This is a genomic window from Enterobacter cloacae complex sp. SYL001 (assembly GCF_049237025.1).
In the GTDB taxonomy this organism is placed as follows: Bacteria; Pseudomonadota; Gammaproteobacteria; order Enterobacterales; family Enterobacteriaceae; genus Enterobacter; species Enterobacter intestinihominis.
In genome coordinates this window covers 1-57325 of sequence record NZ_JBMKJI010000029.1, presented here as the reverse complement: position 1 = coordinate 57325, position 57325 = coordinate 1, and the positions used below count along the sequence as shown (strand labels likewise).

Here is a 57325-nt window from a genome sequence, read left to right as displayed (position 1 = left end):
TGGCTTTGCACCTGCTTTTAGGCAGTTTGGTTACTGGTTATCAGAAGCTGGTTTCATGCGCTTCCGGCTGGGACACGAACTGGTATTTGACGCCGCCAGGCACACCTACTGCTTCGGCAATAGAGTCGCAAAGCCGCGATAAATCATTTAGTGTCATCGGATATTCAATATCTACTGAATATAAAGCACCTGCATTTTCAGCATCTTCGATGTTTTTATACTGGGCACTAAATATAGCAATGGTCTGAATTTCGTGGTTATGCATGAACCGGTCCTTATTAAATTATAAAAGCCACCCGAGAGTGGCCTGAGTGGAAACTTAAATCTGTGAAGTATATTTGAGAGATTTTTTGCGATCCAGATGCCGGGCAACAATGGTTCCGATAACAAGTAGCGTGATGACCGCACTGAAGAAGGTGCTGTCAGGGACGCCCTGGAAAAAATCACTGAAACTGTAAACAATAAAAATCAATGCGCAAAAATAGAAAACGATACGAACATAAGGGGTAAAAAACATTTTCATCGGTTGCCTTCCATTCAGGGAGAATTCTCAGTAATTACATCACACCTGAAGAGAAACTATTTTCGTATAAATGAGCATTTTCGACATATCAGAGGGGGGTTTTACTCATAAATGAGGTAGTAAGGGTCACACTTGAGATGAAAGTTACTTTCCTGGCTGCGAACGAACTATCTCAAATGTTAGAGGTGTGCGTTCGCCTTAAGAGCTTCATGCCCTGAGGAGCTCAACTTGAGCCGATAGTATAAACCTGGCTCCAGATGCCTTACTGGCTGGCATAACTCCACGAGGCCCAGCCGGAACAGGACCGGAGAGCTCCTGCACGTCACATCATCAGGATTCCCCATAAACGTACGCCGTTCTCTGGCCCGTCTGAAATTGCCAGAGATATCATAGATCGTGCCGGATGCCATCCGTCTTAACACGTAAATCTGCGCCCTTGTAAGCTTCTGGGCGGAACTGCTTAAACCTGACATACCTTCCCGGCCTTATATAAAACAATCCGCCAGCAGCTCGACTGGCGGACAATGTTTGACTGGAAACAGCAAGGACATACTATTTGCTGACAAGTTTGATATTGGTTTCACTCATTCGAAGTCGAAACTCCTGAAAACCCTGCTCTACCGCTAACTCCAGCCACTCAACGGGAATGGTATAGCTACAATCAGACCCACCCAAAGCGGCATCACAAGCGTAATCCCAGTCCTCATCCAGTTTTGGATTCATCCCCTGGGCGTAAGCCACAGTATCGCGGGATGCGGGAGAGCCCTCAAGCTCAGCATTAGTGATCAGGTATACACCATGACTGTGCGCGAGAAGCACTTTTGGCACCAGATGTGTGCTGGCAATTTTTGAGGATGAGGGAAAGAAAACCCTACCAGCTTTACGCGCCTCTTCTTCAGTCTGTCCCTCAGCGTTAAGGAGGGCTCCCCCCGGATAGCATGCCGGGTCATAGATCTGATCTGGGGTGACCGAAAACGTTTTTGCGGTGCGAATTTCTTCGATCAGTTTATTGATATCTGCCATTTCAAATACGAGAGTGGTCACAGGCTTACTCTCCCTCTTCAGTGGACAACATCAGATACTTTGTTGCCAGCAGAAGCTCTCCCACATCCTTGAGGGACAATTCAGCTTTGCCTTCTACGGCAAGCTGCAAGCGCTGTCGAATTGCATGAACAGAATCTGAAGATAAAGATGCCATTTTGCGCAAAACGGCATTAGCCTTTTCTACAGCAGGATACAGAATTTCTGAGTTGGTATTATCTTCGTCATTATCAAAGATAATTTCAGAATCCATATTGATGTTATCTTCAAGCCAGCTTGAAAGCACTTCAAGTAATGACATCACCTTTTCAATTTGCATATCGCCTCCTCTGTTAACATGAAACAAATATAACAAAGTGGCTTACCCGGCTAATAACCTGAGCAGAAAGTTTTCGAACTTAGTTTGAAAACAAGTTTTCTGCTCAGGTTAATGTTAAAGTCGCTGGGTAAAAGATAAAAGGCACTGAAGATGATTTAAGCATCAAACAGACTAAATAGGATTCCGTCTTTTATAACGCTTTTAAAATAGAATGAATGAAATATAAATTTTGCGTTTAAGAATGAACGCTGTAGAGGATGATTTATCCTGTGATATGCAGTTTGTGGCCTTTAAAAAGGCTTTATTATGGACTTGAATTGCAAAGAGAGCACCGACATTTTTCTGGGGGCTCCCGCAGAGAAAAAGCTGTGAGGTTATGAAGACGTATAGGAGGTATTCGGCGAAATACTGTATGGCCACAGGAGAGCTTCAGCACCCATATCCTGCCGCCTCGCTCGCCTGTGGTGATTTCAATATGTTCTACGTCATACCACGTAGTTGTATTTCTCACTTTGTTTATGCTTCCTGACACCGCGTGAACGCAATCTTCGTCTGGATGCGTTCATAGATGGAAAACTGCCTTTCAATGGAATCGGCATTAGACAGTAATTCATGAAGCTCAGCAGAATCTGTATCAGGAACGATAGCGACAGAAACTCCATATTTACGCCCAGTTCTGATCAGGTGCGCAAGTTTTTCCTTCTCTGATTCTGTGAGCATTGCCAGATCCCTTCCGGATACCTGCTCGATAAATGGACCAAGGTTTTTCGGAAAAAAGGGTTCGGCATCAGAATTATGTACCGGGAGCGTTTGCGGCTTATCGAAGCTATTGGACATGAAAAGAACCTTTATAGTTAGAGAGGTGGAGACTGAATGCGTAGCCCATTAAAATTAGTAGTGCCACACTCGAATGCTAATCATACTTTATGATGGCTATGGTAGGAATGGCCGTCAACTTAAACCGCCAGAAGCGAGCCATTCACCGTTAAAGTAACTTTCCCGTATGATGTTCTTTTTATGGAATGAGTTGTTCACACTCCTCTTTAAGAGCCGCCCTGGAACGAGATCGACAGACTTTGCTTAATGAAGAGCGTAATTGATGTTCATCAACCCCATCAGCGACAAACTGACCAATTTTCTTTTCAAGACGCTGCATTGCCTCATAAAGCTTGGCATCAGTATTATTTTTAAGAAACCTCAGTATATAATCAGCAATAATTTGAACAGGAGTAAAGTTACACATCATGTATCCTTAATAAGTTGTGTAAAAATAAAACCATAAAAAACATAATCAGAAGTAGATTATTATACTTGAGTAAGCTTTTCAGCTAACAAGCTGGAGAAGCAGATTCCGGTAAATTACTACATATTTGATAAAAGTTACTGAATAAAAAAGCCCAGCGTACCGGGCTTTCATTCAATTTGATTCTAAGAATCTGACTCGCCGCCTGATTTTTATACCAAGAAGAGCGAACAAAACGCCAACGAATGCGACGGGACTACCTACTTTAAGACAATTAACCGACGCTTTTGAAAAGGTATGTGATTTAGACATACGTTTTTGCTCATAACGAATCGCAAGTGGTGAGACGGATTTATCTAAAGCTGTCTTTTCCAATGCATAACGAACTTTCACGGGAATATTTGACTGTAATACACCAGACATATACGCCCTAACAACATTCTGTGTTAACTTCACATCTGGCTTGCCGAGTTTTATATGTAGTTGCGCCTTTAAATAGTTTACAGATACCTCTTCGCCTGAGGGCCAATTACTATCATTTAAATATGCGACAAGTTTATCGTATTTTTCATGTTTTACATATTTCTTGATAACCTTTACAGTCGAAGCTGAAGTGGCATCAGTCTCTTCCGAACCTAAAGCAGATGTAAAAACTGACAAGCCGATAAGAAAAGCGCCAGCAATTAGAAGCATCGGGAATATCTCACCTATTTCCTCCCCCTTTAAAATTTTAAAGGCAGTTGAAGAAACTACTAATAGCCCCATAATCCCTAATAGCAACTTAGAATATGTAGTTAGGAAGCCTCCAAATGCATCGCCAAAATCCGAAACCACTAACTTATCTTCACCTTCAGATGAATTGAAGAATGACAAGGGCACATCAATATCAAAGTCCAGAACTGAAGGTGAGAGGTGTAATGACAGCAACCACAAGCAAAGACCAAAAATCATTATCAGCAGGCCCGCACCAAATATCGCGAAACCTGAATTTCTAATCTTTATAGACCGGTGAAAAAGAAATGACAGTTCACGGGAAAAATCGTCACTACTCTTAAGGTTACGCACCATGATCTACCCCTTTTTGTGTCAGTCGGGTGCGCAAATTCTCACGCATGGCAAGAACCTGTTTTTCTGTTTCCCTGAGCTTAATAGCCCCTTCTCTCTGGATTTTAACAACATCGCCAACCGTCTGGATAAGCGTATCCTGCACCTCTTTAAGGGTGCTTATATCAATAACCAGCCGTTGGTTTGCTTTCATAGTTTCTACTGCATTGCGATGCAGTAATTTTGCATTACTACGGAGTAACTCATTGTTGGCATTATCGATATCATGGCTTTGTTGAATAAATCAGATTTCGGGTAAGTCTCCCCCGTAGCGGGTTGTGTTTTCAGGCAATACGCACGCTTTCAGGCATACCTGCTTTCGTCATTTTGTTCAGCGCTCGTACCAGGGCCATAGCCTCCGCAACCTGACCATCGTAGTCACGCAGCGTCAGTGAACCCCCGAACAGCTGTTTTACCCGGTACATCGCCGTTTCCGCTATCGAGCGACGATTGTAATCTGTTGTCCATTTCCACCGCGCATTACTCCCGGTCAGCCGCTGATTCGCAACAGCACGGTTACGGTCTGCATATTCACCGGGCCAGTAACCCGCACCTTTTCGGGGCGGGATAAGCGCGCTGATTTTCTTACGCCGCAGTTCATCGTGACAGAGCCGGGTGTCGTAAGCGCCGTCTGCCGATGCTGCCCTGATTTTTCTGTGAGTCTGCCGGATAAGACCCGGGAAGGCTTCTGAGTCCGTCACATTGTTCAGCGACAGGTCTGCACAGATGATTTCATGTGTGTTGCTGTCAACTGCCAGATGCAACTTTCGCCATATACGACGGCGTTCTTTGCCGTGTTTTTTGACTTTCCATTCGCCTTCACCAAAGACCTTCAGCCCGGTGGAATCAATCACCAGATGCGCGATTTCACCTCGGGTGAACGTTTTGAAACTGACATTAACCGACTTTGCGCGCTTGCTGACACTGGTGTAATCCGGGCAGCGCAACGGAACATTCATCAGTGTAAAAATGGAATCAATAAAACCCTGTGCAGCCCGCAGGGTCAACCTGAACACGCGTTTAATGACCAGAACGGTGGTGATGGCGAGATCAGAATAGCGCTGAGGTCTTCCCCGTGATGAAGGCGTTGCCGACTCATACCAGGCCTGAATAGCTTCATCATCCAGCCAGAAAGTTATGGAGCCACGGTTGATGAGGGCTTTATTGTAGGTGGGCCAGTTGGTGATTTTGAACTTTTGCTTTGCCACGGAACGGTCTGCGTTGTCGGGAAGATGCGTGATCTGATCCTTCAACTCAGCAAAAGTTCGATTTATTCAACAAAGCCTCATAGAAGTAAAACTCAGTTAAATGAAGATCGTTTTCTTTCACGTATGCCGCCAATTTGCGGATACGCTGTTCAAGCATTGTATCTATCCGTAAGGAAACACTCTGCGGAACGTCACTTGCAAATTCATTGATACAATCAACGGTAGAAACTATGAATTTATTGGTCATGGCAGGCTCCAGGCCACCGGGGAAACCGGTGGCTACGGTAATTGGCAGGCTTAAGCGCCGCAAAGGGTGTCAAGGGAAGGGAGAAGCTTGCTCAGCTTGTCGTAATCGAGCGGAGACAGTTCTGTAACGAGTTCGACCGAAAGACTAGTGTTGTCTTCTTCACACAGAATATAGATTCCGTCTTCTGGCTCTTTTCCGGCACATGCCTTCAGTCGTTTGTTAACGACCTCCTGGGCTGAATCCGCTACGTCGCAGCTCAGGACATAGCTTGCCACATAGCTGCTCTCACCGTGGTAATGCGTCACTTTACACAGAGCATACTGGATACCGGCTTTGTGAGCCTCATTCATGAGACGAGAAAACTGACAGCCATCCTGGTAATAGTGGGTATCCTTTGTGACCAGAATAGTCATACCCCCAAATTCATCTGTCCGGCTTTTACTGCATGTAAATGCAGCAGTAATTGTTACCATTTCCGAGAGGTCGAATACCGACAGCACGGCAGTTGTGAGGCAAATTGCATGGTCAAGATCAATGGTCTCTCCATGAAAAACTGCCAGCCCACTGCTGGTAACTTCTGTTGCGAACAACAGTTCATAATTGCAGTCTGGGCAGGATGGTTGCCCAAAGCTCGGCTCAGAAGGGTCATACTCAGGGTGGTTCTCGATAATACTGAGGATCAGCTTCTCAGTCAGAGAACAATCTGTCAGTGGCTTATCAAGCAAACGCTCACCTTCTGCAATTTCTGCTTCGGTAACGAATGTGATTGCTTCTTGTGCCATTTTTGCCTGCTCCTGAGTGCAGGGAATAATAAACGACGCCTGAGTATAATTATCTGCCACAGTTGACTCCTTGATTATTTAATTAATGTATTTGATGAGAAGATCATAACAAATACACTAATACCAACTAATAACCTGAAGGCGTTTTTTTAGAAAAAATATTAAGAAGAAGAATATGAACACTACCTCATCTTAAATTAATATCATTCAGGATTAATATTCATTTTTTGCAAATAAAAACCGCCAGACGGCGGCTTTTATAAAGAGGGAAATATCATTGGAAGTTGAAATTACTTCACGGCAGGCCGACAAATTACGCGACTGCTGTGAGCTGAAGCGAAACTTGTAGAGGAAACTATAATCACCTTTTCTAAGTCGTCGGCACTGTCAGCAATATGATGCCGGAAAGCCTCCTCTGCATCACCAGGGGAGTCGGCTTCGACCAGGTAGGCCTGATCATCATCATCAAACATAATGCGCCCGGAAATGAGATAAAGTCGGCTCAAATCTGGCGTTGCTGCGCTCGTGCTTCGTTCGTTCAGATTCATTTTTTCTCCGTCTGTTGCTCGTAAAAAGAATGACGCCGGTTTAAAAGGCGTCGCCAGGGTTCGGGCTAAAACGCAGGGTTGCCATCGAGGAAGCTCATTGGCTGGCCAATAGCGGATGCCACCCTGAGAATTTCACCTGGTGTGGCATAACGCAGCATTTCAGAGCGTCCAAATTTCTGATACTCATCTACTGACATCTTTCTCCACTCTGGGTGAGGATCTTTTCCGCACAGTGACCAGTTGCTTTCAGAGGAATCACGACGGAGAACGTACACATCAAGCGAGGCTGTAAGCCCACTTCCATATCCCCGCTGCGCTACAATACGAACCTGAGAACCATCGTCGCGTTGCAACGTCTGGGTTAATTTCGTGATAGGATCCTGAGAATGCATGCCATTTACCTCGTTTTCAAAAGATTTACCGTAAGTAAATGATACCGAATCGAGAATTCTGGCTAATAGGTCAGAAGAAAAAATAATGAATATTTTTGAAGTGTAGGATAATGATTAGAATAAAATGGCCTGAATAAATCGCTAGCGGTTAAATCCGCTTATTTCAGAGAAGCTCTGATTTAGTAGTTAGGGAAAACGATGCGGTGAAAAGTAACTTTTACACCGCAATTCAGAAAAAAGTTTCAATTAGTCACATTACGAATAACCCGGCTTACTTTCGCATGTGCGTTCCCCTGGATGTTAAAGTAAAGCCCCTCAGGCAGACTCGTCGCCCACTTAACTCCTCGCTCAGCCATACGCTTCGGTGTTTCCAGCCAACCACGAGGAATATTGCCCGTAACGTCACCGATAACCCGTGAAATGCATGCTGCTACCCGGATGCCGCCGGGAATATCGCATTCGGATTCAACAATATGCATAACCTCAAATAAAGCACCATGCCGCTGGACATGATCGCCAATGTGCAACTCGATAGGAGAAACCATTTCTGTATCTGACTTCATATCTGTCCACCTTTAATTTAGAAACCGTCTAAATTACCAATATAGTTAATGTACCGGATGTTAATTCAACAAGTTCTGTATCACAACCATCAGTTTTTTTTGTTGGGTCTATATCGGAGAAACAAGTGAATATTGAATACACTCGTTAATACAGACAACCGGAAATGAATGGCACCCTAATTATCTCTGCGGCGTATGCTAAGCCGTTAATATTGTCATTTTATGGTAGAAACAATGCAAAATGAATAAACCGCTTGTCGCTTCAAACCACTTTATCAAAACCGTTAACTTGCATTAAGCCCGATACAGTTCGGCGAGCTCGTCCAGCATGGGGTTACTCTTATATCCCGGTGCGGCCGTAAAAAGGTTTCGGGAAATCGCCAGCCATTCCATGATTTTGTCCGTCGCCAGCCAACGTCTGCCAAGTCGCTCGGCTGCGATGGGAACTTTATGCAGGCCAGCGAAGGGATCTACAACAAGATCTCCCGGCTCTGTCAAAAACTCAATCAGAAACGCTGCAAGCCTGGTAGGAGACGTTGCACCATGCAGCGGAAAACCTAGCTCGCGGGCAATGGAATGGCAAAATCTCGTATCAGCGCAGCTATTGCCGTAAAACAAAGTATTTTTGGGGATCGTTCCTTCTGTTTTATTTCCAAAGGATCCGCTTTTAAGCTGGTACGCCCCATCACCATAAAAGGTCGTGCGATTTTCACCGCCTGCTGCCTGCAATTTAAGATGCTGCTCTGAATGCGGTTGCAGTACACGTAAGTTGTTTGAACGAACCTTACTCGCATCATTGGTAAACCACAGCACAGGCTCATACGATGAGCAGAGCTGCACTCGTTGCTTACATGCCCAGTGCGTTGGCGATGGGGGCTTACTGCGATTCACCCACTGAAGCCTGTCCATGAGCTCAAGCCCCAGCTTGTCACATAATGCCAGTGTCAGACGCTCCAGATACAGAGAACGTGAAGGCCTGCCCCTATTAAAGCTATCTTGAGTGATATTCAATGCCACACTTGCGCCGGGTACAAGCTGTTTCACGATCGGTTCGAGGATACGCAGAAGCCAGTCAATATAAACCTGCTCGCCACGCCCCCCGCCATGCCCGTAGTCTCTTGAATTTCGAAGGAGGTAAGGCGGCGAGGTCAGGCAAAGATGAATTTGCTCTGTGATATTGCTGAAGAAGGCATAGGCGTTTCCAAAAACCGATGCCCCAAGAGAAGTTGAGAAACCGACAACACAGAGCTTTTCCCATGACTCGTGTAGGTTTGTTTTCGTCTTAGAGGAGTATCTCCAGACGCCCCGTTTTTCTGGAACGCGTTCGATGACTCCGGCCTGCCGAAGAGTCTGCTGAAACCAGCGTACTTTGTGTTTGACGCCGCTGGTTCTGGTTTTATCTGACCCAAATTCTTTCAGTTCGTGCAATTCGGCATCCGACATGCCAGTTTCACGCTGCACTTCGCGATAAAGCTCGTCGTTGCTCAACGGCAATTCGGAGGCTGCGTAGATCCGTGCAATTAAATCCGTAGAAATCGTGCTCATCAGCCATCCTTAATGGAGATGCAGTTTAAATATCGGCCTGATGGTTGGAAGGGGGATTACTAAATCAAACCGATCTGTTTATTTATAGGCTTTGTCAGGTCATGCAGCACAGCTGGGCATGCGCAAAGAGACCCAGTCTTCTTTAGCGGAGACACCTTCAAAAGTTGTACTCAATCAGCCCCAAGATTTTGAAACTCAATGTGCTTTTGCTCACACTCCTCCCTGCCCCACGAGCCCTGCCATTCACAGATGTCCCGGTACTTAATTTCCAGCTTATCCATCTGTGAGAGGTTAGCTGTTGCGAAGTCTGGCCATATGTCGTGCCAGCATGCGTTGTACGTGACGCCTGCTGGTGGGCAATACATCATTGCATCAGCATGGATAATTTCAACGCGAGGATCGTTTGCAAACGAGGCCGCAACGAGGTTAATAACGTCCTGTTCTTTTTCAATTACTGTTACATGGGTTACATCTTCTTTTTGAAGAATGGCGTGAAGCACCATCCCCAGACCAAGACCATTAATGAGCACGCGCCCGGTGGCTCGCTCTAAAAAATCCTGGCAGGTTCTGATCTCCATCGGGGTATTGGACATCACCACATCCCAGCCGTTGGACAAACGCCGATATCTACCGGGCGGGATAAACTCGTCTGTATTACCTGTATACTCGGCACGAAGGGCGAGGCTCATCGCCTTATCTGCGGTAATTTCGAATGTGTCCAGTTTCCAGGTTCCGGACGTGCCGTCTTTAACGGGTAAATCAGAAAAGCAGCTCTTCATCAAGGCAACCAAAATTCCAGTAATGTTGTTACGCTGAACCTATCACAAACCTGCTCTTAATACAGTTATCAGGAGTGACAGCGATCTTTGAGGAATCGTTTAAATCACGGGCATCCTGTAGCGGACGCCCGATATTTAATCAAATGTCGCAGGTGTTAAAGGAAGCGTTGCAAAGTTGCAACGTCTTCTGGAGCAACCTCCACGCAGCTCCTGACACTGTAGTGATTTTCGCCGTTGTAGTCGTAAACCCCACCGTCTTCAAAACTCAGCTGTTCAAGCTCGCCATGGCACTCTGAAATGAGTGCCGTCTGGCAAGCATTTTTCTCACAATCGCTGACGAGTAACCGAACATAGCTATTCTCATGGTCGCCGTTTCGGTTCTGGATTTTAACGATAAAGTGTTTTTCAGACATTTGTGCCTCCAGCACAGTTTGAGGTTAATTTAGCGTTGCCCCGGCTCACCGGGGCAAGAATAAATCAACCCTTAATGAAACTGTGCCCCCAGGTGTTAGGCTTAAATGCCTGCTCTTTGATATATGTTTTCATTACCTTGCAGGTTTTTTTCAGGGCTTTGGTATTGGCATCGGTTACTGAGATAAAATGGCGAGAATAACGGTTTTCCCGGTATTGCTTATCAGCGTTTGGGTCAATTGCTTCGCTTTGCAGGAGTCCTTCGTGCCTGCCAATTACTATTACGTAGTTCATTTCACCTGAAACACGATCCGTGAGTAATTGAATGGAAATATCAGTCGCTCGCGTGGCCTGGCTAGCAGAAATTTTTGCATGTAAGAAAGCTCCCTTTCGAAAGTTGGCCGGAGTCAAACCTGTAATATCCTCGGTGCTAAAATTAAGTGAAGATAGAGTTGAAAATAAATCACAGCTAATGACTTCAGTATTATTAGACATAACCCGGCTCCGCTCATATTCATGTTAAGGTAATTATATCAGGTTGATAGCATTACCTAATAACTTGGTGGCAAAAAGTTGTGGTTTTTGATTAACTAAAATTGATGTTCTCAATACTGCTCAAGAATTCTTTCTTTACACCCGGAGTAAAAGGTATACGTTCAATGTATTTATAAAGCGTCGCAAAGGTTTTGGTTTCAATGTTTCGTGAAATAACATCATCAATCGGGTCTTCGAACATATTAATAAAAACATCAATATGCTGCTCTCCGCTTTCTGAAGCTAAAGAGAGAATACAGACCACTTCAATGTAGCGGTTATCCTGCTCTGCAATGAACAACCAGTGCCCTTCGTTAAAGGCTGGTGCAGCACTGAAGCGTTTTACAATAATTTCTGAAAGAGCATATCCTGCCTGATCCAACAGATTAATAAAGTTGAGTTGAGTTGAAACCACGTCTAACGCTTTCATAAAACCTCCTTTTCATCTGTACTTATTATACTGTTACCCATCCCCCCAGCTAATAACCTCCCAGCAAACTTTCAAAAAAAATACCACCTTTAATTAGAATTGAACACATCCTTTTTAAATAACAAAAAGGATTATGAAACCCACAATGTTTGTGATGTGCCACCAAGGAAAAGTAACTTTTATGTGCTCATAAATCTTATTTCGTATTCACTTTCCTTTGTCTTTCGGTCGTAGATTATCAGGGGAAGCATAAGAAGAATATGTGAGGTTTAAGCAAATGCGGTGATCGGGCATTATAATTTGGTGAGGCTATTATAAGTGGATAAAGATAGTCGTAGGTATAGGATCAGGTTAAATTGCATTTTCCCGGTTGCCTTCCCTGGCCTACCGGTTTCAGCTCAGATACTAAGACCAGCGGTAATACTTAAAATATTCCTCATTTGCAGCTATAAACTCCCTCAAACCGTTCATTAATCCCTTCTCAAACGCTGTCACGATAAACCGGTAACCGTCCAGTGTTTCAATGTAGTAAATACCGCCTGGTGTAATTCCAACATGCAACACCTCGGCTGTCATCATAAACTGGCCTTCCGGAAAATCATGCGAAAGGTAAATGAAACCAGTAGTGGCCGATGCGGGTGTGGCATTCACTAAGACCCCGTTAAACTGCTGCCCGTGCCTCGCCGGTACAAGCTCACTTCCCCTGGTTGACTTATCAAGCAGCCTCTTAACATCTTTTTCTTCTTTTAACGAGGTATAGACCCGCACATCACTGTCATCACCTGGGCGAGAGCCGGTGCCAACATGAGCAAGACGACGGTAAGCACTGCGCATATTAACGTGGCAGGATGCCCCTGCTCTACCCTGAAGCCTTACGCCAAAGTCTTCGCAAAGTAACAAAATCTGACGTAGCTGGTTTTCATGCACGGACGCTGAGAGTGAAAGATTGAAACAGGAAAAGGTCAGTTCTAAAACCTTTTCGCGTTTGTCATTGAAATGAGCTTCCAGCCTGATGACTGGCTTTTCCGACATTGCAAAAGCTTTGTCCGTTACTCTGTACCGGCATTCATCTCCGAAACATTCTTTAACAACGCTGGCTATGACCGTGTCGTGTTCTCCATCTTCCGGAGCTGGCACAAAGATTTCAAATTGTGCCGGTGTATCCGGCTCAAGCAGAACGGGATAGAGACGCGGAGAATTAAGCAAAGCGCATTCAGAATTAATGAGCTTAACCCAGGCGCTTTTGTCGTCCGGATCCTTAAGCTGCTGTCCAAGGTTATCGCAAAAGTCAACTATCTGACGGGTATGCTCATCCGTGACTGCACAGATCAGGTTAAGACCATGCGTGGCCATACGCAGTTCCCGGGTTCGGGACTGGGAATTGATCGACCAGGGGTTAAGTGAAAGCGAAATAGGGCTTATGGAAGGGACGACCGTCTCATTCTGCAAATCTGTAAGCTGGCAGTTCGCAGTAGGCTTCGGGGAAAGGGTACTAAATATGTAACTTGCCTGTTGTTTAGTACTGGCCTGGATATAAAACATCGCGTCCATGCTTGTATCCCGGGATGAAATTGAAAATAGCTTCATTTTTAACCTTAATGGATGAGCGATTTATAGTCATGTGCAGACAAATGAACATTATGTGCGCCATCATTCCATTCAAAGAATAATCGATACTTAGAGTTTACTCGAATGGAGGAATAACGGTTTGACGTCATTCTTAAGCGTTCATAACGCAAGCTGTTGGATAATAACTCCCGCTCACTCTGGACATTATCCAGCGTTTCAAGTCGACACAGAATCGCGTTAATAATTTCAGAAGGAATACCTGCCGTTGTTTTTCCATTACGGAAGAACTTTTCAAGCCGTCTGTCTTTAAATGAATGGATCATAGTTCCTCCGTAATAATTGACCTTAAAATTAAATTAAAAGGGCTTTGAATTAATGAATACCTAAAATGCGGGCGGCAACTGCCAGCTGCTTATCACTTAACTGACGCTGGTGGGTTAAAGAAGACTTAAGGCTTTCCAGAAAATTATTACTACTGGATTGTTGGGTGATTGCATCAACCATTTTTTGATGAGACCTGCACCATGCTGTGAACGCAGAACTGTGGGCGCTTTCAGTCCTTAAACGCTCGTCTTGCAGGGATGCTGACACTTTGCGGGCAGCTTGCGCATTAATGCGGTACAGCGCATTCAGCGTGTAAGCAGTACGGGTCGTTTCGAGGCTGTAACCCGTGGCTTTACAAGCCATACAGCGACTTCTATAAAAATGCTTACGCTCTCCCCGCCCATTGCATTTATCGCAAACAATACGAAAAGTATATTCCGCAGTACCTTTTACAGAATCAACACAGCGGATTTTTGCGCTGGAGATTTCAATTCCACTGCGATCATAATATTTGGTCATAATGTGATTCCTCCGGTTAGTTCTGGAGTAATCATGACAGAATGAATCTACTGGCTAATAACCTGAGAGTAAATATTTTAAAAAAACATTGAGAGAGGGGCTGCAAATTTATACACGAAGGATTCAAATATAATTTGTTTAAAAAATTAAGAGCATTCTGAAGTAAAATTGCATCAAAAAGCATTCATGGATAAATCATGTACTGGTGCCAGCGATTTAAACGAGGACATTGTTCCGGTGTAATTACACAGTTTAGCATCATAGATTATAACCAAAAGGAAGGAGTCCTTCCCGTCTCGGGAATATTACTTTCCCGTTTGCAGTTTAAGAGACACTTAATGAGAAAGTAATAATTAAGTCATGCTCAACTCTACATTTTACATTGAGGATGGCGTAACAGGGTACGGCATACTACCGTACCCTTGTGTAGGGTTTATGTTTGAGGGAATTCTATAGTAAATGTGGCCGTGCCAGATTGACCACTTACAGCGGGAGTAACGGGATATGTGCGCTCTTCACCATTACCAAGATCCAGTGACAGCGATTTAGTTTCACCAGGCTGGACCGTAACTCCGGCAACCGTAACGCCGAACTGGGCGTTTTTCTGAACAGTCAGGGTTCCGTTTAACTGTCCGGTAATGATAGAACCGTCCTGACGACGCAACACACTGGTTCGGATGATGGCCAGCGGCGTGTTGTCCGTTGCTTTCAGTGCTACGGCTGTGGCCAGCGTCTTGAGATTATCCAGCATAATCAGGTTAGCTGGCTGGTAGGTAAAATTAAGCGTTTTAGTGGTCCGGTTACCTGATTCGTCAATAGCCAGAGCCTCCAGATGATACATCTGTCCCGATTCGTCAGTATTGGGGAAGATTCTGGGGTATTCAGGAATAAAGACATCCTTGGATAGCGGCGTGAATGCAAGGGTGACCTTTTCAGAGTTAGGTCCACCAGCGAGCTGAAGCGATATCAGGGAAGCATCCCCAGAGGCATCAGTAACGCTTATGCGTAGGTTCTCAAGCCCTTTAACCAGTTTTCCTTCTGCGTCTGCGCCATTAAAGCTGAACGCAATAACCGGAAGCGTTGAGTCAATTTTCAGCGGTGCATTAAGCGTTTTGGTTCCTGTGTTTCCAACAAGATCCGTGGCAGACACGCTAACAACCGTATAATCCCCGTCCGGTAGACCAGCGTATGAGAAAGTGGCGTTTTTGGTTTTATAATCGCTTTCACTGACAGTCACAGGCTTCAGGGTGAAAGTTTCCCCCCGGGCATTTTTAAGGGTGGCTTCGAAAACTTTGGTATCCCAGTAGCTGATGTTCCAGGCGTTGACGCGATCATTATCGGTGGCCGTCATAGTGATTGTCTTGGAGGCCTTGTTTACCTGAGCGACATTAACCACCGGTGGGTTGTTATCCCAGATAACCGTAAAATTACCAGCAAGCGCATCGAATATGCTGTCACCATCTTTTCCCGAGTAAAGATGCAGATACTCAAATCCTTTGTCACTGGTGTAGTTGAAGTTAACCGTCATCTCGCATGAACTTTGTCCGACAGGAATAGTGCAGAACCAGGCTGCATTTTTTACCGTTCTGAACTTTTGCACGTATGGTCGGGGTTCTGCGGTTACCTTTATGCGGCTAATGGTGGCGGTTTTAACGCTGATTGAGGCCTGAGTTAACCACTCACTGGTATCACTCCGGTACATCTCTTTAGCCACTATCTTCGGGGCTATTTCCATCGCCGGGGCTGGAGTGAAGTTGAGGGAGTTATGATGAATTCGTCTTACTCCTCCCGCCAGAGTCTGAAATTCATGATAAGTATCCCCCACATTTGGATATATGTATTTGAAAGTATAGATATTATAAGTGCTATCGGACGTCTGGAAATTCGAGTCCGCCCAGCCATATTTGGAACCGTTAACAGCAGTAAAGTCACTTTTCTTCCTTAATACCCGTACGGAAATAGGGTTCTGGAAGACGGTCATGCCAGACTGATAGGAGACCCATGATCCGGTAGTGGCGTCCTGCACCTGGATGATATCGTCAGGCTTAACCCGATCAATTACGCTTCGGCGGCTTAGTTCGCTCCTGTTTCCCGCTTTGTCATAAAGGTAGATCCCCACTTTATATTCAGAGCGGTTTTCCGGTGCCAGGGCATTGCTGCTTGCGTCGGCGACTTGAACGGTTACGCTACCTTCCACTGTATTAATTTCCGCTGGCTTTTTACGCTCCACTCCAGCGGCATCGGTTATGAAATATTCAGCATTAGCAAGCCCGGAACCTTTATCACTCAGTCCATTAAAGACCAGTGCCTGGACGCTGGCGTACTGCATACCGGCTGGTACTGAAGTGAAGATCGCTTCGCTGCCAAAGTTCCACCCATTTCTCGTATAACTTATGGTACCCGTTGCCGGAGGCGTTCGGTCAATTGCAAGCGGGTAATCCTGCCGGGAGACCTCCTTCCCTTGCAAGTCGGTAATCACCTCTCTGAGGGTGAAGCTATCTTCTCCCATCGCTGGTACGGTCAGAGTCTTGCCGTAATAATCAAAGCCTGTCGAAGATGTGGTACGGTCATCAACGGTAACCAGGCTGCTTTTCGTGCTCCAGATGAGGCTCCCGTCACTTTTCAGCAGACTGAGCGTAATATAACGGTCCAGACCGGAAATAACGGCAACGTCAAAGCTCGTTACCGGATTAATCCATACGGATGCAGGCGATACGGTCTTTTTAACGTTCAGGGTATCTTTAAAGCTGAATTCTGCGATTTCAGCGGAAGCTCCTGCGCTGAAACCTGCAAATGCAATAAGCAGGGCTAGTTTGATTTTCATGGGTTGTCTCCTGATCAGGTTCCCCATGATACTTTTTCAGTGTTCGTGATCTTTTCGGGAAAATAGCTATTTTTGATGTTTTTCTTTTCTGCCCGGCGGGACTTTTTTGTTTACGTGAATGCAACAAAACCAGAAAAGTTACTTTTTGATAGGGTAAAATTAGGTTTCCCTAATTTCCAGAAGCAAGCGAAAGCAGAACTAGCTTAATAGCCATTAAGAACGCCATACCTATTGATAAATAACGCTCCTTACATTTAATGATTTGAGCATTTAAAAATGAATTAGCGAAAGAATTTTGGTTTGCTTTTTATTGCATGAGTAAAACAGTATTAATAATCCGGAGCCATTAGAACGTACTCTAAAGACTCCGGTATACAGATATCTTGCCAGTAAAAATGGCCTTACTCCTCATCATCCCCCAGCGCTTTTTTGATGGCGCGGCGGCGGGCTGCATCACCTACACGATATCCGACTGAATATACGTCATTCAACCGGCGCAGAATAAGATTTATTTCCTCATCCTGAATGTAGGCAGGTAAACACAGAACCACGTCGCCATCTTCATCATAGACTCGAACAACTTCCTTCTGCCCATCTCGCTCGCGAATAATCTGGACATGCTGAACCCTGGTGTATTCTGGGTTTACGCTCATTTTAAGTATCTCTCTGTAATTGTTGTTACCAGTTAGCTATAAGCCGGATAATTCTGGTATTCAGTGTTCTGCACAGCAATCGCCTGCTCGTGGATCATTGACACTGCCAGGCGGGCTTTAACTCGCTTGCTGGTGAGAAAACGCTTCACTTCTTTAAGTTCGCTGCCAGCCGACAGCATATTGAAGACATGCTGTTTGAGACTGTTGTTATTTTTGGCCACTTGTTTCTCCATCATCTTTGTACATGGTTATTTCAGGCTGGCCTGCCAGATCACACACGTTATCCATATGCTTTTGGACCCAGTCTGTTAGACCCAGACCTTCGGCCTTTGCCTGATTGACGTAACGCAGTTTACGTTCAGGGGTAACCCGCATCTGTAGTTGTGCCGTCGCTGGAACCGCCTCTTTCAGGGCGTTAAGGCCCCTCTGATCACGGGCCTGAATTGATGGTTTACCGCTAGGCATCTGATGTATCGCTCTCCCGGCGAGCGGTGGACAGCTCTATTTCTTTTGCGATAGCTTTATCTATGGCATCCAGCTGCATGGCAAACTTGATTTCAAGCGAACAGCGTAATGCCTTCAGGGCGCGTTCTTTGGTGCTGTATTGTGGTATGCCGTTCTGGCTACCATTCATGCCTCGCATGCGGCGGGAGGTTGCATCGACAACCTCTCCCTCTTCCCGTGTGCCGTGAACCGTAGTTCCGCTCCATGTCGGATAAACAGTGCCAGTGGCGGTGTTGAAGCTCCAGCCGTTTTGGTATTCCCCCGAGACCTCTGGTACGGGCATATCGCGTTCAACGCCATAGTCAGACCAGCGTAAAGCGCGGTTTATTCTGGCCTGTGCCACCAGCTCATCATACGCGGCTTGTTCTTTTTTATTCATCGCCATTTAGGGCAATCTCCTTAGAGGGGAATTAGGTGTTATATCGGTACGTAAGTGCTTTTCAGGCCTAATCTCTGACAAGGCCTGATGTGCCAGACTGCCGTTGCATTCACCGTTTTATGGCGGTTGACAGAGCCTCATTAAGAGCCGCAATTAGCTCAGGCGAAGTCGGCTCCAGATTTTTGGAAGCGTTCAGCAGCTCCTGAAGTGAAGAGATTTCCTTTGGCTCCACCTGGTTTGTTTCAGGTGCCGTTTTTTGCACTTCATCCAGTGTACGCTGTGCACCGTTATCCAGCACCAGCACCCCCCCGGCACGAATTTCTGAAATGGTGCGCAACGTATACATCAATTTATCCCAGACACGGCTACCAACCTCGAACCCGGAATCAGCTACTTTTTCTTCATTATGCTTTTGAAAAATTTCTTCTAACCAAGTGGTGAAGCGCTTTCCAAAAGTATTGGCGGCTAAAGAAGTGCAGGAATAAACCTGTTCGACCTGTTTTGTTCCATTTTTATCAGTGAATGTAATGAGACCGATTCGGCCACTGTTAACAGTGTAAAAGCGAGGTTGAAAGCCAGCTTTGAGAAGGTTTTCAATAGCTGAAAAAAAATCTTTTTTGAGCATCGGTTTCAAAATGGTTTTCCTTTTATGCCCGGTGCCGCCGGGGCGGTGGCGTTAAATATACGCCATGTAAGTAAATTAATTTATACCCATTTGATTGTCAATACAAACAAAAAAACAAACCATGTTTATTATTTTATCAACGATGCTATTTTAAAGTCCGTCTAAAATAAAAAACCAAAAAGTTAAATTTGAAGCCGTCCTTCCTAAATTCATTTCTTGCGCATATTAGCACCCTGCTTTAAGTAAATAATTTTTGAAAAAGTTGTCTGGAGGTTATTAGCTCGTGCATCTGGATTGGTAATATAAAGCCAACACAGAAAAGGAAAACAAAATGTATAAATTAGTATCTCCTCGTGAACTGACTGAGATTATTACCGGTTTACTGCTTAAACCTGAACTCCTTGGTGAGCTGGACTCACCAGAAAAGCATCGGATGTTTATGGCAGATTTAGGCCGCGTGGTGGCCGAACATTGTGGAGGTCTGGTAAACAGCGTCGTCTTGCCAGGAACAGAAGTTACAGTGTCGGATGGGTTACCGCTTAATGGCCAGCCGGTACGTTATCTCGGAATCAAAGAGAACATCCCTCACCTCCTTGTAGAGCCTGATGCTTCCTTACCTTCGCTCGCTAAAAACGTCTGGATGTATGCAGATCCTGAAGGCTGGAAAGAACATTTTGGAGCTGAGGAAGACTGCCTTACTCCTGAAATGATGCAGCTGTTCCGTAAAGGTATCCAGGCTCTTCAGAAAGAGCATGACACCCCTGAAATTAGCCTCACACTTCAGGACTGGCGCCTGGAGGAGGAAACACTGCCAGAAGAGGACAGTCAGGCCTATCAGGTCAGCGTTACCGGCCAACATAACATCCACTGTGAAGTTGTTAACAAGGAAGGTAACCCCTGTTTTGGTGTCATGTTCGAAATCGATCAGGGTGTGCCTGCCTTACACATCAACACCGGCGGGGATATGTTGCTCCACATTCATTGCGCCCATAACGGACTCGTTCTGACCCCTGATGCAAGCGGTCAGCGATTTGATAAGGCTCCCGTTGACCGCTTCTCTTATAACAGCCCATCCCTGCTGTTGTCTGCCGACTAACCAAGGCCAAATCTGAATTGTCCCGTTTAAGTAACCAACCCGCTGCCGCCAGGCGGGTAAATCCTCTTAATGGAGTTTTAATGCAAATCTCAACTGAAGTTCTGAACGTCTTATCTCGCTGCCGTGCTGAAGGGAACTTTCTTTTCCTGGCCGACCAGCTCGACCGCAGCATTTATGTTAAGACAAACAAAGTGCTCGAAGCCGCCGGTGGCAAATGGAACCGAAAAGAGCAGGCACATATTTTTACGGCGGATGCAGCTGAGCGTATCGAGCAAATCATTCTGACAGGTTCGGTTGACATCCCACGAGATCTGTTCAATTTCTTCCCTACACCTGAGAATTTAGTCACAGATATGGTTCTACGCGCTGAACCAGCTGCCGGGGAGCGTGTACTGGAGCCAGAGTTTGGTGATGGCCGCATTCTGAAAGCCTTAAAACTGGCGGCTCCGGATGCATTGATTACCGGGATCGAATTGAACGATGAGCGATTCCTTGCAGTGAAGAACGATAGTGTCCTTAGCACAGGAGTCGAGCTGGTGCATACCGACTTTCTTGGGTACCAGCCCGATGAAACTTTTGATGTTATCGTTATGAATCCACCATTCCTTAAACGCTCTGACGTTAAACATGTCATGCATGCCATCGCAATGCTCGCTAAGCGAGGTCGCTTACAGGCCATTCTGTCAGCTGGGGTATTGTTCCGGGAAGACACACTGACAAAAGCGCTCAGGGAGCGAGTCAAACAACTTGGCGGACAAATTTCGCCTCTTCCGGATGATACATTTAGGGAGTCCGGAACAAAGGTCAAAACAGCCCGCCTTGAAATTGATCTTCGCCGCTAACTGACAAGCAACCGGAAAGAAATCTTAATACGAGTAGCCGGTTAAAGTTACCTGACCGGCTTAACTGACTAAATCAATAAAGAGTGAACAGAAATGACGCATACTGCCGTTTCTCAGGCTAATAGTGCTTTGCAGCTACCCACGGTGGAGCATGTCTACGCTCTTCTGAAAGCAAATTGTAAACCTGACCGCTTTGACGGGCGTGACGGACCCGTGTGGGGCCAGGAATACTCGTGGAATCTGGCAAAAGATCGCTTACAGGATCTGGAGAAATACGGTAAGGCATATGTCTCCCGTCATGAAGACCGTATGGGGGAAGGATTTAGTTTTGGTCCTGACCTGTTAATTATTCGCTAACGCTCCTAATGCCTGATGATATGGTAAGCACAACTGGAAAAATATGTTTTCAAAGCCTATGACCACTTTCACACCAGAACGTATTGAACAAATTTTGGAATTTGCCGAGGGTAGTAACCCAAGCGAAGCAATGAGTCTCAGAGCTGACGAAGTTGCTGTACTGGCACGTATTGGAAAGGCAGTTATGTCGATTGCGCCTGTTTATCAGTGCGAGTTTTGCCACCATGACGCAACCGGGCAACTTCAGTGGCACTGGGAAGATGTGAACAAAGCTTTTTATGATAAATACGATCCAGACAGACGCGGAAGACGTCGAATCCTCTATACCGCCCCGCCGATGCCTTTAGTTTCGGCTGACCTGCTTAACATGGCTTCATCTGCTATTGAAGACTTGCTCACTAACAAAGACAGAAGTGGTGCGGGAATGTGGAATGACATTCCAGAACAGCTACGACGCGCAGCAGAACTGGTAATGGATAATAGCCGGGCCGCTGAAACAGAAGCGATGCTGATGCGTCTTTATGTAGAATGTGACACAGGTGAGCGCAGGGGCAACGGCACTCAATCTGGCGTAGCAATGCCTTCTTGGCAAACCGTTGAAGAGGCACGTGTGTTGCTAGGGGTGAAATGATGCAGTTCTCGCCAGGGCAGTTTGTAATTCACAACAAGAAGCGCCTTGCGGAACGAAGGTAGACGTACTGACTGAGGTTCACTCCCCTCTCGACTGGTGGCGTAATGCCGCCAGGTTTTGATTCATATATGCCGTCCGTTAACGCATTTATATCTGACATACCTAATTTATCCTGATTCTTTTTTACACAAAGTAAAAGCATCACTTAATGCGATATGTGGATGCCGATAGTTTCAGGCTAATGTTATAAGTTTTGCAATCGTTGCCAGTTTGGACACCACAGAAATGTCAGATGTAATTCCAAAAAGAAAGATTTCCGTCCTGAACGCACAATAAGGTTTGTCGAAAGGCAAATTATAGATTTGTAATTTCGAGCACCATATGGAGAAGTTTTTTATACTTTTACGAACATAGTGACCTTTAGGAAAAGCTTAAAATAACACCAAACCTAAAGGGGAATAAGAATGAAACATCTCGCTTTTATTACTGCTGTAGCCGGACTCGGTATGTCTGTTCAGGCCCCAGCTCAGATATATGAATCGGCCTTTAAAGACACGAACGGTATTGAGATCCACGCCCCGTCTTCTCGTCTTATGCTTAATCCGGCATCACCGGTAACTTTGACACTTATTTCAGGTCTTGATCGTTTCGTTAATGTCAAAGTCACGAAAGACACTGGAACTGTCATTCTTAATACTACGACTACACGGACGGGTGTATCAGACCGACTAACAGCTGCTGACGGTAGTGAGTTCTACGGCAAAAAAGTAACTTTGCCTGCTTTGGGTGAAGGCAAATTTGTCGTTCAGATAAACGTGTTAGATCTCAATCAGAAGCCTGTAGCGACCTATAACTATAACTGGCTAATTGATGTCACCCCTCCAGCGGCAAATGCTCTTACCGCTAATACTGGTTCTGGCTCTACCGCTGGTGACGTGTGGAAGCTTGGATTAGAGGCAACGGGGCAGTATGACTTCACCTCTTCGGGCGTAAGTGATGCAAATGGTATTGATAAGGGCCTAATATATATTTACAGGCAGGACGGTAGCCTCTACAGCACTACACAGATGCAGTATGACGTATCCGGCCAAAAGATGTACCACACTTACTCTAAGAATTCAGTTAAGGGAACCGGAATACCAGACAGCAACCTGGATGAAGACTTTACTGCAAAAGTTGTTATCTTCGATAACGCAGGTAATAGCCGAACGCTGCCAACTCAAAAATTTCGCTACGACAACACGCTGGGTGAGATGACACTGTGGGCCGTTCATGATCCAAATACGTCTTCCAGCGTCGTACCCGGGGTTTCTAATTATCCGGCTTACAAAGCCGGTATGGTCGTTAACGAAAACCCTATTCGATTAGTCTACCGGATCCCAAAATCTAACTACCGTGCTTATTCAGAAGGTGGGCTTCAGTTCATCAATCAATATTCCGCCCCCAAAGAGATAGCTGTAGACAGCACTTATGCTTATGTTGAAATGACTCTTCCCTATGGCTCAATTAATGGGGATATGGCTCGTATGGCGAACTTTGGCCAGTGGGGAGGGTATTATCCGTCATACAGCCTCGTTCTAAACCCATCTGCAAACCAAACGCCTGCATTTGCGGGTACCTGGGTAGATTTCCTCGATGATAAGGGGAACTGGGTTAAGTGGAAGGATTTTGAGAGTGTGGCTTCATCACGACTGCCAATTAAAATTTCCCGACTTCGTTTTAACGTTGAAGCCCGGCCCTTTGCACAAGAGATCGGCGGTAAGGCGACCTGCACCATTCCGGCAGGAAAAACCTCGTGTGAAGCGCCTGAGACGTTTGATATGGCCTTGGGTACCCAGGGCTACAATAGGATCCTTTACTTCGTTCGCAGCATCAGCAATCCCATTTTGCGGTCTGAGCAATGGATTATGACACGCTGGAACAATAAACAACTGCCGGTAATAAACTCGATATCATATGACGAGACTAACAAGCAGCTGGATGTACTGGCGTCACTTGAAGGCGATGGTAACTGGTTCGACTCGGTCTCATTGAGGGAATTTTATCTTTCCGATAAGAACACCGGTACCCGGATGTCACCCACAGGCGTAATCAAATCTCGTATCTCAGGTAACTACACGATTGCTTATGATTTATCCCGTCAGTCTGAAGGAAAATACAACGTTGAGGTCAACATCAGGGACTTCTTCCAGAACCAGACCAATAAAACTTTCGGAGAAATTGCTCTGGATAACACTCCTCCGACAGTGGCCATAACATTCGACGGAAAGCCGGTAAAAGACGATACGGTAGTGTACGGCCTGGAGAACCTCAGGATCGCTCTGGCAGATAATCTGACAACCCCGAGGATAACCCGTCTTCAGCTCGTAGGTGGCCCCACAGCTGATAACGTTGAGCTTACGTGGTCACCGGCAGGCAAAGATACATACATGCCTGAGTATCCGAGGCTGTTCCCAAATTTCGAACCATCTGAAAATTATTCAATTAGCGTAACAGTTGCCGATAGTCAGTCGAATACCAAAACCTATACTCAGAAGTTCAGTTATCTACCGAATAACCTTGTGCAGTTACATAATCTACGCACATTATCGGTCAGTTCGCCTCTCAAAACGACAGATGGCGTACCCCTTGCGTACCTGTCCACTAACGTTCTGCGTAAGACAAATGGAGAAATTGCTAAAGGGGTCCAGAACGCAACGCTGACTGTGCGGAAGGATGCAGCCTTCGGTATTAAATTTAACGGGGCACAGGCGGCTCCAGGTGAGTCAGTTGAGGTGCAAATAGATATGGGCCAGGGGGATAATCTTCTGTTACCCGTTTATCCTTCCGAAAATGGGAAAGTTGGCACCTCAGAATTCATGATTCAGATCGACGAGTTGAAGTAACTACCCGGAGCCGACAGTAAAACTGACGGCTTCAATTTTACTGCCCTCCTTGACTCCGATCAGCCAGTACGTCTTCAGAGATTCGCAAGGAAGAACCGAAAGAAAAGTTACTTTAATCGTACGTTTCCAGCGATGCTTTTAAAAGACAATGCACACTCGTTGATTACGACAATGGGAGTGAGTGTCGAAACCCTTGAGTAAGGATACCCGGTAAATATACAGCCCCGGGGATCCTCTTCCTTCAACCGGGGATGACAACGGTAGTGAGTCCGGCAACTCACTCCCGTTGTCACATCTCTGACATATCGTCATACGAGCTTACTCAAGTGCATCCACAAAGATGGGATCGTTTTGAATCTAAACTGGTACTGGTTAGCCAGTCACTTGCATCTATTCCCCCGTCGATACTTAAGTGACAATTGTAGTGATCTGCAATACTGGTGTCTCAGAAACACTGACGACGGTAGAGACTCAATACCCTAACCCCTGACAACAGGAGTGAGCTTAGAGGTGTTACGCTGCTGTCACTTAATGCTTGGGAATTGCCTGACTCACAACCATTGTCATCCGGAGCTACTGATTAACGTTGAACCGCTGGACTTTAATGACAGTGGTAGTGATGGATAGGCTCATTTCCATTGTCGTCATTTTATCGGACAAGCCTCTTCGTCCTACAGGTTTAAGCTGACAATGGTAGTGATTGGATGATCTCACTACTGTTGTCACTCAGTTCTTTGAGCGGACCCTTCCCTCGGTTGGTCGGCATTAACAACGGTAGTGACTCGATTGGCTCACTGCCATTGTCATCGTGTAAATGACGTACCTTATCAGCTCAGCTGAAAGCAATGACAACGGAAGTGACTCTAATTGCTCACTGCCATTGTCGTCGTGTCTATTGAGAGCCTTATCAGTGCACCTGAAAAGCAATGACAACGGTAGTGATTCTAATGGCTCACTACCGTTGTCACCGTGTGTATTGAGAGGATGGTCCACTTAACTGGACGTCTATGACAATGGTAGTGACTTTAATAGCTCACTACCATTGTCGGCGTGTGAATTGAGAGGATGATCAGCTCAGCTGTACGGCCATGACAATAGTAATGACTTAATGAGCTCACTACCGTTGTCACCCTGTTAATTAAGAGGCTCATCTGCTCTTCTGGAAGGCTATGACAACGGAAGTGACTTGCTGGGCTCAGTGCCATTGTCGCCGTATGAATTGAGAGGATCATCCGCTCTTCTGGATGGCAATGACAACGGTAATGACTTAATAGGCTCACTACCGTTGTCATCCTGTAAGTTAAGAGGTTGATCTGCTCAACGGGACGACTATGACAACGGTAGTGACTTGCTGGGCTCACTACCATTGTCACCCTGTGAATTGAGAGGTAGATCCGCTTAACCAGACGTCCATGACAACGGTAGTGACTTTCTGGGCTCAATACCGTTGTCACCCTGTGATTTAAGAGGTTGACCCGCTCTACTGGACGGCCATGACAACGGTAGTCACTTTCTGGGCTCACTACCGTTGTCGCCACATAGAATGAGAGGAGCATCAGCTCAGCTGAACGGCAATGACTACAGTAATGAGCTGGATGAAGCATAACCATTGACATCTGGCCCAACCGGAAGCCGTATTCGCCAATCCAATCGAGATTCACAATGGCCGTGACTCGCCGCATTAAGTTCCGGTGTCCTCCCAAAGCTGAACGCACACTCGGAGGACAATGACAATGCCAGTAAGGTACACATCATTACCATTGTCACTATAGCTACCAGAGAAGCCGGGATTTGAATGTCGATGGTAGTGAGTGGGTCAACTCACTGCCATTGTCACCCCGTTACGATATTTTCCGTTGGATGTACTGGCCAATGAAGTAAAGCGTAGAAACCGGGTGTTAACAGGTGACTCAGGAGAAAGCGTTGAATTCGCAATCTCGATCTACATAGGGTGGTAGAGAACAATGACAACGGTAATGACTTTTGACTCATTACCGTTGACGTGAAAGAGCGGGCTGGGACTAACGAAAATCGAAGAAGTAATTTAGCACCCGGAGCCTGAACCGCCGGGTTAACTTTAGCTGGCGTTGCTGTTCTTTTTCTGGCTTCGAAGACTACGAATATAGCGCAGTTCTTCAGCGGTTAAATCATGGACGGTAAGAACATCATCGCCGTCTATCGGGTCAGCTGGTGGGCATAACTCACCTTCTAAAACAGAAGACCCTGAGTTCTCTTCTTCATCTTCAACCACTTCTAAAGGAGGCTGAGTATTGTTCAAATTCAGATCGGGATCCCGCTTATGAATCTGGAAGTATACTTTTCCGTCTTTCTTAATTTCGGTGTACTGGAGGTATCCTATCGATGCCAACTCTTCAAGAGCCTTTCTCACGGTAGCATTCTGACTATTTGCTCGTGTTTTGAGGTTCAGACGATTTTTCAGCCGAGTAAGGGATATCGGTATAGGATTTGGCGGTAATGACTCTATGAACGTATAGAGAGCCTGGGCGCTTTCCTTCTTGGCCAACTCCTTAATTGCCTTCAGCTGCATCAAAACCTTATGATCGTATTGATAGAGCTCGAAAATCTTAGGATCAACCTGAAGGACAACCTGATCTGATTCCGGGTCTAACAGGGCAGACTGTACCAGATGCGTTGTATAGACTTTGGACGAGTTATTACTGGTGAACGACAAGGTAACGGATGCTAACCTGCGTAAGGAGGCGTCTATACGTTTTCTGGACGCTGTAGATGAGCGATAATTTTCAGGCGTACATAGCTTGAGGAATTCAGTGAATTTTAAGCTTATCGTGTCATTGTTAATCGGATGATTGGCATAGGTTCGAATGATGCCCATCCACGTCTTAAAATCTACTGACATATCAAGACGCTCACCGACAATTGAAATATTGGTGAACCCCTCGCTCTCCATTAAAGAGAGCGTCTGTAACTCTTTCGTTGCGTCAAAGCCAACCGTTTTATATTCCCGATTTTGACGCCCCACACTCTTTGGTGATGGGACGAACAGCCCGAGCCGCATCAAAGCAATAGACTGCACCGTACGGTTGCTGTTAGGACGCAAAATGATGTCTTTACCTGATTCTTTCTCTCTAACAGAGAAAGCCCTGGTGACCAGGTCCTGCTGCTCAGTATCTTTCTCTTTAGTCATAATAAGTTATCACTGAATGTGTAAACAGATTGGTGAATAGTAAGCCCCAGCGAACTCTATGTCACTGGATGGATCATTGTGATGATCCATATCTGTGCATAAGTTCTACCTAAAAAAACGACTCCACTCATTAAAACTTGGCAAAAACTCTTTGCATACAATGACCTGCAACTCTTATCAACAACGGATCAGATCAAGTTAAAAAGATCTAATGAAAAGTCACTACTATTGTCGCTCTGATCACTACTGATGTCAAAAAACTCATTACCAACGTTATAATAATCACTACCAATGTCAAAATAATCACTACTGTTGTCACTGATCACGTCTCAGGCCTTGTGCCGTCTGGCCTGGAGGCAGCGGGGATCTCTTTTGATCTATCAGGAACACTAAGGTACTAATTATTGGAACTACCTTGTGGAAAATGGGGATAAATAAATGCTTAGTTCTTATACAGGTCTCAACTTGCCTCCCTGATAAAAACTGTCGTCAAAGCTAAATCACAGCCACAGGCATTTTCGGTGGATAAATTTTTGAGAAATAGAAGCATACATGCAGACTCGTGTCGCAAGTAATTGAAAGTAATAATTTATTTAAATAATGCGAGTCACCTTACCTTACAGTGGAAGTTTAAGTCTAACCTCACTACCATTGTCACTTAAAATCATTACCAACGTCGAAATAGTCTCTACCATTGTCTTTTAAGTCACTCCCGTTGTCACTTATGTCGCTACTGTTGTCAGTGACAATGCTCCAGCCCAGTAACCATGCGGCCTACAGCGTACCGGGATCTTCTTTGTACTCTCTGGCACCTTTGGGATCATTTATTGGATCTACATGAGGGATAAAATCTTTTGACGATTTCGTAGTGCAGTTATACCAGCGACTTAGCAAGACAAAAGCTGCAATTTAGTGACGAGTTACTAGTCTGCCCAACAAGAGCAATGCAGAGAAGATATGTGGTGAAATGACCATGGTAGTGAGTCTAATCACTACCATGGTCCGCAGTAAGCGTTACTTACGCAATGAACGTCGGACTGATTTGCAACAACATGGGCTACGGCGCATCAGAAGACGGCCGTTGTGCTTCAGCAAAACAGCCCTGCTTTATTTTAATTCTTCAATGTTAATCATGAACTCAGATCTGCCTGTAAGGCCGGATACAGCAGGGAAAATAGGAAAGCTACGGCTGTCCCCGAGCCCCAAATCCAGTTGAAGCTCTTTGCTTTCACCTGGCATCGCAGAAACACCATTTACAGTCACGCCGAATGCAGCGTCCTTACGGACAGTAAGCACTGCGTCCTGAAGCCCTGTAGCGATTGAACCATCCTTTTTACGCAGCTGGCTGGCATACAGAACAGCCAGAGGAGTATTGTCAGATGTTTTGAGAGAAGCATTGACAGCTAAGGTTTTCAGATTCTCTAGCCTGACGAGATTGTTTGGAAGGTAGTTAAATTCGACTGAGCTTTCTTTAACGTTGTTCATCTCATCTTTGGCCTGAACTGTGAGAGTGTATGTTTCGCCTTCATTAAGAGACGGAAAGATCTTGGGATAATTAGGTGCATACAGGTTGTTTCCCAGATTCACCCAAGACAATTCCACCGCATCAGAAACAGGGCCACCGCGAAGAGTCATACGGCTTAAGGATGGTTTAGTTAGAGCATCGGTGAGCTGTATACGGACGTTCTCCAGCCCATATACTGTTACGTTTTTGCTGATCGGTTTTCCTTCGTAGCTAATACTTACAGATGGTGCTGTATTATCAACGACAACAGTTTGATAAGGGAGGTTACCGGTATTGTTGAATGTATCTTGGGCATTAATTACCACGTTATAACTGCCTTCTGGTACCTCTTTCATGTTGAACTCATACGTGTAGTTCCCAGACGCCATATTTCTACCTGTTTGTTTGCCGGTTACGCTTATTTCTGCGTTGTTACGGTTTTTATCTGACAACCAAACTCGATTTACATAAACATGGTCGAAATATGAACCATCTCCAGGTTGATTCACGTAAACCTGGAGAATGTTGGTGGTTTCAATGTAATCAAATCCAGTGACGGAGGGACCCAGTGTATGCCAGGCTATATTCTCCCATATAGGGGCAAAGAAGGTTGCTTCGGTGGTTGACCTTACTTCATAGCCACTATGAAGATAGCCGGTAGTGCCATTTATAATATCCTGGGGCAAAGAGACGGTACAGGTTGTTGAGCCAGCTGGAATACTGCATGTTGCTCCGCCAGTGATTTTTTGATCATATGGCCTAGCCTGTACATTGAACCGGATATTAGTAAGTTTTATAGGCATATCAGATGCCTTGAACAGGTTCCAGTTTACGCTGTTGAACCATGTTCCATCAGCCTTTTGTCGTTCTATGGGTGAACTTCCCCAAGCCGGACTCTTTACAGAGGCAGGATCCCAGTTGAGCCAGCTGGCATACTGACCAAGATCTCCTCCAGACCATTGATATGTATTCACAGGTCTATAGTAGTTTCCATCTAAGGCACCCTGTGGCAGCTTAACTTCCACGTAGACATAGGTGGCATCTTCGGAAAGGACCTGTACTCCGCCATAGTTATTGGTAATGCTCATGCCACCATTTCGATATGGCTTCCAGTTAGTTCTTGGGATACGTATAACCAACTTGTAGGGGTTTTCCAGCACTGTAAGGCCTCGTTTAAACGGGACGTATCCCGAAGAAATGCCGGGTACAACACTGGTGCTTACACGTGAGTCATGAACTGCAAATGGCGTAAATTCTCCCATTTGATCGTCATATAAAAACCGCTGGGGAGGAATGTTAAGCGTATTTCCTGCCAGGTCCGTAACGATGAAATTGAAGGTGAATTCTTCATCAAGATCACTTGAGGGCATGCCAGCCTGGGTGTTCATATCTTTAATCCACGGATAGAACGCACGTTTATTGGCTGTGTCATAACTCAGGTTATTGTCGGAGACCACAGAACCATTACTTCGTTTAATGACAAGACGGATCTTGGCAATTCCACTAGCATCCTCAATACCGTCTGCAAATATAGAAAACTGGCCACTACCGCCTCGGCCCAACTCCCAAAGTGGCCCAGAAAGTACCATGTCGTAACCTGCGTTTTGACTCGGATAAATACTCTTATAGCGTGGAGGAGTTGTATCAACGATGAAATGATAAGTAGATGTGCTCACTACAGTCTGGCGAATATCCAGAGTTTCATTGACTACAGTAAAGGTCCCTTCTCCGAGCGCCGGTAGAACCATATCCTTTCCATAGTATTCTGTTCCATCGGCAGCAACGATACGATCTGCAACGCTCGTTTTGGTCGAGACGGAGGAATACATAACCTTTTTATCGCTGTCTCGTGTGACCGTCACTCGCTCGTACCGATCAAGACCCGATATCAAGTTCAGAGTCAAAACACCAGCGGGATTAAGATATGTTTGTGTTGCAGGCTTAATATTCCGAACAGCCTTATTGGTATCTGTAAATGAGTAGCTAAATACCTGAGCATGTGCCGAAGATACAGTAGCAAGGGCAGTTGCAACCATGCAGCCAATTAGAGTTTTACGCATATGATGCTCCGGGAATAGGTTATAGCCTTATTCTACGGATTCAGCCTACAAGGTCCGGTCGGATAAAGTGATAATTTGCCTGTTAAAAGAGACATCAAGTGAGAAAGCAACCAACGTACAGAATGCAAAATGGCGGCAGTGCATCTGGATGACGCAAAAGTAACTTTTTGTACCCACTTTTTTGGATTTTAGCCTTCAAAATGAGTATTCAACCAATCATAAAAGTAACTTTTGATAGACGCTGCTCCTTTATGTTTGCCAATTGTGCTGATATGTTTTTAAATTCAAGGAAGCGAGATTTTAAAAGCATCTGTTGAGTCAAATTTATGTAAAATAACAGGGTAACCATCACTTCTAGGTTGAGGAAACCCAATGTTATACATGCTCTTATGCTGTTTTCTGATGCTCAACAGTACATTCGTTATGTTCAGAGCAATGTCTGCAATAAGTAAAGGATCCGCTAAAGAAAACCGGTCTGAAATATCGCTGATAGTCCTAGCAACACTTGGAATTGCATCACCATTCATTGTCGCAATGATTACTATTAATGAAAGTATGACATCTAAAACAGTAACAGATTTTTCTTTGGGTGCTCAGTGGTCCGGAATGGTTTCAGCGGTAGCGCTAATGGGGTTATATGCTCGACGCGTTTGGAAAGAGAAGAAGTCCTTATTTACTGGCGCTTTCCTGGCCTCTTCCTTAATGGCCTTTATTTTTACTGACAGCCTTGTTTTCGTATCCCAGAAGGACACCGGCGTTCTGGCTACTTTCGTACTCGATAAAAACGCTGGAGATATTGATTGTAGTCGCCCGGCTATGATTGTCCATTACAGTAAAGGTGTTCCAACGGACTGGCGTTGCCCAACCAGTATCATGTTGATGGCGTATTCTTCATATCCTTTTTTACCTTGGCCTGAGTATAGCCATGGTACCAGCCAGTCTCTTACGGTTGTTATTGATACATTTATGGAAAACGCTGTTAATCTCAGTCAAAAATAATAAATAAACCTCTCTAGTGAGAGGTTTTATAAACCTGAGCCACCAATCTAATTAACTCTATATTTTTGTTTTAGCTTTTTTAAAGGTAGACTTACCGAATAAAACAGCAATTATAGAGCAAAGGCCTGGCGTTAGGACAAAAGCTAATAATGCACTGCCAAAACTTGTCATTTCAGGCACCACGAACCAGCTGATAGGCCACGTCAGGGCAGGTAAATTTAGCGGATCATAAAGCGCATGTAGAGCGCTTAACACACAGTAAAGTGCTAAAAAGCAAACTAGATAAACAACGATCCACATTTTAATTTGCTCAGCAATTTCAAATTTAGGACTGCCCATGCTTTACCTCAGTGGCTGAATATTGATGGTTAATATCTTTAATCACCCGTAAGCACTTAGTGCATACCTTAGTTCGATTTGTCTGCTTGTCCAGAGTGTATTTAACTTCAAGTTGACCTCCAGCATTAAGCAAAGTGAGCATCTCATCTTCTAACACGCTTCGGTAAATGGTCTTGTCCGAGAGTGTGCCCGGTAACGAGTACTCAACATAATTGTTTGAAACTCTTACCGATTTAGGGATTTTACCACTGAGCTGGATTTCATTCGTTGAAGGCATTACAGTTACTTTAATCACAGTTGCCGGTGACCAGAAATCCTGATAACGCACTTTATGAATTTTATCAGCTCTAAGGCCTAACCACACATTTCCGGCGATAAGAACAATAAGCAATCCATAAACTGATCGTCGAATGTTACGCCTTTTAATCACAATGTCCCCCATCCCTCAAATATCATTCTAAATAACTGCACCAGGATATCATGAGCGTAATTAAAAGAATTCTTCATAACCGGGGTTTTCAGTTGAGTTTGCGGACTCTTTACTTTGCGGTTTCTCGCCCTCTATTTGAGTATCCCTGACAGGTTTGGATTTACCCATGCTCCTCTGAAAGGTATCCATAACAAACTCAATATCTTCTTCTGGCAGGCTGGTGGGTTGGTTGCTCATAGGACTTCCTCTTGTTGAATACGTTCGGCGTACAGGATGCGAACCGAAACGGTCGTGTTTTCAAACTCGTTCTCAAAAACGTCCATCCATTCCGTCCGGAATTCTTCCCCCAGAAGGTTATCGAGCCCCTGAAGAGATAATGGAAGAACGGCTGCTAGAGATCCCCCGGCTGCGAGATGAGATGCAGCTGCCTGGAGATGCAGCCTGGCCCGGTTATCGGCAAAAGGTGGGTTCATCACGACATAATCAAACTTCTTCTGTTGATTAGACTTAGACCATGTGAGGAAGTCAGCTTCTGTCGTATCGTATCCCTTAGCCCGGGAGATAAGGCAATTCAAAGTATCAAGCTCGATGCCAGTAACGATCACACCGGCAGGGAATGATTTAAGCAAATCCGCATGGCCAATATTAGGCTCCAGGAGGGTATCCCCTTCCCCTGCACCGAGCAGGGAATATACATATTCGCTGATTCGGCAAGATGAAGGGTAAAACTGATGCGATACAATATCAGGCATCTCCCCTATCTGGCCGATGTAACGAATAACCTCACACGGATCATAGGAAAATGTCACATCGTATTTTGTTACTGTTGCCCCTAAGAACCGAAGGGTGTCAGCGGCAACACTCGAAGATTTGCGTTCGGCGAGAGACCCTAAAGATGTCCAGCAACTCCATTTATTGTCCCCGTCATTTTTAAACATTAGTTCAGAAAGCTGCATCCGGGTATCAAAGTCGATGCACTGCTTAAGTACAGGGAATGCCTCCAAAGATTTCTTGCTATGAGCCATGCGGTCGGCAGGTAATGCCAGCGGTACGATAGCTGATAAAATATTGTTAAGCCGCTCGGCGATATCAGGGTGGACGTCAATATGCATTGATCCATTTTTGTAAACCCTGAAACGAATACTGTTGCCATCGATGCAGATCCATTTTCTGAACCCCTCATGTTCGACCAACGCCTCAACCAATGATTTGGTGTTATGGATCGCCTTCACCTGTTCGCCACGGAAGAATGCGCATATAACGCGGAGCTCGCTCAGTGGTGAAATGCCAGACTCTTTAAAATCCACCCTTAATTTCTGCCAGGGGTATTTAGACGGCTCGCAAACTCCGGTAGTGATCATGCGGGTGGAGAACCCAAAAGCTTTGTTTGTCTTATGACTGCGGCTCAGAGACTGGAAGACGTCGTAAACCCTTTCTTTAATAAATTGATTGCGGTCATTAAGCAAAGCAACGACTGTGCCTACTACAGCGTCAGCTGTGAAATCAGGGATCACCTGAGGCGGCATAATATAGCGGTCGGCCGTAAACTGCTTATCCCATTCGTTACGTTTGGCATCCGACATGATAGGCAAAACATCAGTGAGTGCCATAACGCGTTTCCAGTATTCAGATCTCAGAGCGTTTTCCGCGAACAAGGCATCCGCTTCAGAGATACTGTGGTTGTAGCCTGAGAGATAAGAATAAAGTTTCTGGTGATTGTGGGTTTTGAACTGGACAGCCATGTGTTTCAACAAGCAGAGTTCATCATTATAGGACTCAACAAGATCCGCGATAATGCCGAGCTCTTTGCGCATATCTGGAAGAAATGTTTCAGAAGAGCTAACCACCAGGCTATGAGAGGTTGTTAAAGCCAGTACGCTGTGACCTGCATTATCGGGTTTAGCTTCAGAATCAAGAGATGACATTTTACCGGTCCTTTAGAAAAAACTTTTACCAGGATAGCAACGTCGCTCTGTAACCTAATAGGTTCAGTGACACGAAAAAGTTTTTTATGTCTCTGAATAAAACTTAAAGATGTCAACTCATAGAAAGAAGCAAAAAAAAAGCCCCGCATAAACGGGGCAAGAACGATACATGGAGGTTTAAAAAAGGCGGGCAAAAAGCCTGAATCCTTAATGACTCTGACAAAACCAACACTTTGCCAAAAGTAAATTATTCTGCGTCCGGCTGTGGGTCAGTATCCTGATCGGTCTCTTCCCCTGCCTTCTTAGCATTTTTTTTACGTGGGTATTTTGGCTTCTCACCATTAAGTTTTGCCTGACGATTCTCCGCACGGCGAAGCTGCTTGTTCTCTGATTCTGTGATCTCTTTTGAAAGATTTCTCAGCATCTCCAGAGTACTGCGGTTCAACGTAATGTTGATTTCTTCGTCAGCACTTGAATCTGTCATCTCCGGCAATTCAATATCCCCCAGTTTCTGTAATAAGCTGGTGGTGATGAGTTTGACGCCTTCTACGGCTTTTGTGGCAATAACCGGCGGAATCCGTGCTGGCTTGAAGTCTGAAGGTCTGACTCGTACCTGACCATGTTGGGTTTTTTTCACCGTGATGCCATTCGCATCGGCCTGCTCAAGTTCCGCGATCATCTTCTTGATACGTGAAATTGCTTCTGTTTCACCGAGCTCATCGATCAGTGAAAGCACGTTAACATACGAAATAGCGTCAGCATGAATCCATTTCTTGATAACAACAGAACAGGTTGTCAGGCGGATAAGAGAACTGATGGTCGTCGGGCTTTTATTTTCACGTTGAGCAATTCGTTCGAGTGACCAGCCAGCAAGAGAATGTAGGCGACGATAGGACTCGCCAAGCGCAACAGGAGAAAGCGCAAGACCACGGTTACCATCAATGGTCGCGAGCTCACAGCCAATTTCATCTTCTTTAATCTCAACGCAAAGGATTGTGATGTCATGATCTTCATCACATGCCATCATTGCGGCTTTTAAACGGCAGTGCCCCTGGCGAACAAAAGGTACCCCATCAATGACACGTACTCGGATAGGGTCTACATAGTCACCTCGAATGTAGGCATTCTTGATGTTGTAGATGTGTTCTTCAACCTCAGGGAGCTTATAGTAATCGTCACCCATTCCCATTTCGCGGGAGTTGAAGCCTGGCGTGACCTGAATTACTGAAGGGTGGATAGCCCATGCTTTCTGGTCACTTACTTCAGTACAAAGTTCAGGGTTTGCATCACGGAACTGTTTAAGCCCAGTGACGTAACGACCTGTGCCAGTAACTACTGAAAAGGCAACATGGGCCGTTTTAAAGACCTTGTCATTAGCTTGCTGTGTAGGTTCTGTCAGTAAAACACTCATAGGGGCTCCGTTACATTTTTCTGCTTACTTTCTGCGTAGCGGGGATACTACCGAAAAAAAAATCCATAATTTTTCGCAAAAAAGGTACTTTTTGAGCCTATTCTGATTTTTCACAAAAAAAGAGGGCTCCCCATTTCTTGTGATGGCATCAAAATCGCTTCATAAACAAAGACATAAATCCAAAACATAAAGTTCAGGTATCAGTGAGGAAAAATCTTATAAATCCGCAATGCTGAAAGTCAAAACTGTGCGTCTTAAACAACTTTTTTTTGCTCCCTAAGTTATTAGTTAAAGCCCGTGGTTAGGTACGATACCAGCACCTAAATTTCTCTCTCAGGTATAGACACTTTGACTCGACATCTCAGACACATGCCGATAATCAAATGGGCTGGTGGAAAAACGAAACTGATGCCTTTCATCAGCCATCACTACCCACACGATCATAGTTGCCGGTGGGTAGAACCCTTTATAGGCGGTGGTGCCGTTTTTCTGAACATGTTTGCACAAAATGCATTGCTTGCAGATAGCAATCCAGACTTGATCAACCTATACAGGACTATTCAAAGACAGAAAACTAACTTTATAAATCAGGTCCAAAACCTAGCGGATAAAACCTTTGTCGAAAAGGACTACTATGAGATGAGGGACCGTTTCAACAAAACCTGTATTTCTGGTCAACCGCTTCAAAGAGCGGCTTTGTTTTACTCCCTGAATCGCCTGGGCTATAACGGTATGTGCCGCTATAACTCAGAAAGAATCTATTCAGTGCCCTGGGGGAAACATACAGAACTGAAGCTTGACTTCAATAAAATAGACTACCTTTCATTTCGTCTTTCAGGTATTGAACTGATCACCGCTGGTTTTGAGGAGACTCTGGCCGCAACCGGCGAAGGAGATCAGATTTATTGTGATCCGCCATATGACAAAACAAGCAAAACTAGTTTTGTCAGTTACGATGGTAAACCGTTCAGCCAAAGCGACCACGTGCTGTTAGCAAATATGCTCGTTGACGCTCACAGAAAAGGCGCTGCTGTTGCGATATCAAATAGCCTGACACCATTCACTTTGGGCCTCTATGAAGAGCGTGGATTCGTCATACACAGACTCAGCGCTTACCGATCCGTAGGAAGTAAGCCAAATACACGGAAAACGGAAACAGAAATACTGGCCGTGCTGAAATAGAGTTAATTCTAATCAACGGGGCTAATCCATTCCTGAAAAGTTAATACCTCAGGGTGAGTTCGTTGAACATAAGGTATAAACTGAAGCTCTTCTATTCTCCGGTCGCCCCTCTTTCCTTCGCAAATAAATGAAATGAGTCCTTGCTGAGAAAGCCCAGTAAGGACGCTCATAAGTCTTATATTTAGAGTTTTAAGCTGTAAGTCGTTATTAATGTCCTCCACTTTATGAGAGCTCTGGCCTGAACGTTTAAGATACTCGTAAACCATGAAATTCGAATTTCGTCGTTTTAACAATTTTTCGGTTATGCATTCCTGAATGAAACCGCCAAGAGCATCTAAAAGCGGACTGAGAACTACCGGGAAAGTTAATGTGTAACTTTGAGAAGTTTTAGACAAAGTAAATGAATTTAGAAAGCTAAAGTTAAGTCTCTTTTTTGAATATGGAGCGTAAGCGACAAGAGTAGTTGACATAACAGTAAGTAAAGCTTCAAGATGTTCCACTGTTATTAATGTGGTTTTATCTGTATTTCTTAGATTATGGAAATCAATAAACGCTACTCTTGAACGGCTAAGCCAATCTTGTACTTTAATGTCGATAGAAAATTGCGATATATGATTTGAACATTCATTTTGGTTGATAGGGCATGCAGACGAAAGATGGTTATGGATTATCATGCATAGCACAAAAAAAGGAAATCGGCAGGCTGTGGGGCATTGAAAACCGGTTAAAGAAAGCTTAGACGTTTCATATGCGCTTACCGGAAAAGTAACTTTTCTTAACGTTGGCTTTGACGATGTTCTTGCATTTTTACAAATGAAACCGAGACCCAGATCATTGTGCATTTTAAAGTCCATCTCCATCATCACCTTTTAGCCTTAACTGTATGGTATTGGTATACAAAAAATTAAAAATTATAATTAATAAGATTATCATTTTTTTACTATTGAAAAGGTTGTGATAGAGGGGAATTTAAATGTAAAAGATTTATACTCGCAGATCTTTATGAGGGATAAAACCCATTGCGTAAGCAACAATATTACGTGAGTGAGTCCTAACGACAGTTTAAGTCTTGGCTCTATATTTAAGCAGTAAAACATTTAACTGTCTTGGAGTTTACTTAACTTAAAAACTGTTATTGCAGCATAATTTTTCGAATCAAAATCATAGAATTTTCTGACTTTTCCAGTCAAATGATAACGTTCACCCAATAAAATGTGATCCTGTTTATCGGCCGTTAAAGCGATCCCGTCATTTCTAACTTTACCAGTAAATGTAAAAAAATAACTCCCTTTACTTTTTGCGTACGCGGCCCTGACTTCAGTAAATGTTAGTTCAATGCTTATGACCTGGCCGATATTGTAGCTATGTTTTAAAATTTCTTGTTCATTTTCCGGAGTTTCAGACAACATCACATCAAAGGTTGTAAAGAAACAATCCAGCTGGCGTTCTGTCAAAAAACGGTTATTGTCTAGTTGCGCCAATATACTATTAGAAAACTTAGTGTTAGCCTTTTTTGCTTTCTCAATAAGTACGTGGTTTCTGGATTTCCATGCTTCGAGTGTTGGGTTAACACGCAGTTCCGGAATGTTATCGAGAAAGGTAATTGGCTCTAGTACCACTAATTTTTCAATAATGGGTCCAACTGTTTGCACCCCATGACACTTTTCACATACATCAGCCCCTTTGTGGCCTGTGCCCGCACATTCGTTACATTCTCTTTCGATAGGTGCATAATAATTTCCATCTCCGTTAAGGGATACATTCACTGAGGCTGGTACCATATGACCATCAAGAGTAAAGAAAAGAGATTTCATTTTCGAAACACCTCCAAACGTGCCTCTACGATTGCTACAGCTTCTTTCACAGTTTTTTCATAGTGGTCATGCCCTTCAGGAAATTGGTCAAAACGTTTACCGTGTTCTAACTCTTCCATGTTGCGTTTAAGGACTTCATGAGTTAGAAGCAAATCATTATAATTATCGATAAGAGTCAGCTTTATAGGTTTAATCACTCAACTAATCCTCGGTTTTTTATTCCTTAAGGAGATCTCGAATTTCCAGAAGCTCTTCTAATTTTGGTTTAGAAAGAATGATTGCTGTATTTTCGTCGTTAAGTAAAGACAATAAAATATTTAGCTTTTCATCATTCAAGATTATTTGAACACCATCATCAGAAAATATTACATTTTTACTATCAACATTTTTGAACAAGTGTGCACTATCTCTACCAAATTTTAGTTCTGTTTGAGTATTCGTTATAGATTCCGTATGTGTACTTTCCACAAGCTCAAGAAATTCAGATTTTAGCCGTTCTGTTTTCTTATGCGAGAGGCGCTTAATACCCAAAGTCTTACGTGTGACTGCCGAATTTTTCTTTTCTGGTCCGCCTTTATTTAAGGTGTCTGGTCCTGCTCCAGCTGCATTGTGTTCAGGTATGCCTACAATTTTGCTCGTTGTAGTCTCAATATTCTTAACGCCAGGTAAGAAACCTTCTATATGTTTTAAAACCATTTTGTGATCGTTGGAATATTTTAACATTATTTCAATGGCGAGCGTTTTTTTGATTAGATTTAGGCTAATCAAACGTTGAAGCTCTAATGGCATATCAAGGATTTTTAGCATATTACGAATTGCGGTAGTTGATCGTTGATATCGCATTGCTAGTTCTTCAACCGAATACCCGAGACTAACAGCATGAGCTAATGCATGAGCTTGCCCAACCGGATTTAGCCCATTGCTTCTGTTACCATCGAGGTTCTCAAGGTATTCTTCAATTTCGTTTTTATAATCGATTAAGATAACAGATAATTTTGGAATATTAGCACCTTCAGAAATTGCTAATTTTAAGCCATGAAAACGAGTATGACCTTGACGAACTAAATATTTACCTTTTCTTTTTACGACCTTGATCATATCAACCTGCCTTCCTTCCTTAAAGGCTTGTTTGATTGACACAATCATCGATTTGACAGGTTCTTGTTCGTAACACAAATCTCCGATTACCGCCTCTCGGGGATTAAATCCCTTTTCAATTTCAACTAGATTAGTATCCACTTCAATGACTGTATGTTTGCTGTTGTTCATATCTTCCTCCTGTTTACTACATGATACATGAACCTCAAATTTGCCAAATAGGGCTGATACATCTAAAAGGTAAACTCAAAAAATTTGCTTAATAAAATTAAAATAAAAACTGTCTTGAATAAAACAATGATAGTAAACCCACTTTCATTTCCGTTTGCGATCTGTAGATATTGATAAAGGAGCGCTATTCCTTGTTTTATATGGACTTATCATTGTTTTCAACAGGTTAGATCAATTCTTTAGATCACTAAAGATCAATAGAGTTCAAGTAAAGATCACGGCATCTTTAACTCATTGATTATAGTAACTTTATGAAAGGATCCGGCATTCGGATGCATGCGAAAAGCATTTGAATGAATAAGGAAGGCATTTACTGGAATGCTTATGGCATTTAGGTAAATGCGTAAAAAGCATTTGCAAGAATATGTTATACCTCACACCTTCGAGCTACTGTTGCCATTAAGGGGTCGTTTCGTGGTGCTGAATTTTGACGATCGGGGTACCGTCACCCATCGGGCGATATTGGGGGAAACCTGTACGGTGCTGGAGATGGCCGCAGGAACCTGGCATGCCGTGCTGTCGCTGGATACCGGTGGCATAATTTTTGAAGTAAAACACGGTGGCTATCAACCCGTGGCTGCCGATGACTATGCGCACTGGGCTCCAGCGGAAGGAGAACCAGGAACCACGGAGCTTATGGCCTGGTATGCGCAAGCGCAGGTGGGCGACAGCACTTTTGCCGTCTAAGGCGATAAACAAAAACGGAATGAGTTTCCCCATTCCGTTTCCGCTATTACAAACCGTCGGTGACGATTTTAGCCGCCGACGCTAATACATCGCGACGGCTTTCTGCCTTAGGTTGAGGCTGGGTGAAGTAAGTGACCAGAATCAGCGGCGCACGATCTTTTGGCCAGATCACCGCGATATCGTTGGTGGTGCCATAGTCACCGCTGCCGGTTTTATCCCCCACAACCCAGGAAGCAGGCAGTCCAGCCTGAATGCTCGCTGCACCGGTGGTATTGCCTTTCATCCATGTCACCAGCTGCGCCCGTTGGCTGTCGCCCAATGCTTTACCCAGCGTCAGATTCCGCAGAGTTTGCGCCATTGCCCGAGGTGAAGTGGTATCACGCGGATCGCCCGGAATGGCGGTGTTTAACGTCGGCTCGGTACGGTCGAGACGGAACGTTTCGTCTCCCAGCTGTCGGGCGAACGCGGTGACGCTAGCCGGGCCGCCAACGTGAGCAATCAGCTTATTCATCGCCACGTTATCGCTGTACTGTAGCGCGGCCGCGCTAAGCTCAGCCAGTGACATCGTCCCATTGACGTGCTTTTCCGCAATCGGATTATAGTTAACAAGGTCAGATTTTTTGATCTCAACTCGCTGATTTAACAGATTCGGTTCGCTTTCACTTTTCTTCAGCACCGCGGCCGCGGCCATCACTTTACTGGTGCTGCACATCGCAAAGCGCTCATCAGCACGATAAAGTATTTGCGAATTATCTGCTGTGTTAATCAATGCCACACCCAGTCTGCCTCCCGACTGCCGCTCTAATTCGGCAAGTTTTTGCTGTACGTCCGCCGTTTGCGCATACAGCGGCACACTTCCTAACAACAGCGTGACGGTTGCCGTCGCCATCAGCGTGAACTGGCGCAGTGATTTTTTAACCATGGGATTCCTTATTCTGGAAGAGACGAAATAACAACAACATGAATAGTCAATATTTTACCTGAAGCGAGCCACAACGCGTCCGATTTTATGCTTCCGAAAGGCAAATACGGACGTCGCCAGAATGAAACCTAAATTCCACGTGTGTTTTTTATTAGCTTCAAAAATCACTATTTCACGAAGAATTTAGACTGCTTCTCACACATTGTAACATTATTTACAACCACCTTTCAATCATTTTTGATAAATCATTGATTTCATCTTTGCTGCAATGATACTTAATAAACTCTGCAAGTTATCCACAGAGCAACACTCAATTTTATTGATGATATTCTTATTATACCAGACATTTTTCATACACTCCCTTGTACGGATAGTTTTCCGACAACTTCATGATTACATATCTTGCGGTTTTGATTATTTTTGCTGCAAGAAATACATACTTCAAACGAAAGGTCTTTATTTGCTGTCTGTATTCTGAAGAGTCCAAGGAATCAAACTTGAACAACAAAAATAGGTTATATGAAAGCATCATCATTTGAAACACGGCTTCATTCGCCCAAAATGACTTTAGCAAGAGATGACCCACCGCCATGTCGTATTTGGCTTCTTTGATATAGTTTTCAGCATTACCACGCTTTTCATAGTATATAACTACTTTTTCAGAAAGCAAGGTAGTATTTGTTACAAAGAAAAAGTAGTCGTATTCGGAACCTTCTAAAAGTGATAATTGTGCTCTTTCTTTTTCTGGTTTCAGTACGCGAGATACGACAAATCTTCTGTCTTTTTCCCATTTAACTAATTTTGTATACAGTTCTGTAGTTTCTCTACCTTCTTCTCCTTTAACGAATACAATTGATGAATTCGTTGCTTGTGAGGTGAGTGTAGAATAACTTTTGGCTTTAATTAAATATTTGCATCCAAGAGATTCTATCGTTTCGATAATTTTTTCATCAAAGTAGCCACTATCCATTCGAAATAAAATTTCTAAATCGTCTGATTTGATGTTAGCAACAATTTCTTTGATCATTTCCGCAGCACCGTTTGCAGTGTAAGTATTGCCACTTCTTACAAATCCGGTAACATATGCTTTTAATTCGTCGCAAAATGCAAATTGGATATTGTAGCATCGGTTTCCCAGTTTCTTAGGATTATATCCTTTTGACGCACCTTCTTGATGACCTTCTACGTTAATTACACTACTATCAATATCAATCGTAATGGATGTCAATTTACTTTTAGTGAGCAGTTTTTTAAAGACTTTAAAATTAATGTCTCTAAACATTTGGGTTGTCTTGAAGTTGAAGTTTCCTAGAAACCGTGACACTGTTTCAGGTTCTTTTACGGAAATATCAAACTCGTTGACGAGGGGATCATTTTGAAGTAGCTTTAGACGTTCTAACTTATCAATGCCAATGAAGTGACCGCAGAGCATGGTCTTTATATGATTCATCTTGATTTTATTTGTTGAGTCATTATCAAATACGAGGTCATTTTCAATAAAATCAAAAATCCCATTGCTTTTTGCATTCTCAAGGAGCAGAAAAAGACCTGCATTTGATGTTAGATTCTTAGCTTTGAAATCAATTTTATTAATCATAATTAGAACCCCTTTTTACTACTTTTCTTACTATTATTTTACCATATATCGAGTCATAAAAGCTGATAATTTAACATATTTTTGAGCACTTTTCTTTCACCCAATGGGTGAAAGCTGAATTTCGAAGGAATGCATATTTATCAAGGCTTTGATTATGCTTTTTGAAGTACTGACGTAGAATCTAGGTTATAAACAGTTTGCCAAATGAAAATCTTATCACCGACGAGTTAAGTTAATGATTAAAAACAACGAGTTAATCCATCCTTTTGACGTAACCAGTAATGAATCAGGTAAGACTTATCAACTGACGCCTAACTCGTCCAAGTCGGTTCAGCCCGTGGCCCTGCTGAGATTGAGTGTATTTACCCCTGTCGGCACAAAAGAAAACCGCGACCGAAACTTTGAAGTTGATGCCTCTGATGAGCTTTCGTGTATGGAAATTGCAAGATCGGAGGGTTATGACGACATCAAGATAACTGGTGTCAAACTATCTATGTCTACCGACTTTAAGTGCTGGCTCGGGATCATCATGGCTTTCAGTAAATATGGTTTTACTTCCGAGAAGATTAGCCTGACTTTTAACGAGTTTGCGAAGATGTGTGGTATCAGTTCAACAAACATCAACAAACGAACTCGTGCGCGCTTTAAAGAGTCATTAATGAACCTTGCATCGGTAGTGCTTGCCTTCTCAGACTCTCGTAGTGGTCGGTTCACAGTAACGCATCTGGTGCAGAAGGCTATGATTGATCCAAAAAGCGATACTGTTGAGCTGGTTGGGGATCCTTCTATGTGGGAACTGTATCGTTACGACCATAAGACATTGTTAAGCCTTCAGGTTCTATACATTTTGGCTAAAAAAGAAGCTGCGCAATCTCTCTATATTTATTTTGAAGCAATGCCAGCTGGTACGTTGTTCGTTAATATGAAACGGTTGAGGGAAAGGTTGCTTCTTACAACCCCTATTCGTACGCAAAACCAGATAATTCGTAAAGCAATGCGGGAACTTGAATCTATCGGATATCTCGATTATCAAGAAGTTAAGAAAGGTCGCGACATACAATTTCAGATCTTCAAAAGAAGCCCTAAGCTGGCCCTTGCCAAACAAGGTTGAAAGCTATCTGGTATGCACTGGTTATAACCTGCTGAAAAATAAGTTATTTATCAGTGCTATGCTTAGTGCTTCTTTTACTACTGGTCTTACATCTCGGCTTAATGTGCAAAAAAGTAACTTTTCAAACGAACTCCTGACTATTCATCTGTATGCCTTTCTGACTCAAGCGTACATGCTAGCCCATTCATTAAATGCCGTTGAGCAAGATGGTTTCGTGCGCACTCTATTCACGTGAATGCCTTTTGTGGATTACGCCTCTTACATTCATACAAATGCTTTTGATGTCGGTATCCCAAAAATTCATTCATTGAAATGCTTTTGTTTGCCACTGTATCCCGAGCATAGCTATGCAGTGGTATAAAAAGGCATTTTGGTGAATGGCATTAGGTCGAATGACACACAGTTCAGCTTTGTTAAGAGCGAGAATGGTCCAAGACATCTATGACATTGGGCATCAGAAGGACTATGTGCTTGATATGAGATCAAAAAAATATCAGAAGCATCACAACTCCAATGGCATTCAAAGAAATGCCTTTGTTTTGTTAGTACACCAAACAACCCAAAATTCATGCAGTTATATCAAAGACTCATTCGCAAAAGGACTCAGCCAGAAAGCATTTGCTTAAATAGCATTGGCCAAAAGCATTCGAATGAATGATGTTCGTATGGACAAGACAAAGTCCCACTCACGCCCAGAGGTGTAAAAGGCATTTAGATGAATGACGCACCGGCCCGAGGATTGTATGTAGTTTCTCCAACTGATAGTTGCCGAACCAGGGAGCACAGTGATATGCGGCCTTCTCAGAATCAAGAGATAGATAATAAGGGAACAAAAAAGATTAGATATGAAGCTTAGTTACCTGCCCGATATCTAGTTAGAGCTTTTCAAACCATCAAAAGTGACTTTTATGCTTGAGGAGTCTCATCAGCTTCAGGATTGAGCTTAACGTAATCTTACCCCCTCCCCTCTTTCAAACTTTTACTAAGCGTTCACTGGTACCTTTCAAAGATTATGCTTTAGGCCCTTTGCTTAAAAATTCACCAATCGCTAAACGTTAAAAAAAGGGGGTTTATGCGAACGGAAGGATCGGAATAAAAAAGTATTATTCATTCGCGTTTACGTGAACTCAAATCTACACGGAGTAATTATGGAACTTTCTTTAAATATTGGCCTTAGTGAAAAGAAATCTAACACGGCTGCACTTTTTAAAACAAAAAGCGCAAAAGTGATTTTGTTTGTTCTGCTGACCGTGCTTTTTTGCGGTCTGGCATATGCGGGTTCAGATGATGGGGCACTGGGAGATATTTGGTCATACATGAGTGAAAGTATGACTGGAGCTCCGGGCAAAATTCTGGCAGCCGCGATGTTGATCTCAAGCGTATATTTCTCTGTCCTTAAGCCTAACCCGGGCCTGGCACTGGTTTCATTATTCATGATGCTGGTAATGGCCAACGGCGAGAAAATTATCAGCACCTTTATGGATGCTGGCGTACCGCTGTAATTTATTGTTAATCATGCATGAGGGGGTTCATCCCCCTCTCTGGATTTTTAATGAGTAAGCAGAACGACGTTCCTCAGCATACCTATAGATTCCCTTTCAGGATCAACATGCCTCTACTGATTTTGTTTTGGGATGCCAAAAAATTAGGGCTTGCATTCATTCTGGTTGCATTTGGGAATATCTTCGAATGCTTCGGGTTTTCTGTTGTAGCAGCGGTTGTGTATTGGATTGCGTATAACAAAGCAGCTGAGTCAGGAATAAGAGGATTGCTAAAACACAAACTCTGGTGGCTCGGTTTTTTGCCAGGTAAAGCAGTTTTTAGTAGCCGTTATTTCAACGATCCATTTATCAGAGATTTGTATTCTTGATGGAGCTATGAATGAAAATGCTAAGTGGCATTAACATCCCTTTTTTCAAAAAATCTAAAAAGGATGAAAACGGTGATCTTGAACAGTCATACGTAAAGAAAGATGAAAGTGCTAAGGGACGTTTTTTGGACATTAAAAAACGATTTAGCCCACAAGCTGAAGCGTCAGGTGCTGGAATTACATACAGCGCCCTGATTAATCGTGATACAAAACTTATCCGCATTAATACTGTTTCAATAGCCGTCATTGGGTTATTGGTTGCAAAGATTCTTTTTTTCACTGACCCAGTGACGATTGTTACCCCTCCAAACATGAATGAAGAGATCACGGTTGTTGGTAACAAAGCATCGGAATCTTATAAAACACAATGGGCTCTCTTTTTTAGTACCCTTTTAGGGAATATTAATCCAACTAATATTTCCTTTGTGACGGCCTATGTCCTCGATGCCCTTTCACCTGAACTACAGGCTAAAACGAGTGAGTCTTTACAGGAGCAGATAAATATCATGCAGGCTCGTGGTGTTGAGCAGACCTTTAAGCCTAATGATATTTACTTTGATCCAAAAAATGACATGGTCTATGTCTGGGGTACCAAAACGACTCGACTTGTAAATGTTCCGGACAAAACTGAATCATCGAAATGGACTTATGAATGGGTTCTCGGGATGAAAAATGGTCGCCCAAGAATTGCATATGTAAATCAATATTCCGGAACACCGAATATTAAAAAAATTACGATAAACGGCAAAGAGCAACTGGCAACGCTGGATAATCCGCCACCGTCTACAGGTAACAAGTGATGATTAAAAAAAAGGGCTTAGGCTTCAACGCAATTACAGCATTGATCATGCTCACGACTTCGAACTGCGTAATCGCTGAAGAATACCAATTGCCAGCAACAATTAATAACCCGGTTGTAATGCCAGTTGGTGCTGACGGATTTCAGAATGGAGCTGCAAAAGCCATTATTCCGGGTCAAGCTGGTTCTGAACAGTCAGGTGCACAAACAAACCTTAGTGAAGCCGGTAATGCGCAGGGACAAAAACCTACAACTGATCTCCCTACCGTGCAACTTTCCCCAGCCAGCAATGCTTCGCCTGCGGTAAGCGCTATTACTGGAGCATTATCAAATAATCCTAGTCTCCCCGGATTTGACGCACAGACCCGATCTGGTGCAATTGATAGCTATGGGAGACCAACAGGTACCTCTTCCCAGCAGAATGCAACCAATGCGACCGCCACGTCAAAAGCCGATGAACTTTATGTCGAAGCTCGTAACCGATATAAAGAAGTTCAGCGTGTAAATGTGCCGCCTGGTGGGAATGTGGTACTGCCAGTTTCACGAGGACTTCAAAACAGAATATCGACCAGCTTCAAGAATGCTTCTGTCAGTACTTCTACCCCTGCTGAAGAGGCAAGCATATTTGTTAATGGTGGCGATGTCTTTATTTCAACTAATACCGATAAACCAATCGGGATTATGTTGTCTGAAGATCAGGTACCTGAATCGACCTATAACCTGACCCTGGTACCGCTTGATGTTCCCGGTGCGATGATTTCAGTTACTACATCTTTAAGCCCATCTATGCAAGCCAAACGTGAAACCTCATTGGATAAGCAAAACTATGAGGAAATGTTGGCCCGCTCCCAGTCAGAAGAACTGGCTCCAACGGATCCAAAACAAGACGATCATAAACAAAGAATCATTGATTTATTGACTCCTGTGGCTCTTGGTGAGGTCCCTTCAGGATTCAGTTTACAACAGGACCGACTTTCTCGTATTCCTGCGCCAGAGCAGTCACCATGTAACTTTAATATGTATGCAAAGCTCGGTCAGAGACTGGTTGGCTCACGTGAACTTATTGATGTAATTCTTGTGAAAAACGATAAACCATACGGTCAAATCGTTGCTGATCAGCAGTGTATGGCAGAAGGCGTTATTGCAAGTGCTTTATTTGATAAAGCATACCTGCAACCGGGAGAAGAAACAGAGCTTTACATAGTCCGGGATAAATTGTTCAAGGAACGCGAGGCCCGGGTTACAACCAGACCAAGTCTAATCAGAAAATAATATGGGAAAAGTTACTTTGCCTGCTCTGCTTGGGGCCACCGTGATTGGTTTTGTCGTATTTGCTTTAACCAGCTTTTACTACAGGTCAGAATATATACCAAAAAGGAGTGTATTAATCGTTCCGGACGCACCCATTAGTATCGAAGATGGCAGTAACGCTTTTCCCGTTCAGACAGTAATAATGAACGATCCAACTCTTATTGATAAATTTGTAGGAGAGGGCAATATTAATGAGGAGAATGCTTTTGACTATCACAAAAGTAACGTTTTGGAACCTAATTACAAACATGAAATATCTAGAACGAGCCAGATAGATAAAGCTGAAATGAATCATCCATCTGTTCGTGAAAACTGGGCCAGAGCAGGTGAACCCTATATCGTTCCTCAGATGTCTGACAGCGAACGAAATCTAAAAATTAAACGATTCCAGAAACCTACAAGTGGAGCTAATCATGGACATTAAAAAGGCCTGGGAAAATAAGACCGTCAGACTTTCTGTTATTGGCGCTCTGCTGGTAGTGATTGTTTATATTATTAGCCAGTCTATTTTTTCCACACCAGTTAAGAAAGAAAAGAAAACACAGAAAAAAGACATGCAGACCAATTTGTTGTTAGATGATTCGCAAATGAACAAATTGAGTAATGAAGAAAGCCAGAAAGTATATAAAGAAATGGTTAAGCAAAACCGACTTGACCAAAATGCGGCGAAAGAGGACCGCGAAAAAGCAGAAAAAGCCCAACAGGAAACTAAAGCCCAAGTTGCAAGTTTAACTTCTCAACTTCAGCAGCTGTCTCAGCAAATTAATGATATGCAGACAAATCGAAACGGCAATCGTAACTTGGATGCTGGTAGTTCGCGTAAAACGATTAATGAGCAGGCACCGGCAGCTCCTTATCAGCTTAATGCTAATGCGCCGATTAATGGCGTAAACCCTAATTACGCTTCTATCACACCTACGCGTAATAGCCCAATGAGAACAATCACACAAAGTTCCATTAAGACTAATGGTACCGATGGTGTCATTCAGGTTATGCCCGTGTCTGAAAACAGAATCAAGGAAGGCAGAGAGGTCATTGCAGGAGATAAAGCGCCAACTCGGACTGTACGAGGTGATGGTACTGCGCCAGTTGATAGCAAAGCGCGGCATGCTGCCCGAAAAGATGAAATGTTTCTTCCGGCAACATCTATTATCACTGGTGTTCTGATTACCGGGCTTGAAGCGCCTACAAGCCTTTCTTCCAAATCAGAACCAATGCCAGTAACGATGCGTATTAAAAAAGATGTCATCATGCCCAATAATTTCACCATGGATTTGCGTGACTGTAACCTTCTGGGTTCAGCTGTTGGTGATCTGGCGTCACAGCGTGCTTACATACGTGCCACTTCTATCTCTTGTGTTAATTCAAAAGGGAAAGCTTTTGACGTAAAACTGGAAGCATATGCTGTAAGTGAAAATGACGGAAAAAATGGGATCCGAGGCACGCTTATCAGCCGAAATGGTAACGCAATTGCAGGAGCTGCATTTGCCGGTGGACTTTCTTCACTTGCCGGTAGCTTAAGTCCCAGTAAGGTATCTTCACTTAACATCGACCCTAATTCACAGGCTCAGTATCAGTCCCCTAATTTTGGTGCACTTGGGGCATTAGCCGGGGCTGGTGCAGCTCAAGGTGGTCTTAATCGACTCGTCGATTACTACACCGCAATTGCAGAACAACAGTGGCCAATCGTAGAAATTAGCCCTGGCCGAGCTATTACATTTGTCGTTCAGACCGGAACTACAATTCCAACGAATCTGACCAGTCGCTGAGGTTTAAATGGATAGTTTAGAAAAAAAAGAATCGCCTGAATCAGCTGGACCTGAAATCACTAAAAAAATGGTGCGAGAAAGGACAACAAAAAAAATTACCTTCGAAATTGATATTGAAAAAATATTGAAGTATTTATTTTTCTTCGCCTTTGCCGTATTGGTCATTATTTATGGTTATAAAGGCTTTATGAATGTTTACGATTACTTCAATAAACAATCCCAGCCTTCGTACAAGATTGCAGTGCTTGACATGCCTGAATTACGTAAGGAATTTTTCAAGCATCACGGAGGCCGTACTGCTGACAATGATAGATCTCAATTCGAAGAATATTTCAGAACATTAATGAAGATCTACCGTGACCGTGGCTATTTAATTATTGATGCAACGCTTGCCGTTACTGTACCGGATAGTGTTGAAATCGTCACTTATATGGAACTTGAAGATAGCTCTGAAGCGGTACAATCAAGTTCTTATAATGCAAAGAAGTAGAGGGCACCCAATAGTGAAAAAGTTACTTTTCCCTTTAATGGCGGCTTTCGCCATTATGGCGAATACGGTCACTTATGCTTCAGAGCAGGTCCTAACTAATAGTGATGCTGCTGCGTTAATGGCAAAGGCAAAGGAAGGTGGCGTTTCACCCAGTCAGATCTCGGGTGTGTTATCAAAAATGAAAGGATATAAACCTAAGGATGCCATATACATTCCTTCTGGTGGGCTATACCTCTTTCAGGACGAACGTTCGCAGCTAATGGCAGTAACGACCGATGGCCGATACTCCCTTACTGGGGGAAGCCTTGTTGATGTAATTAAACGTAAACCTGTTCTGACTGTAGAAGAAATCAGGAATTCCTATTTTATTAGTCTTGATGAGGCCCCCTTCCCTCTGGAAACTGTAGCGTCCATTCCTCTGGGAAATTCAAAGCTTAAAAGACAAGCAGCCATTTTCATAACACTTGATTGTGACGGTTGCATGGAACTTGTTAAGAAATTCTATGCAGATCGGGACAAGTATCGGATAGATATTGTTTTAGTTCCCTCACCCGGTGAGCCAAAAGAAGAGCTTAGAAGGCTCTGGTGTAGTAAAGAAAAAGGAAAAATAAACAACCTCGATATTCTTCGTTGGCTAATGGGAAGCAAATCCGACATTGAAAAAAGATTGCTCTCTCAAAAAGAAGCAGAAGAATGTCCGGCGGAACCTTTGGTAGCGTCATTGATGCTCGCAGGAATTTATAAATTGCAGGGTGTACCTTCAGTTGTCAGACAGGATGGTTTGGCTGGTAATGGCATTCCAAAAGATTTCGACTACTGGTTGAACCAAAGCGTTGAACCTCTCTTAAAAAATCCATTTGAGACAAATTAAGGCTAGTTTATGAACATCAAAAGATTGGTACTCAGTGCTCTGGTTGTAGGTACATCCTCATATCTTACGGGGTGCTCCATCGGTAGTTCCGAATCCGAATGTCCAGGCATTGAAAAGGGCGTTATCTGTAAAGGTCCTCGCGAAGTTATGGAGTTAACTAATAATCGAGATGATCTGTCTGCACTGGCGGGGGAAGAGTCGGAATCGGGAAAGGAGAAATCGGCTGTCAATGACAGCCGTTATCCAACTGAAATTAGCCCTCCAGGGGAAGTCAAATATCCACAGTCTACTACCCTTAAAAATCAGCCTGTGGCTTATTCAAAAACCGAAATTAAGCCAGTTGGTCAGTTACCTGTCATGTACGATAAAACTTTAAAAATGGGTGCCCCTACTTCATCCATTGGACCACGGCCTATTTCTGGTGTACCGGTTAATTCAAACGTAAGGATGACTAGCAGTTATAGCACTGCCTCTTCAACTGGTAACCCTTTCGTTCATCCGGCTGCGGAAGTCGTTAAACAAACAAGCTATCCGGTTTCTGCTGGAAATGCCCCACGCTACGTTGCACCTAATTCTGATATCAGCCCTGGTAAGGATATGTACTCTCTTTACAATGGCCAGCCCGTTAACCCGACTCTCAACCCTGGGCAGATCCAGCAATACCGTTCGCAAGGTTATAAACAAGCTGTAGTGGCTCCTGAACCACTTGCTGTTCTGCAACAGGGGAAAGTAATGAGAATTACTTTTGCACCTTATACCGATGATAACGATGCGCTTAATCTTCCCGGCTACGTTTATGTCAACGTAAAACCGCAAACATGGATTGCTGGCAAGAATTCGACCTCAAACCCAGCTCGCATAGTTCCTTTAGAAGTACAGGATGCGGCCCGGGAAAATATGCAGCAGCAACAAAAAGCAACTAAAGCTGTCTCTTCGAACGGCATTGTTAGACAACTGTAAGGTCAAATATGGAAGCTATCAATAATTACAATAGCGGTTTAAATCGCCATCAATTAGGTGGGTTTATCCCTGTTTACGATCAATTAGCAGGGACTCACTATTTTTTGATTGATGGCAACAGATTAGGGTTTATGTTTATCTGTAATCCATCCCCTGGAGTTTTTGATAATCAGCAAGATGTTCTTGCTGAAATGTTCAAAATGGATTTCCCTACAGATACTGTCTGTCAAATATCTCTGACTGCATTGCCAGACCTGACTTTACAGCTTAGTGCTTGGTCAGCTGTGCGAGGTGGGCGTATGACTGGGAACGATAAGCTTAAAGCAGATCTGCTTAATGGTTATCAGTTGGACTACTACGACAGAAGTATGCATAAGCCTTTAAAACCTGATCATGATAACCTTATGTTGAGGGATTTTCAGGTATGGATCTCGCTATCGATTCCTTTACAGTCTGCCCTTCCTACCGAGCTGGAACATTCGCGTATCGATTCACTTTACTCTGAACTTGTAAGTAAGTTAATTACGATTGGATTGCATCCGTTTAAGGTCGATGCAGAAAACTGGCTCTATTGTATAGATAAGGTCGTAAACCCCGGAAAGAACTCCCGGTGGGCTGAAGGTTTCATAGACGTTAACACTATGAAAAGGCTTAATGAACAAGTTAACGTTCCCGGCCGTAAGTATACAGTCACAGAAAATCATTTCTCATCAGTCACACAAAGTGACGACGAATCTGAGCATCGTTACTTCAAACAACTTTCCGTTGTAAAGTTTCCTGAATACGTCAATTTCGGTTGTATGTATGAGTTAGTAGTTAACTGGATGCATGGACGTAAGACAATTTTCAGCCCATTTATGATCACTCAGACTGTTCAGTTTGCCGATCCGCTCAAGTTGTCAAAAGAAAACGTCCGCTACAAAGCAATCACTAATAAACAGGCAAGTATACCTTCAGTTGTCACATTCTGCCCTCGCCTGCGGGATATGGATAATGACTACATGGCCGTAACTCGCGAGCTTGAGGATGGCGCAAAGCTTTTAAGAGGGTATCTTACTTTCACTGTTATGGGTAGTAATGCCAATTCTGTGCAGACAGCAGCTAACGATCTCAAATCCTTTTACCTCGAAAGCCGGGTCAAAGTAGCAGATGATTCCTTTATCGTTTTCCCGTCATTTATGTCATGTCTGCCAATGTGCAATGACCCAAAGACAATTTTCGACCTTGACCGTTCCGAAGTAGTGAGCAACACCGGAGCGGCTCATATGACACCGATCTTTGGGCCCTGGAAAGGTAATACAGATAGACCAGTACTGAGTTTAGTTTCTCGTGAAGGTCAACTCATGGGACTTGATATTTTCAAGACTTCTGCAAGCTATAACATGGTTATTGGTGCAACGTCAGGTGCAGGGAAGTCATTCTGGACAGCATATCTAATCAATAACTATCTTGGAGCTGGACCGCGATCTAATAACCTCGTTCATTATCGCTCAACATTTAAGCATTTTTTAGAAAACGAATACCCAGATGATGATCCTGACGGTGCTCAAGTATTTGTTGTGGACGTGGGCCGTTCTTACCAGGGGATTGCGGAACAATATACAAACAGTCAATTTATTGATTTCGGTAAAACCCCTGACTTCACCCTAAATCCCTTTGCCTTCCTAACTGACATCACTGTTAACGACGATGTATTTAACGAAGCACCTGAATTTACCGGTGAATCAACTTCAAACGATGCAGAAAAAGACAAAGTTGCTCAGACCATAATGGTTTTGAATCAGCTAAAAATTATGGCTTCAGAGAAAGGCCTTATCGATGATTATCAACAATCAGTGATGCTTCAGCTTATTGCAGAAGAGTACCAAGAATCCAGAAAATCAGGTCGGACCGGTTCAATAACCGGCTTTGCTCTGCGTTGCAAGAAGCATGAAGACAAACGTATAAAGGATATTGGGGAGCAACTCGGAGCATGGTGCGAAGGTGGAATTTATGGGCACCGGTTTACCGATACGTTGCCTCCAATCAACTTCGACAGCAGATTTATTGTTTTGGAACTGGAGGAGCTAAAAGGCACCCCCCACCTTCAGACAGTTGTATTAATGTCTATCATTCAGGCTGCTCAGCATGCAATGTTCATCAAAAAAGATGGGCGTCGTCGCTTGTTCATCCTTGATGAAGCATGGGAGTACATTCGTCCTGATAATTCATCAGGTGCCGGAAATCAATCAAACCAATTCTTCTCTTCCTTCCTCGAAGCGGCATGGCGTAGGTTCAGGAAAACAAACTGCGCTGGCATCTGTATCACACAGTCGTTTGAAGATTATTTTACTTCTTCTGTTGGCCGGGCCCTGACTGCTAACTCGCCTTGGAAGATAATCATGAAACAAGAAAAAGAAAGCATTGAAGCAATGAAGGCTAATAAATATTTTTCTACTTCAGATGCAGAATATGAACGTATGAAAAATATTCGTACAGTCAAAAAGGTGTTTTCAGAGATGTTAGTCAGGTTCGAAAACTTCCAAGAGATCTGTCGGTTATACGTAGACCGGAAAATGGAGCTTTGTTTTACTACGGATAGTGCTGACAGGAGTAAATTATGGGAAATTCAAAGCCGCGAGAATTGTAGCTATGGCGAGGCAATAGAAATTCTCTATGCTCAAGAAGTAGCAGCGGGTTTGGCCGCGTAGAGTAAATATCTTCAAGCAAAAATAATTAAACCAGATGTCTCATAAGAATCTGGTTTTTTATTGTATGCCTTAAGTAAACAAATGAGGTTGTGACTTAATGAGTTCATCACTGTGCTGCAAATTTTGGTTTTATAATTAATGTGGTGTAAAAACAGTGACATAAATACAAATCGCAGTTAGGTTGTGTACGCATTAAGTAAACAAAATTTATAACTTCAATACTGACATTATAAGATGAAAATCACGTAAATTACATTTTTGTTTACCAAAGGTAATCAAAGTAGCGCGGCATTATTAGTGAAAACAGATCACTGGTGTCATTTTGCATACAAAACTTAATATCCTTTAATCATTCTTCTAAAAGTTTATTATTAACGGTTTGGTTTCTGAAAATTTATCCAATTTGCTCACCGAAGACTTTTAACTTATTTAACCCCCTTTATCGCCAAACTGTGATTTTCTAATGTTAGTCTACAGTTCTAGGGCCCTTGCTCCCATGATGCGAATCCTGCCACCTAATAAAGATTAACGCCTCATTCCTGTATGCCGGTCTTACGACGCCAGTGCACGGACTATTTTTGGTCATCACAAGGACAGGCGGGAGATTTAATCAGGGCGTGGTGTTGCTGAGCAGCAGCTGCGGCACTGTAAGCCGAAGGCGGAATTAACTCCTTTATCACCATCTGGGGACGTCATTATGGGTAGCCCTTTTAACTTACTCAGGACCATTAAGCTAAAATTCCGGATAGCGATTGACGTAAGATTTAGGCTAAGCAGGTAAAGTGATCCCCGCTCCCGGGGTGACAACTTTATACAAAAGGCCGAGCGGAAGATTGTCCTTAGGGAATATTTCTTTAACACAGCACGGGCACTTACTCACGCTGCCGGATTTAACCCCCTTAATCGCCAAACTGGGGTTCTGTCCTCATGCTGGCCTTCAGTTCTGGGCGGGGTTGCTATCACTTGCTCCCTAATGCGAGATGTACCTGCTGATACAGATTAACGTCATATTCCTGCGTGCCGGTCTGCCGACACCAGTGCACGGGCTTTTTTCGGTCATCACATTACCGGGCAGGAGATTTTATCAGGACGTGGTGTGACTGAGCAGCAGCTGGGGCACTGTCATCCGCTTGCAGATTTAACCCCCTTAATCGCCAAACTGGCGTTCAGTCCTGATAGTGTCCTTCCGTCCTGGGCAGGGTTGCTAACACT

The 57325-nt window shown here is 43.8% G+C and carries 60 protein-coding genes (1 of these 60 cut by a window edge); 19 read left to right on the top strand and 41 right to left on the bottom strand.

Going from position 1 to position 57325, the window contains the following annotated elements:
* The 28 genes from ACOTZP_RS20555 to ACOTZP_RS20420 form a co-directional block, all read right to left on the bottom strand.
* Position 1, bottom strand: partial view of a hypothetical protein gene (locus ACOTZP_RS20555; protein WP_000814953.1) — a 1-nt sliver only. The gene continues 200 nt to the left of window position 1, outside the view; only 1 of the gene's 201 nt is visible here; only part of the start codon is in view: it crosses the left edge, with 1 base visible at position 1; its stop codon lies beyond the left edge, outside the window.
* Between the two features lie 39 nt (positions 2–40).
* A complete protein-coding gene (locus ACOTZP_RS20550; protein WP_000551490.1) occupies positions 41–265 on the bottom strand; it encodes a hypothetical protein in 225 nt (74 codons plus the stop codon).
* A 54-nt stretch (positions 266–319) separates the two neighbouring features.
* Positions 320–523 carry a hypothetical protein gene (locus ACOTZP_RS20545; protein WP_000781547.1) on the bottom strand — a complete coding sequence of 68 codons (204 nt, stop codon included), beginning with the start codon at positions 521–523 and terminating at the stop codon, positions 320–322.
* Between the two features lie 552 nt (positions 524–1075).
* Complete coding sequence (locus tag ACOTZP_RS20540) at positions 1076–1567, bottom strand: DUF3085 domain-containing protein (protein ID WP_001371932.1); 492 nt, start codon at positions 1565–1567, stop codon at positions 1076–1078.
* Between the two features lie 4 nt (positions 1568–1571).
* Positions 1572–1883 carry a DUF957 domain-containing protein gene (locus ACOTZP_RS20535; RefSeq protein ID WP_001165367.1) on the bottom strand — a complete coding sequence of 104 codons (312 nt, stop codon included), beginning with the start codon at positions 1881–1883 and terminating at the stop codon, positions 1572–1574.
* Positions 1884–2399: 516 nt separating this feature from the next.
* The gene (locus ACOTZP_RS20530; protein WP_000071366.1) at positions 2400–2720 is read right to left on the bottom strand and encodes a hypothetical protein; all 321 of its coding nucleotides are present in this window, start codon (positions 2718–2720) and stop codon (positions 2400–2402) included.
* A 178-nt stretch (positions 2721–2898) separates the two neighbouring features.
* Positions 2899–3126 (bottom strand): hypothetical protein, encoded by a 228-nt coding sequence (locus tag ACOTZP_RS20525; protein ID WP_000336109.1) that lies wholly within the window; start codon positions 3124–3126, stop codon positions 2899–2901.
* Between the two features lie 174 nt (positions 3127–3300).
* Positions 3301–4194: a hypothetical protein gene (locus ACOTZP_RS20520; RefSeq protein WP_000252081.1), complete on the bottom strand. Its 894-nt coding sequence runs from the start codon at positions 4192–4194 to the stop codon at positions 3301–3303.
* Complete coding sequence (locus ACOTZP_RS20515; RefSeq protein WP_421633775.1) at positions 4184–4471, bottom strand: toxic anion resistance protein; 288 nt, start codon at positions 4469–4471, stop codon at positions 4184–4186. The genes ACOTZP_RS20520 and ACOTZP_RS20515 overlap by 11 nt, the downstream gene beginning before the upstream one ends.
* Before the next feature lie 43 nt (positions 4472–4514).
* Entirely contained in the window at positions 4515–5483 is a 969-nt protein-coding gene (locus tag ACOTZP_RS20510) for an IS5 family transposase (protein ID WP_016151349.1), read from the bottom strand.
* 1 nt (position 5484) lies between these two features.
* Positions 5485–5685: a hypothetical protein gene (locus ACOTZP_RS20505; RefSeq protein ID WP_022646497.1), complete on the bottom strand. Its 201-nt coding sequence runs from the start codon at positions 5683–5685 to the stop codon at positions 5485–5487.
* Positions 5686–5735: 50 nt separating this feature from the next.
* Complete coding sequence (locus tag ACOTZP_RS20500; protein ID WP_000774871.1) at positions 5736–6527, bottom strand: hypothetical protein; 792 nt, start codon at positions 6525–6527, stop codon at positions 5736–5738.
* Between the two features lie 230 nt (positions 6528–6757).
* Entirely contained in the window at positions 6758–7015 is a 258-nt protein-coding gene (locus tag ACOTZP_RS20495) for a hypothetical protein (protein WP_001052325.1), read from the bottom strand.
* A 65-nt stretch (positions 7016–7080) separates the two neighbouring features.
* Positions 7081–7407, bottom strand: coding sequence for a hypothetical protein (locus ACOTZP_RS20490; RefSeq protein ID WP_000556022.1), 327 nt, complete (start codon positions 7405–7407; stop codon positions 7081–7083).
* Between the two features lie 242 nt (positions 7408–7649).
* On the bottom strand, positions 7650–7970 hold the full coding sequence (locus tag ACOTZP_RS20485) for a hypothetical protein (protein WP_000834113.1): 321 nt from the start codon (positions 7968–7970) through the stop codon (positions 7650–7652).
* A gap of 294 nt (positions 7971–8264) precedes the next feature.
* Positions 8265–9515 carry a site-specific DNA-methyltransferase gene (locus tag ACOTZP_RS20480; RefSeq protein ID WP_000104393.1) on the bottom strand — a complete coding sequence of 417 codons (1251 nt, stop codon included), beginning with the start codon at positions 9513–9515 and terminating at the stop codon, positions 8265–8267.
* Positions 9516–9685: 170 nt separating this feature from the next.
* Positions 9686–10294 (bottom strand): hypothetical protein, encoded by a 609-nt coding sequence (locus tag ACOTZP_RS20475; RefSeq protein ID WP_000833775.1) that lies wholly within the window; start codon positions 10292–10294, stop codon positions 9686–9688.
* 155 nt (positions 10295–10449) lie between these two features.
* Positions 10450–10707 carry a hypothetical protein gene (locus tag ACOTZP_RS20470; RefSeq protein WP_001290639.1) on the bottom strand — a complete coding sequence of 86 codons (258 nt, stop codon included), beginning with the start codon at positions 10705–10707 and terminating at the stop codon, positions 10450–10452.
* A gap of 64 nt (positions 10708–10771) precedes the next feature.
* Complete coding sequence (locus tag ACOTZP_RS20465; RefSeq protein ID WP_000069824.1) at positions 10772–11200, bottom strand: hypothetical protein; 429 nt, start codon at positions 11198–11200, stop codon at positions 10772–10774.
* Positions 11201–11291: 91 nt separating this feature from the next.
* Positions 11292–11669, bottom strand: a complete 378-nt coding sequence (locus tag ACOTZP_RS20460; RefSeq protein ID WP_044704553.1) for a hypothetical protein — start codon at positions 11667–11669, stop codon at positions 11292–11294.
* Positions 11670–12074: 405 nt separating this feature from the next.
* Positions 12075–13220, bottom strand: a complete 1146-nt coding sequence (locus ACOTZP_RS20455) for a hypothetical protein (RefSeq protein WP_000339750.1) — start codon at positions 13218–13220, stop codon at positions 12075–12077.
* A gap of 44 nt (positions 13221–13264) precedes the next feature.
* Positions 13265–13561 (bottom strand): type II toxin-antitoxin system RelE/ParE family toxin, encoded by a 297-nt coding sequence (locus ACOTZP_RS20450; RefSeq protein WP_000581857.1) that lies wholly within the window; start codon positions 13559–13561, stop codon positions 13265–13267.
* A gap of 49 nt (positions 13562–13610) precedes the next feature.
* The gene (locus tag ACOTZP_RS20445; RefSeq protein ID WP_000170639.1) at positions 13611–14081 is read right to left on the bottom strand and encodes a hypothetical protein; all 471 of its coding nucleotides are present in this window, start codon (positions 14079–14081) and stop codon (positions 13611–13613) included.
* Positions 14082–14514: 433 nt separating this feature from the next.
* Positions 14515–16905 carry an Ig-like domain-containing protein gene (locus ACOTZP_RS20440; protein WP_000694552.1) on the bottom strand — a complete coding sequence of 797 codons (2391 nt, stop codon included), beginning with the start codon at positions 16903–16905 and terminating at the stop codon, positions 14515–14517.
* A 401-nt stretch (positions 16906–17306) separates the two neighbouring features.
* Positions 17307–17558, bottom strand: coding sequence for a hypothetical protein (locus tag ACOTZP_RS20435; protein ID WP_000115760.1), 252 nt, complete (start codon positions 17556–17558; stop codon positions 17307–17309).
* Positions 17559–17590: 32 nt separating this feature from the next.
* Positions 17591–17779, bottom strand: coding sequence for a hypothetical protein (locus ACOTZP_RS20430; protein ID WP_001107529.1), 189 nt, complete (start codon positions 17777–17779; stop codon positions 17591–17593).
* Positions 17780–18015: 236 nt separating this feature from the next.
* Positions 18016–18447, bottom strand: coding sequence for a hypothetical protein (locus ACOTZP_RS20425; protein WP_001251242.1), 432 nt, complete (start codon positions 18445–18447; stop codon positions 18016–18018).
* A gap of 103 nt (positions 18448–18550) precedes the next feature.
* A complete protein-coding gene (locus tag ACOTZP_RS20420) occupies positions 18551–19066 on the bottom strand; it encodes a hypothetical protein (protein ID WP_012695482.1) in 516 nt (171 codons plus the stop codon).
* 331 nt (positions 19067–19397) lie between these two features.
* On the opposite strand from ACOTZP_RS20420, the gene ACOTZP_RS20415 reads away from it, so the two are divergent.
* The 5 genes from ACOTZP_RS20415 to ACOTZP_RS20395 all read left to right on the top strand — a co-directional run bounded on the left by ACOTZP_RS20415 (position 19398) and on the right by ACOTZP_RS20395 (position 24877).
* On the top strand, positions 19398–20162 hold the full coding sequence (locus ACOTZP_RS20415) for a hypothetical protein (RefSeq protein WP_000277498.1): 765 nt from the start codon (positions 19398–19400) through the stop codon (positions 20160–20162).
* A gap of 80 nt (positions 20163–20242) precedes the next feature.
* Positions 20243–21004, top strand: coding sequence for a methyltransferase (locus tag ACOTZP_RS20410; protein ID WP_001447802.1), 762 nt, complete (start codon positions 20243–20245; stop codon positions 21002–21004).
* Positions 21005–21097: 93 nt separating this feature from the next.
* Positions 21098–21361, top strand: a complete 264-nt coding sequence (locus tag ACOTZP_RS20405) for a hypothetical protein (protein WP_000149862.1) — start codon at positions 21098–21100, stop codon at positions 21359–21361.
* Between the two features lie 43 nt (positions 21362–21404).
* Positions 21405–21992, top strand: a complete 588-nt coding sequence (locus tag ACOTZP_RS20400) for a hypothetical protein (RefSeq protein WP_000491820.1) — start codon at positions 21405–21407, stop codon at positions 21990–21992.
* A 464-nt stretch (positions 21993–22456) separates the two neighbouring features.
* Complete coding sequence (locus ACOTZP_RS20395; protein ID WP_000681217.1) at positions 22457–24877, top strand: Ig-like domain-containing protein; 2421 nt, start codon at positions 22457–22459, stop codon at positions 24875–24877.
* Between the two features lie 2077 nt (positions 24878–26954).
* Here the strand turns inward: ACOTZP_RS20395 and repHI2 are convergent.
* The gene (gene repHI2 / locus ACOTZP_RS20390) at positions 26955–28043 is read right to left on the bottom strand and encodes an IncHI-type plasmid replication initiator protein RepHI2 (protein WP_000159528.1); all 1089 of its coding nucleotides are present in this window, start codon (positions 28041–28043) and stop codon (positions 26955–26957) included.
* A 1107-nt stretch (positions 28044–29150) separates the two neighbouring features.
* Entirely contained in the window at positions 29151–31607 is a 2457-nt protein-coding gene (locus tag ACOTZP_RS20385; protein ID WP_001232713.1) for an Ig-like domain-containing protein, read from the bottom strand.
* Between the two features lie 372 nt (positions 31608–31979).
* Between ACOTZP_RS20385 and ACOTZP_RS20380 the strand changes: the two genes are divergently transcribed.
* Positions 31980–32606 (top strand): hypothetical protein, encoded by a 627-nt coding sequence (locus ACOTZP_RS20380; protein ID WP_000966518.1) that lies wholly within the window; start codon positions 31980–31982, stop codon positions 32604–32606.
* Positions 32607–32663: 57 nt separating this feature from the next.
* On the opposite strand, the gene ACOTZP_RS20375 is transcribed toward ACOTZP_RS20380, so the two are convergent.
* From ACOTZP_RS20375 to ACOTZP_RS20355, 5 genes are all read right to left on the bottom strand, one after another.
* Positions 32664–32945, bottom strand: a complete 282-nt coding sequence (locus ACOTZP_RS20375) for a hypothetical protein (protein ID WP_000535423.1) — start codon at positions 32943–32945, stop codon at positions 32664–32666.
* A complete protein-coding gene (locus ACOTZP_RS20370) occupies positions 32932–33375 on the bottom strand; it encodes a hypothetical protein (RefSeq protein WP_001805248.1) in 444 nt (147 codons plus the stop codon). Before ACOTZP_RS20370 ends, ACOTZP_RS20375 begins: the two co-directional genes overlap by 14 nt.
* A 60-nt stretch (positions 33376–33435) precedes the next feature.
* Positions 33436–33612, bottom strand: a complete 177-nt coding sequence (locus tag ACOTZP_RS20365; RefSeq protein ID WP_000070862.1) for a hypothetical protein — start codon at positions 33610–33612, stop codon at positions 33436–33438.
* Positions 33609–35300: a DUF4942 domain-containing protein gene (locus ACOTZP_RS20360; RefSeq protein ID WP_000096325.1), complete on the bottom strand. Its 1692-nt coding sequence runs from the start codon at positions 35298–35300 to the stop codon at positions 33609–33611. Before ACOTZP_RS20360 ends, ACOTZP_RS20365 begins: the two co-directional genes overlap by 4 nt.
* A gap of 247 nt (positions 35301–35547) precedes the next feature.
* Positions 35548–36711, bottom strand: coding sequence for a hypothetical protein (locus tag ACOTZP_RS20355; RefSeq protein WP_000114860.1), 1164 nt, complete (start codon positions 36709–36711; stop codon positions 35548–35550).
* Between the two features lie 369 nt (positions 36712–37080).
* Between ACOTZP_RS20355 and ACOTZP_RS20350 the strand changes: the two genes are divergently transcribed.
* Positions 37081–37893, top strand: a complete 813-nt coding sequence (locus ACOTZP_RS20350) for a DNA adenine methylase (protein WP_001121574.1) — start codon at positions 37081–37083, stop codon at positions 37891–37893.
* 8 nt (positions 37894–37901) lie between these two features.
* Here the strand turns inward: ACOTZP_RS20350 and ACOTZP_RS20345 are convergent, their stop codons facing one another.
* From ACOTZP_RS20345 to ACOTZP_RS20330, 4 genes are all read right to left on the bottom strand, one after another.
* Complete coding sequence (locus tag ACOTZP_RS20345; RefSeq protein ID WP_000970401.1) at positions 37902–38756, bottom strand: hypothetical protein; 855 nt, start codon at positions 38754–38756, stop codon at positions 37902–37904.
* 234 nt (positions 38757–38990) lie between these two features.
* The gene (locus tag ACOTZP_RS20340; RefSeq protein ID WP_000838219.1) at positions 38991–39707 is read right to left on the bottom strand and encodes a zinc finger-like domain-containing protein; all 717 of its coding nucleotides are present in this window, start codon (positions 39705–39707) and stop codon (positions 38991–38993) included.
* Positions 39704–39904: a hypothetical protein gene (locus ACOTZP_RS20335; RefSeq protein WP_000594930.1), complete on the bottom strand. Its 201-nt coding sequence runs from the start codon at positions 39902–39904 to the stop codon at positions 39704–39706. Before ACOTZP_RS20335 ends, ACOTZP_RS20340 begins: the two co-directional genes overlap by 4 nt.
* Before the next feature lie 19 nt (positions 39905–39923).
* A complete protein-coding gene (locus ACOTZP_RS20330; RefSeq protein ID WP_001065778.1) occupies positions 39924–40976 on the bottom strand; it encodes a hypothetical protein in 1053 nt (350 codons plus the stop codon).
* A gap of 399 nt (positions 40977–41375) precedes the next feature.
* On the opposite strand from ACOTZP_RS20330, the gene ACOTZP_RS20325 reads away from it, so the two are divergent.
* The gene (locus ACOTZP_RS20325; RefSeq protein WP_421632486.1) at positions 41376–41723 is read left to right on the top strand and encodes a WbuC family cupin fold metalloprotein; all 348 of its coding nucleotides are present in this window, start codon (positions 41376–41378) and stop codon (positions 41721–41723) included.
* Between the two features lie 46 nt (positions 41724–41769).
* On the opposite strand, the gene ACOTZP_RS20320 is transcribed toward ACOTZP_RS20325, so the two are convergent.
* Positions 41770–42645, bottom strand: coding sequence for an extended-spectrum class A beta-lactamase CTX-M-3 (locus ACOTZP_RS20320; RefSeq protein ID WP_011091028.1), 876 nt, complete (start codon positions 42643–42645; stop codon positions 41770–41772).
* 334 nt (positions 42646–42979) lie between these two features.
* Positions 42980–44242 (bottom strand): IS1380-like element ISEcp1 family transposase, encoded by a 1263-nt coding sequence (locus ACOTZP_RS20315; protein ID WP_000608644.1) that lies wholly within the window; start codon positions 44240–44242, stop codon positions 42980–42982.
* A gap of 235 nt (positions 44243–44477) precedes the next feature.
* Between ACOTZP_RS20315 and ACOTZP_RS20310 the strand changes: the two genes are divergently transcribed.
* The 11 genes from ACOTZP_RS20310 (at position 44478) to ACOTZP_RS20260 (ending at position 56113) form a co-directional block, all read left to right on the top strand.
* Positions 44478–45353: a RepB family plasmid replication initiator protein gene (locus ACOTZP_RS20310; protein ID WP_000594611.1), complete on the top strand. Its 876-nt coding sequence runs from the start codon at positions 44478–44480 to the stop codon at positions 45351–45353.
* A gap of 1148 nt (positions 45354–46501) precedes the next feature.
* Positions 46502–46855 (top strand): hypothetical protein, encoded by a 354-nt coding sequence (locus tag ACOTZP_RS20305; RefSeq protein WP_000423602.1) that lies wholly within the window; start codon positions 46502–46504, stop codon positions 46853–46855.
* Positions 46856–46872: 17 nt separating this feature from the next.
* Positions 46873–47223, top strand: a complete 351-nt coding sequence (locus ACOTZP_RS20300; protein ID WP_001447770.1) for a type IV conjugative transfer system protein TraL — start codon at positions 46873–46875, stop codon at positions 47221–47223.
* A gap of 11 nt (positions 47224–47234) precedes the next feature.
* Complete coding sequence (locus ACOTZP_RS20295) at positions 47235–48023, top strand: TraE/TraK family type IV conjugative transfer system protein (protein ID WP_000783153.1); 789 nt, start codon at positions 47235–47237, stop codon at positions 48021–48023.
* A complete protein-coding gene (locus ACOTZP_RS20290; RefSeq protein WP_000592092.1) occupies positions 48023–49294 on the top strand; it encodes a TraK domain-containing protein in 1272 nt (423 codons plus the stop codon). The genes ACOTZP_RS20295 and ACOTZP_RS20290 overlap by 1 nt, the downstream gene beginning before the upstream one ends.
* 1 nt (position 49295) lies before the next feature.
* Positions 49296–49757, top strand: coding sequence for a plasmid transfer protein HtdO (htdO, locus tag ACOTZP_RS20285; protein WP_000521242.1), 462 nt, complete (start codon positions 49296–49298; stop codon positions 49755–49757).
* Positions 49747–51102 carry an IncHI-type conjugal transfer protein TrhB gene (trhB, locus tag ACOTZP_RS20280; RefSeq protein WP_000351841.1) on the top strand — a complete coding sequence of 452 codons (1356 nt, stop codon included), beginning with the start codon at positions 49747–49749 and terminating at the stop codon, positions 51100–51102. The genes htdO and trhB overlap by 11 nt, the downstream gene beginning before the upstream one ends.
* 7 nt (positions 51103–51109) lie before the next feature.
* Entirely contained in the window at positions 51110–51592 is a 483-nt protein-coding gene (locus ACOTZP_RS20275) for a hypothetical protein (RefSeq protein ID WP_000377632.1), read from the top strand.
* A gap of 118 nt (positions 51593–51710) precedes the next feature.
* Complete coding sequence (gene htdT, locus ACOTZP_RS20270; protein WP_182911723.1) at positions 51711–52463, top strand: protein-disulfide isomerase HtdT; 753 nt, start codon at positions 51711–51713, stop codon at positions 52461–52463.
* Between the two features lie 9 nt (positions 52464–52472).
* On the top strand, positions 52473–53423 hold the full coding sequence (gene trhV / locus ACOTZP_RS20265; RefSeq protein ID WP_001022588.1) for an IncHI-type conjugal transfer lipoprotein TrhV: 951 nt from the start codon (positions 52473–52475) through the stop codon (positions 53421–53423).
* 8 nt (positions 53424–53431) lie between these two features.
* Positions 53432–56113 (top strand): TraC family protein, encoded by a 2682-nt coding sequence (locus ACOTZP_RS20260; RefSeq protein ID WP_000387412.1) that lies wholly within the window; start codon positions 53432–53434, stop codon positions 56111–56113.
* The last annotated feature ends 1212 nt before the right edge of the window (positions 56114–57325 follow it).

What these genes read in the sequence shown, in the direction of transcription:
- ACOTZP_RS20550 (WP_000551490.1), bottom strand. Translation starts at nt 265, where the DNA reads ATGCATAACCACGAAATTCAGACCATTGCTATATTTAGTGCCCAGTAT.
- ACOTZP_RS20545 (WP_000781547.1), bottom strand. Translation starts at nt 523, where the DNA reads ATGAAAATGTTTTTTACCCCTTATGTTCGTATCGTTTTCTATTTTTGC.
- ACOTZP_RS20535 (WP_001165367.1), bottom strand. Translation starts at nt 1,883, where the DNA reads ATGCAAATTGAAAAGGTGATGTCATTACTTGAAGTGCTTTCAAGCTGG.
- ACOTZP_RS20530 (WP_000071366.1), bottom strand. Translation starts at nt 2,720, where the DNA reads ATGTCCAATAGCTTCGATAAGCCGCAAACGCTCCCGGTACATAATTCT.
- ACOTZP_RS20525 (WP_000336109.1), bottom strand. Translation starts at nt 3,126, where the DNA reads ATGTGTAACTTTACTCCTGTTCAAATTATTGCTGATTATATACTGAGG.
- ACOTZP_RS20520 (WP_000252081.1), bottom strand. Translation starts at nt 4,194, where the DNA reads ATGGTGCGTAACCTTAAGAGTAGTGACGATTTTTCCCGTGAACTGTCA.
- ACOTZP_RS20505 (WP_022646497.1), bottom strand. Translation starts at nt 5,685, where the DNA reads ATGACCAATAAATTCATAGTTTCTACCGTTGATTGTATCAATGAATTT.
- ACOTZP_RS20495 (WP_001052325.1), bottom strand. Translation starts at nt 7,015, where the DNA reads ATGAATCTGAACGAACGAAGCACGAGCGCAGCAACGCCAGATTTGAGC.
- ACOTZP_RS20490 (WP_000556022.1), bottom strand. Translation starts at nt 7,407, where the DNA reads ATGCATTCTCAGGATCCTATCACGAAATTAACCCAGACGTTGCAACGC.
- ACOTZP_RS20485 (WP_000834113.1), bottom strand. Translation starts at nt 7,970, where the DNA reads ATGAAGTCAGATACAGAAATGGTTTCTCCTATCGAGTTGCACATTGGC.
- ACOTZP_RS20480 (WP_000104393.1), bottom strand. Translation starts at nt 9,515, where the DNA reads ATGAGCACGATTTCTACGGATTTAATTGCACGGATCTACGCAGCCTCC.
- ACOTZP_RS20475 (WP_000833775.1), bottom strand. Translation starts at nt 10,294, where the DNA reads ATGAAGAGCTGCTTTTCTGATTTACCCGTTAAAGACGGCACGTCCGGA.
- ACOTZP_RS20470 (WP_001290639.1), bottom strand. Translation starts at nt 10,707, where the DNA reads ATGTCTGAAAAACACTTTATCGTTAAAATCCAGAACCGAAACGGCGAC.
- ACOTZP_RS20465 (WP_000069824.1), bottom strand. Translation starts at nt 11,200, where the DNA reads ATGTCTAATAATACTGAAGTCATTAGCTGTGATTTATTTTCAACTCTA.
- ACOTZP_RS20460 (WP_044704553.1), bottom strand. Translation starts at nt 11,669, where the DNA reads ATGAAAGCGTTAGACGTGGTTTCAACTCAACTCAACTTTATTAATCTG.
- ACOTZP_RS20455 (WP_000339750.1), bottom strand. Translation starts at nt 13,220, where the DNA reads ATGGACGCGATGTTTTATATCCAGGCCAGTACTAAACAACAGGCAAGT.
- ACOTZP_RS20450 (WP_000581857.1), bottom strand. Translation starts at nt 13,561, where the DNA reads ATGATCCATTCATTTAAAGACAGACGGCTTGAAAAGTTCTTCCGTAAT.
- ACOTZP_RS20445 (WP_000170639.1), bottom strand. Translation starts at nt 14,081, where the DNA reads ATGACCAAATATTATGATCGCAGTGGAATTGAAATCTCCAGCGCAAAA.
- ACOTZP_RS20440 (WP_000694552.1), bottom strand. Translation starts at nt 16,905, where the DNA reads ATGAAAATCAAACTAGCCCTGCTTATTGCATTTGCAGGTTTCAGCGCA.
- ACOTZP_RS20435 (WP_000115760.1), bottom strand. Translation starts at nt 17,558, where the DNA reads ATGAGCGTAAACCCAGAATACACCAGGGTTCAGCATGTCCAGATTATT.
- ACOTZP_RS20425 (WP_001251242.1), bottom strand. Translation starts at nt 18,447, where the DNA reads ATGGCGATGAATAAAAAAGAACAAGCCGCGTATGATGAGCTGGTGGCA.
- ACOTZP_RS20420 (WP_012695482.1), bottom strand. Translation starts at nt 19,066, where the DNA reads ATGCTCAAAAAAGATTTTTTTTCAGCTATTGAAAACCTTCTCAAAGCT.
- ACOTZP_RS20415 (WP_000277498.1), top strand. Translation starts at nt 19,398, where the DNA reads ATGTATAAATTAGTATCTCCTCGTGAACTGACTGAGATTATTACCGGT.
- ACOTZP_RS20410 (WP_001447802.1), top strand. Translation starts at nt 20,243, where the DNA reads ATGCAAATCTCAACTGAAGTTCTGAACGTCTTATCTCGCTGCCGTGCT.
- ACOTZP_RS20405 (WP_000149862.1), top strand. Translation starts at nt 21,098, where the DNA reads ATGACGCATACTGCCGTTTCTCAGGCTAATAGTGCTTTGCAGCTACCC.
- ACOTZP_RS20400 (WP_000491820.1), top strand. Translation starts at nt 21,405, where the DNA reads ATGTTTTCAAAGCCTATGACCACTTTCACACCAGAACGTATTGAACAA.
- ACOTZP_RS20395 (WP_000681217.1), top strand. Translation starts at nt 22,457, where the DNA reads ATGAAACATCTCGCTTTTATTACTGCTGTAGCCGGACTCGGTATGTCT.
- repHI2 (WP_000159528.1), bottom strand. Translation starts at nt 28,043, where the DNA reads ATGACTAAAGAGAAAGATACTGAGCAGCAGGACCTGGTCACCAGGGCT.
- ACOTZP_RS20385 (WP_001232713.1), bottom strand. Translation starts at nt 31,607, where the DNA reads ATGCGTAAAACTCTAATTGGCTGCATGGTTGCAACTGCCCTTGCTACT.
- ACOTZP_RS20380 (WP_000966518.1), top strand. Translation starts at nt 31,980, where the DNA reads ATGTTATACATGCTCTTATGCTGTTTTCTGATGCTCAACAGTACATTC.
- ACOTZP_RS20375 (WP_000535423.1), bottom strand. Translation starts at nt 32,945, where the DNA reads ATGGGCAGTCCTAAATTTGAAATTGCTGAGCAAATTAAAATGTGGATC.
- ACOTZP_RS20365 (WP_000070862.1), bottom strand. Translation starts at nt 33,612, where the DNA reads ATGAGCAACCAACCCACCAGCCTGCCAGAAGAAGATATTGAGTTTGTT.
- ACOTZP_RS20360 (WP_000096325.1), bottom strand. Translation starts at nt 35,300, where the DNA reads ATGTCATCTCTTGATTCTGAAGCTAAACCCGATAATGCAGGTCACAGC.
- ACOTZP_RS20355 (WP_000114860.1), bottom strand. Translation starts at nt 36,711, where the DNA reads ATGAGTGTTTTACTGACAGAACCTACACAGCAAGCTAATGACAAGGTC.
- ACOTZP_RS20350 (WP_001121574.1), top strand. Translation starts at nt 37,081, where the DNA reads ATGCCGATAATCAAATGGGCTGGTGGAAAAACGAAACTGATGCCTTTC.
- ACOTZP_RS20345 (WP_000970401.1), bottom strand. Translation starts at nt 38,756, where the DNA reads ATGATGGAGATGGACTTTAAAATGCACAATGATCTGGGTCTCGGTTTC.
- ACOTZP_RS20340 (WP_000838219.1), bottom strand. Translation starts at nt 39,707, where the DNA reads ATGAAATCTCTTTTCTTTACTCTTGATGGTCATATGGTACCAGCCTCA.
- ACOTZP_RS20330 (WP_001065778.1), bottom strand. Translation starts at nt 40,976, where the DNA reads ATGAACAACAGCAAACATACAGTCATTGAAGTGGATACTAATCTAGTT.
- ACOTZP_RS20325 (WP_421632486.1), top strand. Translation starts at nt 41,376, where the DNA reads ATGCGTAAAAAGCATTTGCAAGAATATGTTATACCTCACACCTTCGAG.
- ACOTZP_RS20320 (WP_011091028.1), bottom strand. Translation starts at nt 42,645, where the DNA reads ATGGTTAAAAAATCACTGCGCCAGTTCACGCTGATGGCGACGGCAACC.
- ACOTZP_RS20315 (WP_000608644.1), bottom strand. Translation starts at nt 44,242, where the DNA reads ATGATTAATAAAATTGATTTCAAAGCTAAGAATCTAACATCAAATGCA.
- ACOTZP_RS20310 (WP_000594611.1), top strand. Translation starts at nt 44,478, where the DNA reads ATGATTAAAAACAACGAGTTAATCCATCCTTTTGACGTAACCAGTAAT.
- ACOTZP_RS20305 (WP_000423602.1), top strand. Translation starts at nt 46,502, where the DNA reads ATGGAACTTTCTTTAAATATTGGCCTTAGTGAAAAGAAATCTAACACG.
- ACOTZP_RS20300 (WP_001447770.1), top strand. Translation starts at nt 46,873, where the DNA reads ATGAGGGGGTTCATCCCCCTCTCTGGATTTTTAATGAGTAAGCAGAAC.
- ACOTZP_RS20295 (WP_000783153.1), top strand. Translation starts at nt 47,235, where the DNA reads ATGAAAATGCTAAGTGGCATTAACATCCCTTTTTTCAAAAAATCTAAA.
- ACOTZP_RS20290 (WP_000592092.1), top strand. Translation starts at nt 48,023, where the DNA reads ATGATTAAAAAAAAGGGCTTAGGCTTCAACGCAATTACAGCATTGATC.
- htdO (WP_000521242.1), top strand. Translation starts at nt 49,296, where the DNA reads ATGGGAAAAGTTACTTTGCCTGCTCTGCTTGGGGCCACCGTGATTGGT.
- trhB (WP_000351841.1), top strand. Translation starts at nt 49,747, where the DNA reads ATGGACATTAAAAAGGCCTGGGAAAATAAGACCGTCAGACTTTCTGTT.
- ACOTZP_RS20275 (WP_000377632.1), top strand. Translation starts at nt 51,110, where the DNA reads ATGGATAGTTTAGAAAAAAAAGAATCGCCTGAATCAGCTGGACCTGAA.
- htdT (WP_182911723.1), top strand. Translation starts at nt 51,711, where the DNA reads ATGGCAAAGGCAAAGGAAGGTGGCGTTTCACCCAGTCAGATCTCGGGT.
- trhV (WP_001022588.1), top strand. Translation starts at nt 52,473, where the DNA reads ATGAACATCAAAAGATTGGTACTCAGTGCTCTGGTTGTAGGTACATCC.
- ACOTZP_RS20260 (WP_000387412.1), top strand. Translation starts at nt 53,432, where the DNA reads ATGGAAGCTATCAATAATTACAATAGCGGTTTAAATCGCCATCAATTA.